The 57,406-nt window shown below is 71.7% G+C and carries 47 protein-coding genes and 2 pseudogenes (2 of these 49 cut by a window edge); 27 read left to right on the top strand and 22 right to left on the bottom strand.

The features are described from left to right. Together ACFCXS_RS00545 and ACFCXS_RS00540 are read right to left on the bottom strand one after the other, a co-directional pair. Positions 1 to 765, bottom strand: the 5' portion of a protein-coding gene (locus tag ACFCXS_RS00545; RefSeq protein WP_376640493.1) for a DUF4397 domain-containing protein. The gene continues 63 nt to the left of window position 1, outside the view; only the first 765 of its 828 coding nucleotides appear in the window; the start codon lies at positions 763 to 765; its stop codon lies off the left edge, out of view. 97 nt (positions 766 to 862) lie between these two features. Continuing rightward, positions 863 to 1,468, bottom strand: coding sequence for an RNA polymerase sigma factor (locus tag ACFCXS_RS00540; RefSeq protein ID WP_376640491.1), 606 nt, complete (start codon positions 1,466 to 1,468; stop codon positions 863 to 865). 140 nt (positions 1,469 to 1,608) lie between these two features. Between ACFCXS_RS00540 and ACFCXS_RS00535 the strand changes: the two are divergent. The 5 genes and pseudogenes from ACFCXS_RS00535 to ACFCXS_RS00515 form a co-directional block, all read left to right on the top strand. Further along, positions 1,609 to 1,920, top strand: a pseudogene (locus tag ACFCXS_RS00535) (MerR family transcriptional regulator); the annotation flags it as partial. Positions 1,921 to 2,124: 204 nt separating this feature from the next. Then, complete coding sequence (locus ACFCXS_RS00530; protein ID WP_376641484.1) at positions 2,125 to 3,081, top strand: B12-binding domain-containing protein; 957 nt, start codon at positions 2,125 to 2,127, stop codon at positions 3,079 to 3,081. Positions 3,082 to 3,286: 205 nt separating this feature from the next. After that, positions 3,287 to 4,510, top strand: coding sequence for a lycopene cyclase family protein (locus ACFCXS_RS00525; RefSeq protein ID WP_376640490.1), 1,224 nt, complete (start codon positions 3,287 to 3,289; stop codon positions 4,508 to 4,510). Next, the gene (locus ACFCXS_RS00520; protein ID WP_376640487.1) at positions 4,507 to 5,238 is read left to right on the top strand and encodes a class I SAM-dependent methyltransferase; all 732 of its coding nucleotides are present in this window, start codon (positions 4,507 to 4,509) and stop codon (positions 5,236 to 5,238) included. The genes ACFCXS_RS00525 and ACFCXS_RS00520 overlap by 4 nt, the downstream gene beginning before the upstream one ends. Continuing rightward, a complete protein-coding gene (locus ACFCXS_RS00515; protein ID WP_376640485.1) occupies positions 5,235 to 6,833 on the top strand; it encodes an FAD-dependent oxidoreductase in 1,599 nt (532 codons plus the stop codon). Before ACFCXS_RS00520 ends, ACFCXS_RS00515 begins: the two co-directional genes overlap by 4 nt. Before the next feature lie 106 nt (positions 6,834 to 6,939). On the opposite strand, the gene ACFCXS_RS00510 is transcribed toward ACFCXS_RS00515, so the two are convergent. The 7 genes from ACFCXS_RS00510 to ACFCXS_RS00480 all read right to left on the bottom strand — a co-directional run bounded on the left by ACFCXS_RS00510 (position 6,940) and on the right by ACFCXS_RS00480 (position 17,119). Continuing rightward, entirely contained in the window at positions 6,940 to 8,007 is a 1,068-nt protein-coding gene (locus ACFCXS_RS00510; protein WP_376640483.1) for a DUF5914 domain-containing protein, read from the bottom strand. Next, on the bottom strand, positions 8,000 to 8,980 hold the full coding sequence (locus tag ACFCXS_RS00505) for a phytoene/squalene synthase family protein (protein WP_376640481.1): 981 nt from the start codon (positions 8,978 to 8,980) through the stop codon (positions 8,000 to 8,002). The genes ACFCXS_RS00510 and ACFCXS_RS00505 overlap by 8 nt, the downstream gene beginning before the upstream one ends. Further along, positions 8,967 to 10,529, bottom strand: a complete 1,563-nt coding sequence (locus ACFCXS_RS00500; protein WP_376640479.1) for a phytoene desaturase — start codon at positions 10,527 to 10,529, stop codon at positions 8,967 to 8,969. Before ACFCXS_RS00500 ends, ACFCXS_RS00505 begins: the two co-directional genes overlap by 14 nt. Then, complete coding sequence (locus ACFCXS_RS00495) at positions 10,526 to 11,680, bottom strand: polyprenyl synthetase family protein (protein WP_376640476.1); 1,155 nt, start codon at positions 11,678 to 11,680, stop codon at positions 10,526 to 10,528. Before ACFCXS_RS00495 ends, ACFCXS_RS00500 begins: the two co-directional genes overlap by 4 nt. Positions 11,681 to 11,957: 277 nt before the next feature. After that, a complete protein-coding gene (locus ACFCXS_RS00490; protein WP_376640474.1) occupies positions 11,958 to 13,331 on the bottom strand; it encodes a cryptochrome/photolyase family protein in 1,374 nt (457 codons plus the stop codon). A 4-nt stretch (positions 13,332 to 13,335) separates the two neighbouring features. Beyond that, the gene (locus tag ACFCXS_RS00485; RefSeq protein WP_376640472.1) at positions 13,336 to 14,919 is read right to left on the bottom strand and encodes an SDR family oxidoreductase; all 1,584 of its coding nucleotides are present in this window, start codon (positions 14,917 to 14,919) and stop codon (positions 13,336 to 13,338) included. Between the two features lie 118 nt (positions 14,920 to 15,037). Beyond that, a complete protein-coding gene (locus ACFCXS_RS00480; RefSeq protein WP_376640470.1) occupies positions 15,038 to 17,119 on the bottom strand; it encodes an MMPL family transporter in 2,082 nt (693 codons plus the stop codon). Positions 17,120 to 17,207: 88 nt separating this feature from the next. Between ACFCXS_RS00480 and ACFCXS_RS00475 the strand changes: the two genes are divergently transcribed. Further along, complete coding sequence (locus tag ACFCXS_RS00475; RefSeq protein WP_376640468.1) at positions 17,208 to 17,723, top strand: MarR family winged helix-turn-helix transcriptional regulator; 516 nt, start codon at positions 17,208 to 17,210, stop codon at positions 17,721 to 17,723. 204 nt (positions 17,724 to 17,927) lie between these two features. Here the strand turns inward: ACFCXS_RS00475 and ACFCXS_RS00470 are convergent, their stop codons facing one another. After that, positions 17,928 to 19,139, bottom strand: coding sequence for a serpin family protein (locus tag ACFCXS_RS00470; RefSeq protein ID WP_376640466.1), 1,212 nt, complete (start codon positions 19,137 to 19,139; stop codon positions 17,928 to 17,930). A gap of 95 nt (positions 19,140 to 19,234) precedes the next feature. Between ACFCXS_RS00470 and ACFCXS_RS00465 the strand changes: the two genes are divergently transcribed. The 6 genes from ACFCXS_RS00465 to ACFCXS_RS00440 all read left to right on the top strand — a co-directional run bounded on the left by ACFCXS_RS00465 (position 19,235) and on the right by ACFCXS_RS00440 (position 25,875). Beyond that, entirely contained in the window at positions 19,235 to 20,392 is a 1,158-nt protein-coding gene (locus tag ACFCXS_RS00465) for a DUF4190 domain-containing protein (RefSeq protein ID WP_376640464.1), read from the top strand. A 147-nt stretch (positions 20,393 to 20,539) separates the two neighbouring features. Further along, a complete protein-coding gene (locus tag ACFCXS_RS00460; RefSeq protein WP_376640462.1) occupies positions 20,540 to 21,292 on the top strand; it encodes a GntR family transcriptional regulator in 753 nt (250 codons plus the stop codon). A gap of 341 nt (positions 21,293 to 21,633) precedes the next feature. After that, positions 21,634 to 21,828: an SPOR domain-containing protein gene (locus tag ACFCXS_RS00455; protein ID WP_033311135.1), complete on the top strand. Its 195-nt coding sequence runs from the start codon at positions 21,634 to 21,636 to the stop codon at positions 21,826 to 21,828. Between the two features lie 62 nt (positions 21,829 to 21,890). Beyond that, positions 21,891 to 22,373, top strand: coding sequence for a (deoxy)nucleoside triphosphate pyrophosphohydrolase (locus tag ACFCXS_RS00450; protein WP_376640459.1), 483 nt, complete (start codon positions 21,891 to 21,893; stop codon positions 22,371 to 22,373). A 181-nt stretch (positions 22,374 to 22,554) separates the two neighbouring features. Continuing rightward, a complete protein-coding gene (locus ACFCXS_RS00445) occupies positions 22,555 to 22,986 on the top strand; it encodes an ATP-binding protein (RefSeq protein WP_376640457.1) in 432 nt (143 codons plus the stop codon). 252 nt (positions 22,987 to 23,238) lie between these two features. Further along, positions 23,239 to 25,875 (top strand): SpoIIE family protein phosphatase, encoded by a 2,637-nt coding sequence (locus ACFCXS_RS00440; protein WP_376640455.1) that lies wholly within the window; start codon positions 23,239 to 23,241, stop codon positions 25,873 to 25,875. Between the two features lie 175 nt (positions 25,876 to 26,050). Here ACFCXS_RS00440 and ACFCXS_RS00435 read toward each other — a convergent pair whose 3' ends face one another. From ACFCXS_RS00435 to ACFCXS_RS00415, 5 genes and pseudogenes are all read right to left on the bottom strand, one after another. Continuing rightward, the gene (locus ACFCXS_RS00435) at positions 26,051 to 27,079 is read right to left on the bottom strand and encodes a hypothetical protein (protein WP_376640453.1); all 1,029 of its coding nucleotides are present in this window, start codon (positions 27,077 to 27,079) and stop codon (positions 26,051 to 26,053) included. A 457-nt stretch (positions 27,080 to 27,536) separates the two neighbouring features. Beyond that, positions 27,537 to 27,788 (bottom strand): immunity 49 family protein, encoded by a 252-nt coding sequence (locus tag ACFCXS_RS00430; protein WP_376640451.1) that lies wholly within the window; start codon positions 27,786 to 27,788, stop codon positions 27,537 to 27,539. A gap of 95 nt (positions 27,789 to 27,883) precedes the next feature. Next, positions 27,884 to 28,168: pseudogene (locus ACFCXS_RS00425) on the bottom strand (immunity 49 family protein); the annotation flags it as partial. Positions 28,169 to 28,435: 267 nt separating this feature from the next. Further along, positions 28,436 to 29,302: an immunity 49 family protein gene (locus ACFCXS_RS00420; protein ID WP_376640449.1), complete on the bottom strand. Its 867-nt coding sequence runs from the start codon at positions 29,300 to 29,302 to the stop codon at positions 28,436 to 28,438. Between the two features lie 14 nt (positions 29,303 to 29,316). Then, positions 29,317 to 32,289 carry a hypothetical protein gene (locus tag ACFCXS_RS00415; protein ID WP_376640447.1) on the bottom strand — a complete coding sequence of 991 codons (2,973 nt, stop codon included), beginning with the start codon at positions 32,287 to 32,289 and terminating at the stop codon, positions 29,317 to 29,319. A 225-nt stretch (positions 32,290 to 32,514) separates the two neighbouring features. On the opposite strand from ACFCXS_RS00415, the gene ACFCXS_RS00410 reads away from it, so the two are divergent. Together ACFCXS_RS00410 and ACFCXS_RS00405 are read left to right on the top strand one after the other, a co-directional pair. Next, entirely contained in the window at positions 32,515 to 33,630 is a 1,116-nt protein-coding gene (locus ACFCXS_RS00410; RefSeq protein WP_376640445.1) for a hypothetical protein, read from the top strand. Then, positions 33,627 to 34,622 carry a phosphotransferase family protein gene (locus tag ACFCXS_RS00405; RefSeq protein ID WP_376640443.1) on the top strand — a complete coding sequence of 332 codons (996 nt, stop codon included), beginning with the start codon at positions 33,627 to 33,629 and terminating at the stop codon, positions 34,620 to 34,622. Before ACFCXS_RS00410 ends, ACFCXS_RS00405 begins: the two co-directional genes overlap by 4 nt. On the opposite strand, the gene ACFCXS_RS00400 is transcribed toward ACFCXS_RS00405, so the two are convergent. Genes ACFCXS_RS00400 through ACFCXS_RS00385 form a run of 4 tightly spaced genes read right to left on the bottom strand, consistent with a single transcriptional unit; the run spans position 34,597 to position 38,511 of the window. After that, the gene (locus tag ACFCXS_RS00400; protein WP_376640442.1) at positions 34,597 to 35,373 is read right to left on the bottom strand and encodes a succinate dehydrogenase/fumarate reductase iron-sulfur subunit; all 777 of its coding nucleotides are present in this window, start codon (positions 35,371 to 35,373) and stop codon (positions 34,597 to 34,599) included. The two genes, ACFCXS_RS00405 and ACFCXS_RS00400, sit on opposite strands and share 26 nt — an antisense overlap. Then, on the bottom strand, positions 35,370 to 37,310 hold the full coding sequence (locus ACFCXS_RS00395) for a fumarate reductase/succinate dehydrogenase flavoprotein subunit (protein WP_376640440.1): 1,941 nt from the start codon (positions 37,308 to 37,310) through the stop codon (positions 35,370 to 35,372). The genes ACFCXS_RS00400 and ACFCXS_RS00395 overlap by 4 nt, the downstream gene beginning before the upstream one ends. 16 nt (positions 37,311 to 37,326) lie before the next feature. Further along, positions 37,327 to 38,163: a hypothetical protein gene (locus ACFCXS_RS00390; RefSeq protein ID WP_376640438.1), complete on the bottom strand. Its 837-nt coding sequence runs from the start codon at positions 38,161 to 38,163 to the stop codon at positions 37,327 to 37,329. Between the two features lie 57 nt (positions 38,164 to 38,220). Beyond that, on the bottom strand, positions 38,221 to 38,511 hold the full coding sequence (locus tag ACFCXS_RS00385; protein ID WP_376640436.1) for a hypothetical protein: 291 nt from the start codon (positions 38,509 to 38,511) through the stop codon (positions 38,221 to 38,223). A gap of 288 nt (positions 38,512 to 38,799) precedes the next feature. On the opposite strand from ACFCXS_RS00385, the gene ACFCXS_RS00380 reads away from it, so the two are divergent. From ACFCXS_RS00380 to ACFCXS_RS00345, 8 genes are all read left to right on the top strand, one after another. Next, the gene (locus ACFCXS_RS00380; protein WP_376640434.1) at positions 38,800 to 40,995 is read left to right on the top strand and encodes an ABC transporter family substrate-binding protein; all 2,196 of its coding nucleotides are present in this window, start codon (positions 38,800 to 38,802) and stop codon (positions 40,993 to 40,995) included. Positions 40,996 to 41,105: 110 nt separating this feature from the next. Further along, complete coding sequence (locus ACFCXS_RS00375; RefSeq protein WP_376640432.1) at positions 41,106 to 41,729, top strand: hypothetical protein; 624 nt, start codon at positions 41,106 to 41,108, stop codon at positions 41,727 to 41,729. Positions 41,730 to 41,949: 220 nt separating this feature from the next. Beyond that, a complete protein-coding gene (gene typA / locus ACFCXS_RS00370; RefSeq protein WP_376640430.1) occupies positions 41,950 to 43,857 on the top strand; it encodes a translational GTPase TypA in 1,908 nt (635 codons plus the stop codon). A gap of 609 nt (positions 43,858 to 44,466) precedes the next feature. Beyond that, positions 44,467 to 46,107 (top strand): ABC transporter substrate-binding protein, encoded by a 1,641-nt coding sequence (locus ACFCXS_RS00365; protein ID WP_376640427.1) that lies wholly within the window; start codon positions 44,467 to 44,469, stop codon positions 46,105 to 46,107. A 147-nt stretch (positions 46,108 to 46,254) separates the two neighbouring features. Further along, positions 46,255 to 47,181 (top strand): ABC transporter permease, encoded by a 927-nt coding sequence (locus ACFCXS_RS00360; RefSeq protein ID WP_376640425.1) that lies wholly within the window; start codon positions 46,255 to 46,257, stop codon positions 47,179 to 47,181. After that, positions 47,174 to 48,142 (top strand): ABC transporter permease, encoded by a 969-nt coding sequence (locus tag ACFCXS_RS00355; protein WP_376640423.1) that lies wholly within the window; start codon positions 47,174 to 47,176, stop codon positions 48,140 to 48,142. The genes ACFCXS_RS00360 and ACFCXS_RS00355 overlap by 8 nt, the downstream gene beginning before the upstream one ends. An 11-nt stretch (positions 48,143 to 48,153) precedes the next feature. Beyond that, a complete protein-coding gene (locus ACFCXS_RS00350; RefSeq protein ID WP_376640421.1) occupies positions 48,154 to 49,212 on the top strand; it encodes an ABC transporter ATP-binding protein in 1,059 nt (352 codons plus the stop codon). Next, positions 49,205 to 50,353, top strand: a complete 1,149-nt coding sequence (locus tag ACFCXS_RS00345; protein WP_376640419.1) for an ABC transporter ATP-binding protein — start codon at positions 49,205 to 49,207, stop codon at positions 50,351 to 50,353. Before ACFCXS_RS00350 ends, ACFCXS_RS00345 begins: the two co-directional genes overlap by 8 nt. 219 nt (positions 50,354 to 50,572) lie before the next feature. Here ACFCXS_RS00345 and ACFCXS_RS00340 read toward each other — a convergent pair whose 3' ends face one another. Then, positions 50,573 to 52,699, bottom strand: a complete 2,127-nt coding sequence (locus tag ACFCXS_RS00340) for a prolyl oligopeptidase family serine peptidase (RefSeq protein ID WP_376640417.1) — start codon at positions 52,697 to 52,699, stop codon at positions 50,573 to 50,575. Positions 52,700 to 52,876: 177 nt separating this feature from the next. On the opposite strand from ACFCXS_RS00340, the gene ACFCXS_RS00335 reads away from it, so the two are divergent. After that, on the top strand, positions 52,877 to 53,071 hold the full coding sequence (locus ACFCXS_RS00335) for a hypothetical protein (protein ID WP_003992731.1): 195 nt from the start codon (positions 52,877 to 52,879) through the stop codon (positions 53,069 to 53,071). A gap of 18 nt (positions 53,072 to 53,089) precedes the next feature. Here the strand turns inward: ACFCXS_RS00335 and ACFCXS_RS00330 are convergent, their stop codons facing one another. Then, entirely contained in the window at positions 53,090 to 53,299 is a 210-nt protein-coding gene (locus tag ACFCXS_RS00330; protein ID WP_376640415.1) for a DUF397 domain-containing protein, read from the bottom strand. Then, complete coding sequence (locus ACFCXS_RS00325) at positions 53,296 to 54,180, bottom strand: helix-turn-helix domain-containing protein (RefSeq protein ID WP_376640414.1); 885 nt, start codon at positions 54,178 to 54,180, stop codon at positions 53,296 to 53,298. Before ACFCXS_RS00325 ends, ACFCXS_RS00330 begins: the two co-directional genes overlap by 4 nt. Before the next feature lie 201 nt (positions 54,181 to 54,381). On the opposite strand from ACFCXS_RS00325, the gene ACFCXS_RS00320 reads away from it, so the two are divergent. From ACFCXS_RS00320 to mshB, 4 genes are all read left to right on the top strand, one after another. Beyond that, a complete protein-coding gene (locus ACFCXS_RS00320; RefSeq protein WP_376640411.1) occupies positions 54,382 to 54,738 on the top strand; it encodes an ATP-binding protein in 357 nt (118 codons plus the stop codon). A gap of 228 nt (positions 54,739 to 54,966) precedes the next feature. Beyond that, complete coding sequence (locus ACFCXS_RS00315; protein ID WP_376640409.1) at positions 54,967 to 55,890, top strand: helix-turn-helix domain-containing protein; 924 nt, start codon at positions 54,967 to 54,969, stop codon at positions 55,888 to 55,890. A 52-nt stretch (positions 55,891 to 55,942) separates the two neighbouring features. Beyond that, positions 55,943 to 56,560 (top strand): Uma2 family endonuclease, encoded by a 618-nt coding sequence (locus ACFCXS_RS00310; protein ID WP_376640407.1) that lies wholly within the window; start codon positions 55,943 to 55,945, stop codon positions 56,558 to 56,560. Positions 56,561 to 56,594: 34 nt separating this feature from the next. Further along, positions 56,595 to 57,406, top strand: partial view of an N-acetyl-1-D-myo-inositol-2-amino-2-deoxy-alpha-D-glucopyranoside deacetylase gene (mshB, locus tag ACFCXS_RS00305; protein ID WP_376640405.1) — the 5' portion only. It continues 49 nt past the right edge of the window; 812 of the gene's 861 nt are visible here — the first part of the coding sequence; its start codon is at positions 56,595 to 56,597; its stop codon lies beyond the right edge, outside the window.

Raw genomic sequence — 57,406 nt, 5'->3', positions numbered from 1 at the left:
CCCGGCGGCCCAGGCCGGGCTCAGGTCGGAGGAGTTCGGTGCGACGGCGGCACCGTTGCCGCCCGCGGGAACGCCGCGCGGCGATGACGCCATGCCGCTGAACGTCTGGGTCGCCAACGCCAGGTTCTTGTCGGCGGCGCTGCCCCAGGCGTAGACGACGTTGCTCGTGCCTTCGCCGAGCTTCAGGTCGGCCGGGCCGATGGCCACGGTGTCCGTACCGGCGAGCACCACATCGGTGTTGAGGGTGCCCGCGTCGACCTCGGCGGTGTCCTCCTTCGGGTTGGGCAGGTTGCTGAAGACGGGCTGTCCGCCGGCCCGGACGTCGACGGCCGGGGCCGCCGCGACATGGCGGACCGTAAGACGGGCCTTTCCTGCGTCCACCTGGGAGACGTCGTTGGTGAAGGCCGTCAACTCCGGTTTGCCGTCGGCGGAGAGATGGGCGGCGACCGTGGCGTTCGCGCCCTCGGGCACCTCGATCTTCTTCTCCAGGGCCGGAGTTCCCGAGGGGTCCTTGCCCGCTTCGAAGATCTTGATGTCGTAGGTGCCGGCGTCGAGCGCCTTGGGGTCCGTCACCGTGCCGGGCTTGAAGCCGCCGACCAGTTCGTCCCCGTTGGCGTACACGTCCACGGTCATGCCGGGGATGCCGTGGAAGACCGACACCATGGCCTGGTCCTGCTGTTCGGCCAGGGCGGGAGCGGAGACGCCGAGGGCCAGGGCGCAGGCTCCGGCCGAGGCGGCGATGGCGAGGCGGGTGTGGGAGGTCATGGGAATCATCCCTTCGAACGGAGTCTCCGTACGGTGCGGAGTCTCGGTCCTGTTTTCAGGTCCGGGGGCCGTCGTGGATGCGCGTACGGCGGCACCGCTACAGGTCCGTGCCGGCGGTCGCGGGCTGCTCGATCACCGTGCGCAGCCGGTGCAGGCCGCGACGGGCGTGGCTCTTGACGGTCCCCAGGGGCATCCCGGTCCGCTCCGCGATCTGCGCCTGGGTCAGGTCCTCGTAGAAGGCCATGCACAACACCTCCCGTTGATGACGTGGCAGCCGGGCCAGGGCGTCGACCAGCAGCACCCGGTCCAGGACGCGGTCCGGTGCCGCCTCGTCGGAGCCGGCGGTGTCCGCGTCGCGGCCGGCCGAGTCGATGAGCGTCAGCCGTCGTGTCCGGGCCGCCAGCGCGTCGACGATCTTGCGGCGCGTGATGCCGACCAGCCAGGCACCGAGCGGACCCCGTTCGGGGCGGAAGCCCGCCCGGCCGTGCCAGGCGCCGAGGAAGACCTGCTGGGTCACGTCCTCCGCCTCATGGGTGTCACCGAGCAGTCGGGTGGCCATGGTGTGGACGAGCGCGCCCCAGCGCCGGTAGATCGCGGCGAACGCCTCCTCGTCGGCGGCGACTAGGCCACGGGCCAGCTCCTCCTCGTACCGCGTTTCCTCCGCGGGCGCGGTGGGGGCGGTCGGTCGCGTGTTCGTGATCATGGCCTGGTTCCTCCTGCAGTGCGTCGTGCGGGGACGGAAGGCCGTCTGCCGAACCGCACCGGTCGCGCTGCGCGAGCCGCGACCATGCGCTCCAGGCCAGTGTTCGGTGCACAAACGACGCGGCTCAACATGCGTCGTTTATGCGTCGTACAGTCGGAGGTATGGGTGCACACGAACGGGACAGCGAACGCCGCGGACGCGAGGCCGGGCCGCTCGGCACCGGGCCACAGGCGGGTGGGCCGATCGAGGGAGGGCCGGTCGGGGGTGGTCTGACCACCGGCGAGGTGGCCAGGCGGCTGGGGGTCGCGCCGACGACGGTCCGCACGTGGGACCGGCGCTACGGTCTCGGGCCCGACGAGCACACCGGTGGCCGGCACCGGCGGTGGACCCCGACGGACGTGGCCCGGCTGGAGCGGATGTGCGCCCTGACCGCGACCGGGATACCGCCCGCCGAGGCGGCCCGCGCGGCCCTCGGCGAAACGACGCAGGGGACGGCTCCGACGGGCCCGGCCGCCGGAGCGACGCAGGCACCGGGTTCCGTCGGCCGCGGCTCCGGAGCGACGCAGGCGGAGGGTTCTGTGGGCCGGGGCGCTCGGGCGATACGGGCGGAGGATGCCGTGGGCGGGGGAGCTCGGGCGATACAGGCGGAGGGGCTCGTGGGCCGGCGCGCTCGGGCGACGCAGGACCCAGATCCGGACGGGCCGGCTGCCGCGGAGTCCCAGGACGCGCTCGCGAACCCGGGACGAGAGGGCATCGGAGCGTCACCGGGACCGGCCGGAGCGTCACCGGGACCGGCCGGGGTGGCAGCGGGACCGGCCGGGGTGGTACCGGGGCCGGCGGGCCCGGGGCGGTCGTCCGGCGGCACACCACCGCGACCGTCGGATCGCGCCCGCACCAGCGCCGCCGCACCCACTCCCGCCCCCGCCCTCACTCCCACCCCCACCCGCAGCCGCGCGGGCAGTGGGCTGCGCCTCGGTGATGTGCGTCAGGAGTGCAAGGGCATCGCCCGTGCCGCACTGCGCCTCGACGCCCCCGCCCTGGACGACCTGCTCCAGTCCGCGATCGCCGAGCACGGGCTGGTCGCCGCCTGGACCGAGGTGATCATGCCGACCCTCCAGGCGGTCGGCCGCAAGTGGGAGAGCTCGGGCGAGAAGTACGTCGAGGTCGAGCACTTCCTGTCCTGGCACGTCTCCGGCGCACTGCGGCGGGGCGCCCCGCCCGCGGCCCCCGACCGCCCGGGCGCGACCGTCGTACTCGCCTGCGTGCCGGGGGAGAACCACACGCTGCCCCTGGAGGTACTGGCGGCCGCGCTGGCCGAACGCGGTGTGCCGGTGCGGATGTTCGGCGGCGCCCTGCCCGTGGAGTCCCTCGTCACGGCCGTCCGCCGAACGGGGCCCGCGGCGGTGGGGTTGTGGGCGCAGTCCCGGACGACCGCCAGCCGGCCGCTGGCCCAGCACGTGGCGGCGATGGAGTGGGGAGTGCGCGGGGCCCGCCGCAAGCCCGTCGTCATGACGATAGGGCCCGGCTGGTCCGGCCGCACCGTTGCCGGACTGCCGCGTCCGACGGGGCTGGCCGAGGCCGTCGCCGTTCTGGAGTCGGTCGTGCCGCGGTGATCCCGGCCGACCGCATGCGTGCCGTGGTGGCTCCGGCCGACCGCATGCGTGCCGTGGTGGCTCCGGCCGACCTGGTCCCGCCCGTCCCGCCGCATCCGGACTGCATCCGTACAGGGCCGCCGGCCGGAAGCGGTGGACGGACAGGACACAGTCGACGAGGTGGCCGGGAACGGGGTGCGGTGATGGGCGGCGTGTGGTGGGCCCGGTGAGCCGGGGACCTGTCGGCGCGCCGGACGTGGTGATCCTCGGGGGCGGAGCCGCGGGCCTGAGTCTCGCGCACCGGCTGGTCGAGACCGCCGTCGCGTCCGTGACCGTGGTGGAGCCGCCGGACGGTCCCGCGCGTCCGGCGGAACGGACCTGGTGCTACTGGGACCAGGGCGACGCCGACGCCGACGGCTTCGGCGAAGCGGTGGCCGCCACCTGGCCTCTGCTGCGCATGCACGACCGCGACGGCAGTCCGCTCACCGTCGATCCGGCCCCCGCCCGCTACCGCATGGTGCGTTCCACGGCGTTCGAACGGCTGGTGCACGCGAAGCTGGAACGCTCGCCCGGCGGCCGGCTGCTGCGCGCGAGAGCCGACACGGTGCGCGACATCCCCGGAGGCGCCGAGGTCCGCTGCACGGAACCCGACGGCCGGACAATGACCCTGCGCGCGGGGCTCGTGTTCGATTCGCGGCCCCTGCGCGCACTGCCACCGGCCCGGACGCAGTTGCTGCAGCACTTCCGTGGCTGGTTCGTGCACACCCGCACCGACCGGTTCGACCCGGCGGTCGCCGACCTGATGGACTTCCGGGTGCCCCAGCCGCGGCACGGCCTCGCCTTCGGCTACGTCCTGCCGCTGGCCCCGGACCGGGCGCTCGTCGAGTACACCGAGTTCTCCAGGAGCCCGCTGACCACGGCGGCGTACGAGGCAGCGCTCGGTCACTACGCCCGGGACGTGCTGCGCCTGGGCGAGTTCGCCGTGGAGACGGCCGAGCAGGGCGTCATCCCCATGACCGATGCCCGCTTCCCCCGGCGGACCGGCACGGCCGTCTTCCGCATCGGAACCGCGGGGGGAGCCACCCGCCCCGCCACCGGCTACACCTTCGCGGCCGTCCAGCGGCACAGCCTGGCCGTCGCGGCGGCCGTGCGGGACGGCCGCGCCGCCGTGCCCGCGCCGCACGGGCGGCGGGCGCTCGCCATGGACGCGGTGCTGCTGCGGGCCCTGGACACCGGCCGGATCGACGGCCCCGCCTTCTTCACCGGCCTCTTCCGCCGGACCCCGACGCACCGCCTGCTGCGCTTCCTCGACGGTGCCACCTCGCTCCGCGAGGAGTGGGGCATCGGGCTGCGCACCCCCGTGGGCCCGATGCTGCGCACCGCGCTCGAAGTGCCCTTCCTGCCCCGCCGCACCCACCCCGCCCCAGGAACCGGAAAGAGCCCCCGATGACCCTGCTGCGCGACCGCGACCTGGCACACGCCTTCGACCACGCGTCCCGCACCTACGACCGCCTCACCGGACTCAACCCGGGCTACCGCGCCGACCTGCTGCGCTCGGCCCGCCGGCTGCGGCTCCCGCGGGACGGGGCCGGGCTGCACCTGCTCGACCTGGGCTGCGGCACCGGTGCTTCCACCCGGGCCCTGCTGCGGGCCGCACCCCGTGCGCGGATCACCGCCGTGGACGCCTCCGCCGGCATGCTGCGGCGGGCCCGGACCAAGCCCTGGCCCGGCACCGTGCGCTTCCTGCACCTGAGCGCCGAGCAGTTGGCGACGTCCGGTGAAGGGCCGTTCGACGCGGTCTTCGCCGCCTACCTGTTCCGCAACGTCTCCGACCCGGACGGCGTCCTCGGCACCGTGCGCGCACTGCTGCGGCCGGGCGGGCGCCTCGCCGTCCACGAGTACAGCCTCGGTGGCTCGCCCGCGCACCGGGCGCTGTGGACGGCCGTGTGCCAGGGGGTGATCGTCCCGGCGGGCACGCTCACCGGCGACCGGGCCCTGTACCGGCACCTGTGGCACAGCGTCCTCGACTTCGACAGCGCCTCCGCCTTCACCGGGCGGCTGACGCGGGCCGGGTTCACGGGCGCGCGGGCTCTGCCCCTCGCCGGATGGCAGACCGGCATCACGCACACGTTCGTCGCCCACAAGGGGTCAGCCGCGGCCGGGGAGGCCACCCGATGAGTCCCGCGACGAGTTCCCCGAAGAGCCGCCCGGCGAGCGCCCGCCCGGTCGCCCGCCGCGGCCGGGACCGCAAGGCCGAGGTGCTGATGCCGGAGCCCGGCCGGGACCGGCTCCCGCCCGGGGACGCACCGTCCGTCGCCGTGGTGGGGGGCGGCATCGCCGGACTCGCCGCGGCCACCGGACTGGCCGAACGCGGCGCCCGGGTGACCCTCTACGAACGCGAGGACTCCCTGGGCGGCCGCCTCGCCGGGTACCGCACCCGGCTGGCCGACGGCTCGGAGGTGACCATGAGCCGCGGCTTCCACGCCTTCTTCCGGCAGTACTACAACCTGCGCGGCCTGCTGCGGCGCACCGACCCCGCCCTCGCCCGCCTCACCCCACTGCCCGACTACCCCCTGCGGCACAGCGGCGGACTGACCGACAGCTTCGCCCGCGTCCCGCGCACCCCGCCCCTGAGCGCCCTCGGCTTCGTCGCCCTCAGCCCCACCTTCGGCTGGCGCGACCTCACCGCCCTGGACGCCCGGGCGGCGCTGCCACTGACGGACGTGCGCGTGCCCGAGGTGTACACACGCTTCGACGAGATCAGTGCCACCGCCTTCCTGGAACGCGTCCGCTTCCCCGAGGCCGCGCACCACCTGGCCTTCGAGGTGTTCTCGCGCAGCTTCTTCGCCGACCCGCGCGAACTCTCCGCCGCCGAACTGATGCTGATGTTCCACATCTACTTCCTCGGCTCCTCGGAGGGACTGCTCTTCGACGTGCCCGGCGAGCCCTTCCCCGAGGCCCTGTGGGAGCCGCTCGCCGACTACCTCCGGCGGCTCGGCACGACCGTCCGCACCGGCACACCCGTCCTCGGCGTGGACCCCGCCGGCACCGGGGGAGCCGAGGTGCGCACCGGCAACGGCACCGAGCGGCACGACGCGGTGGTCCTCGCCCTCGACACCGGGGGGCTGCGCGGGGTCGTCGCCGCCTCGCCCGGCCTGGGCACCGCCCCCTGGCGCGACGGCATCGCCGCCCTGCGCACCGCCCCGCCGTTCCTCGTCTCGCGGCTCTGGCTCGACCGGCCGGTCCGCGCCGACCGCCCCGGCTTCCTCGGGACCAGCGGCTACGACGGCCTCGACAACATCAGCGTCCTGGAACGCTACGAGGGCGAGGCCGCCCGCTGGGCCGCGAAGCACGGGGGTTCCGTGGTGGAACTCCACGCCTACGCCGTCACCCCCGGCGCGGACCCCGGGGCCGTGCAGGACGCGCTGCTCGGGCAGTTGCGCCGGGTGTACCCGGAGACCGGCCGGGCGCGGGTCGTAGACGCCCGGCACGAGTGGCGCTCGGACTGCCCGCTCTTCCCGGTCGGCACCCACCACCGGCGCCCCACGGTGAGGACCCCGCACCCGTGGCTGACGCTGGCCGGCGACGGGCTGCGCTGCGACCTGCCCGTGGCCCTCATGGAACGCGCCGCCACCACGGGCTTCCTGGCGTCCAACGCCCTGCTCGCCGGGTGGGGAGTGCGCGGCCAGGTGCTGTGGACCGTGCCACGGGCGGGCCGCTCCCCGGCGCTGCGGGCACTCGGCGCCCTCGCGGGCCGTCCGGCACGCCGATGATCCCGGGCCGGGGCCGCCGAACGGGCCCGGGCCGCTCCGCACAGGCCCGTCCGGCGGGGTCATCCGGATCAGGACAACGTCCGGGGCCGCGCAACCGGCCTCCCGGTCACCCGGGAAACCGCCCCGTGCTGCGCAACTCCCAGCGTCTCTCGGCGTAGGCGAGGTCGTCGCGCCAAAGGCGCCCGGCCGTCCGGCGCATCAGGGGACGCAACACCGGGGCGGCGGCGCGGGCCAACGCGAATCCGGGCCGGTCCGAAGCGGCGACGACCGCCTCGACCACGGCCGTCCGTGGCTGCTCGGCGTCAGCGGCGGTGAGCGGCGTGGCATGGGTCTCCACCACGGACGTGGCGCCCTCGCCGTCGGTGATGCGCATGACGACGGTGCGCGGCTCCGGCGCGGTGAACTCGGCCCGCACGGGCACCACCAGACGACCCGCCACCCGGAAGGAGACATCGACCACGAAGGCGTCATCCCCGAAGTCCCCGTAGTCCCCGTAGTCCCCGTTGTCACCGTTCTCCCCGTCGCCCTCGTCGCCTGCGTCACCCCCCGGTTCCCTCACGACCGTCAGGTCGACGAAGGAGTACGGGTGGAACCAGGACCCGTGCCACGGGTCGAGCCGGTTGGCCACCACGTCCTGCGGTTCGCACCGCCCGACCGCCGTGAACACGGCGTCCACCCCGCTGCCCGGTGCGGGCCGGGCCGGGATCAGGGGCCGCTCCGACGGCTCCTCACCGCCCACGGTGTCCAGCCGTACCCACACCAGCACCCCGTCGTCGTGGGCCGGGTACGGCTGCCAGCCGGCGAACGCGGAGCCGTCCAGGGCCAGTCCGTGCCAGTGGCACACCAGCGTGCCGCACACCACGCGGCTGTCCCGCAGGGGGGCACCGAGGTGCGGGCAGGCGCCGGGACCGGCCCGGAGCTCACCGCCCTCAGAGCGCCAGAGCACCACTTCCACGCCGCCGACGGTCCTCCCGTAGGGGCGGCCCGGTCGCACGTCCCGGGAGGCGCCCATGACGAACCAGTTGCCGGAGGGCCGGGCGGTCGCCCGTTTGAGGGTGTCGGCGATCAGCGCAGGCCGGGCCGCGCGCCAGGTCGGTGTCTGCTCCGCCCAGCCGGGGCCGCTGCGCCGCCGCAGCGGCGAGGTCCGGCGTGCCTTGTCCGCCCGGTCAGCCACGGCCCTGTTCCTTCCGTTCCGATGCGGCCGGAGCCGTCGCGTGCGCCGCCCACCGCGCGCGGGCCACCCTCAGGACCCCGGCCGCGGCGGTGGCCGCCCGCCGGCGCCGGGGCACCACGGCACGGCGGTGCAGCACCGTGTAGTCGTGCCGCGCGATCGCGTCGAGGATGCCGCCGTACAGCGTGAACGCCGTCCTGATGCAGGGGCGCACCCGAGGGTCGAGCATCGCGATGCCCGGTTCCGCCGTCCGGTACACGTCCCTGGTCAGGGCCTCGGCCGCGACGAGTGCCGACCGGACGCGCGGGTCGCGGCGGCCGCTGCGCCGGCTCCACTCCAGGAGCGGCCGGTCCACGCCGTGGGCGGCCAGCAGGTCGGCCGGCAGATAGACGCGACCCCGGTCGAGGTCCTCGCCCACGTCCCGCAGGAAGTTGGTCAGCTGGAACGCCACCCCGAGTGCCGCCGCGTGCGGTGCCGCCTCCTCGCGCGGGACGACCGTGCCGAGCACGGGCAGCATCTGCAGGCCGATCACCGCGGCCGAGCCGTGCATGTAGGTCCGCAGGTCGGCGTAGGTCGGGTAGTCCGTGACGGTCAGGTCGGCGCGCATCGAGGCGAGGAAGTCGGCGAACAGGTCCACGTCGATGCCGTAGCGGTCGGCGGTGTCGGCCACGGCGCGGACCACCGGTTCGTCCCCGCCGCCGCTGCGCAGCGCATGGCTGAGGTCCTCCTCCAGCCGCTTCAGCAGCAGGTCCCGCTCGTCGGGTGTCAGGCGCCGGTCCAGGTCGTCGACGATGTCGTCGGCCCAGCGGGCGAAGCCGTACAGCGCGTGCACGGCCGTACGGCGTTCCAGCGGCAGCAGGCGCGTGGCCAGGAAGTAGGTCCGGCCGTGGCGGGCGTTGAGCTGCCGGCACCGGCTGTAGGCGGCGCGCAGGCCGGGGTCGGTGACCCCGGCGGCGTCCAGTTCACGACGGGTCATGGGCACCTGCTCCGGTCGGGGTGGACGGGCGGCGGTACGCCGGCCTGCCGGCCCGGGGCGCTCGGGCGCGGCCCCCGGTGACGCGGGCGGCGGCGAGTTTCCCGCTGATGAGCACGGTCGGTACGCCGACACCGGGGGTGGTCCCGCAGCCCGCGAGCACCACGTTGTCCAGCCCGCGGACGAGGTTGCGCGGCCGGAACGGCCCGGTCTGGGCGAAGGTGTGGGAGACCGAGAAGGGACTGCCCGCCGCATGCCCCTGGGCCGTCCAGTCGAGCGGGGTCACCAGCAGCTCCTTCTCGACGCTGTTCGCGAAGCCGTCCAGGCCGCGGCGCTCCAGCTCGGCGACCAGACGGTCGCGGTAGCGCGGGCCGAGGTCGCGCCAGGCTGCGGCGGAGGGGCCGATGTCGGTGTTGGGGCAGGGCGCCAGGACGTAGTGGAGGTGGCGGCCCGGCGGCGCGAGCGAGGCGTCGTGCGTCGTCGGACGGGTGATCAGCAGCGACGGGTCGCTCATCAGCGTTCCCGAGCGGGTCAGTTCCTCGAAGGTGCGCTCCCACGCGGCGCCGAAGGACAGGGTGTGGTGGGCCAGCTGGGGCCAGGTGCGGTCGGTTCCGGCGTGCAGGACCACCGCGGACGGTGAGTGCCGGAGCGGTACCGGGCGCCGGGGTGCCCGGCCCAGGAGCCGGTGCGCGGCGGGCAGTTCGCAGGTCAGCACCACCGCGTCGCACGGGATGCGCTCACCCGAGGCGAGCCGGACCGCCCGTACCCGTCCGGCGGAGCGTTCCAGCGCGCTCACCTCGGCCTGCCGGCGCAGCTCCGCACCGGCACCGGCGGCCACGTCCGCCATCGCCCGGGGCAGCGCGTGCATGCCGCCCTTGGGGAACCAGACACCTGCCACGGTGTCCATGTAGGCGATCACCGCGTAGGCCGCGAGCGCCCGGGCCGGGGCCACACCGGCGTACAGGGCCTGGAAGGAGAAGACCCGGCGCAGGCGGGCGTCGGACAGGAAGCGGCCGATCCGGCCGTCGAGGCGCCCGAAGCCGCCGAGCGCCGCCAGCCGGGCCAGGTCCGGGTGCGCGAGCTGGAGCGGGGAGTCGAAGTTGGTGTCGATGAAACGGCGCATCTGCGCCCGGTACAGCCGCTCCAGCCACGTCCGCAGCCTGCGGTAACCCGCGGCCTCGGCCGGTCCGGCGAAGCGCCGCACCTCCGCCTCCATGGCGTCGCCGTCGGTGTGCACGTCGAGCGAGGACCCGTCCGCGAAGGCCGCCCGGTAGGCGGGGTGCAGGGGTACCAGCTCGACGTGCCGGTCGAGACGCTCGCCGACCGCCGCGAACGCCTCGTCGGCCAGCTGCGGCATCGTCAGCACGGTGGGCCCGGTGTCCACCAGGTAGTCGCCGAGCCCGACCCGCCCGGCCCTCCCGCCCGGTCCGGCGTCCCGCTCGACGAGCGTGACCCGCCGTCCGGCGCCCAGTAGGTGCAGGGCGCACGCCAGACCGGACAGGCCGGCGCCGACCACCACGACGTGGTCCGTCGGGCCGGTCACCGTCCTCATACGAGTTCCTCCGCGTGCCGCGGGGCGACGCCCGCGGCACGCTCGACCAGGGAGGCGAACTCCCGCTGCACGGCGGGGGCCGCACCGGTCGCCTCGAAATGCCGCAGGCCGGAGGCCGCCAGGCCGGCGATCCTCGCCTCCACCTCGGCCCGGGCGCCCGTCCGTTCCAGTGCCGCCCGCATCCGCTCGACGGTGTGACCCGGCAGGGCGTCCGCGTCCGGGGCGAGCACGGCGGCCGCGTCCTGGTCGCCGGCGGCCTCCGCGAGCCGGACGGCGACGGCGAGGAGCGGGGTGAGTTTGCGGGTGCGCAGGTCCTCGTCGGCCGGTTTGCCGGTCAGAGCGGGGTCCCCGAACGCGCCGAGGAGGTCGTCGCGCAGCTGGAAGGCGAGCCCCGCGCACCGGCCGGCGGCCCGCAACGCGCCCAGAGTGCGGGCATCGGCACCGGCGAGCGACGCGCCCAGGGCCAGGGGCCGCGCGACCGTGTACCGGGCGCTTTTCAGGACGGCGATGGTCAGCGCCTCCTCGGACCCGGACGAGCCGCTCGCCTGCGCGCGCAGGTCGCGGTACTGGCCGGCGACCATCTCGGTGCGCATGGCCCGCCACTCGTCGTACAGCCGCGGGCCGTACGGCGAGGCGAGCGCGGTCTCGGTCAGCAGGTCGTCCGCCCACGCCAGCGCCAGATCGCCCGCGAGCACGGCCGCCGACGTCCCGAACGACTCGGCGGAGGGGTACGCCCGGCCGTTCGTCCGGCCCGCCCGGTGCCCGTGGGCGAAGTCCACGTGCATCGCGGGGGCGCCCCGGCGCAGCGGTGATCCGTCCATCACGTCGTCGTGGACGAGGGCGCAGGCCTGGAGCAGTTCGAGGGCGGCCCCCGCACGCAGGACGGCGTCCGCGTCACCGGAGCCGCCCGCCGCCCGCCAGCCGCACCACACGAACGCCGTCCGCAGCCGCTTGCCGCCCCGCCGGACGAACGCGGCGACGCGCTCGGCCATCTCGTGGGTGAACACCGCATCGGTGTCGCGGGCCTGCCGCAGCCGCGCCTCGAGCACCCGCTCGAGGACCGCCTCCATGGCACGGGTGGCCCCCGGAGCCGTGAGCGGGGCGTCGTCCGTCTTCGCCGGTCCGGCCGCCGTCGGCCGCGGTCCAAGCATGCGCAACCCCTCTTCGCTTCCCGTCATCCGCACATCAGTGCTTCCGGGGGGAGCGGTGTTTCGGATGCGCCGGGCGCCGGGCTCTCAGCCCCTCCGGCCCCGGCCCAGCGATTCCGGCCCCGGCCCAGTCCCTCCGGCCCCGGCTTATCCGGGTCCAGGCTCCGGCTTATCCGGGTCCAGGCTCCGGCTTATCCGGGTCCAGGCTCCGGCTCATCCGGGCCCTGGCTCCGGCTCATCGGGGGTCCCGGCTCCGGCTCATCCGCGTCCCGGCCCCCGCTCACCCTCGCCCCCGGGCCTCCCGGAAGCGGGCCAGGCCCTCGCCGAGGTCGAGGAGCGGCTCCGGGTAGCGCAGCAGGGCCCGTTCGTCGTCCGGCAGCCGCCAGGGCTCGTGCACGGCGGCGCCGGCGACGTCCGCCAGCTCCGGCACCCAGCGGCGTACGTAGGTGCCGTCCGGGTCGTAGCGCTTGCCTTGGAGGACGGGGTTGAGGACGCGGTGGGGGCGGGTGTCGGTGCCGGTGCCGGCCACCCACTGCCAGTTCAGCTGGTTGTTGACGACGTCGCCGTCCACCAGGTACCGGAGGAAGTGCCGGGCGCCGATCCGCCAGTCCACGTAGAGCGTCTTGGTCAGGAAACTCGCCACCACCAGCCGCGCCCGGTTGTGCATCCAGCCCTCGTGCCGCAGCTGGCGCATGCCCGCGTCGACCACCGGGTAGCCGGTGCGCCCCTCCCGCCACGCGGCGATGTCCTCGGCGGCCTCCTCCTCGCCGCGCCACCGGTCGTCCCGGGAGCGGTAGTCCCGGACGGACACCTCGGGCCGGGCCGCGAGGACCTGGTGGTGGAAGTCGCGCCAGCACAACTGGCGGACGAACGCCTCCGCCCCGGGACCGCCCCGCTCGCGGGCCCGCCGGACGACCTCCACCGGCGAGAGCGCCCCGAAGTGGAGGTAGGGCGACAGGCGTGAGGTCGCGTCACCGGCCAGGTCGTCGTGGCGCTCCTCGTACCGGGCCAGGCCGGTGTCCGCCCAGCGCGCGAACCTCTCGCGCCCCGCCGACTCCCCGCCGGGCGGCAGGCCGGGTGACAGGTCCGCCGCCTGCGGGCGCGAGGGCGGTTCCTCGCCGTGAGCCGTCCCGGGGACCCGGATCGCGCGCGGGGCGGGCAGGAGGTCGCGCAGCGGTTCCTTGGACCAGCGGCGCATGTACGGGGTGAACACGGCGAAGTGGTCCGAGCCGAGCGGTGTCACGGCCCCCGGCGCGACGGCGGTGACGACGCTGTCGTGCACCCGCAGCGCGACCCGGTCGGCGTCGAGTTCCTTGCGCAGCCGCTCCTCGCGGCGGTGGGCGTAGCCGGTGATCCCCGCCGCCATGTGCACCTCCGTGGCACCGCACGCGGCGGCGACCGCACGGACCTCGCGGGCGACCGGCCCGCTGCGCACCACCAGCCGTCCGCCGAGGCGGCGCAGCGAGGAGTCGAGGTCGGCCAGGCAGTCGGCGAGGAAGGCGGCGCGGTTGGGCACGTCGAAGCCGGCGGCGTGCACGGCGGGGTCGCGGACGAACAGGGGCACCACCTCGTCGGCCGAGTTCAGCGCGGCGTGCAGGGGCGGATGGTCGTGCAGACGCAGGTCCGAGGTGAACAGGACGACCGCGACGGTCATGGTGTCACTCCTGGTGCGGTGGTGCGGATGCCGTTCGTTGCTGCCGGACACTTCGCCGCTCGCGGGCCCGCCGGATGCGCGAGGTCCGGCGATGTCCGCCGGTGCCCTCGGACGCGGCCCGGGCGATGTTGCGGGCCATGCCGCCGAACACGGCGGAGTGGAACGGGGCGACGGACCACCAGTAGGCGTGTCCCAGCAGGCCGCGCGGATGGAACAGGGCGCGCTGCCGGTAGCGGGTGCGGCCGTCGTCGTCGGTCTCGGCGTACATCTCCAGCCAGGCGAGTCCCGGCAGCCGCATCTCGGCGCGCAGCCGCAGCAGATGACCGGGTTCCAGCTCCTCGACCCGCCAGAAGTCGAGCGAGTCACCGACCCGCAGGCGCTCGGTGTCCCGCCGCCCGCGGCGCAGTCCGACCCCGCCCGCGAAGCGGTCCAGCCGGCCCCGGACGGCCCAGGCGAGCGGGAAGGAGTACCAGCCGTTGTCGCCGCCGATGCCCTCGACGACCTTCCACAGCGCCGCCCGGGACGCGTCGACCGGCCGCTGCCGTTCGTCCTGGTAGAGGCTGCCGCCCGCCCAGTCCGGGTCCGTGGGCAGCGGGTCGCTGGGCGCCCCGGGCACCGAGGCCGAGGACCAGCGGGTGGCGACCTGCGCCTCGCGCACCTTGCGCAGCGCCAGGGACAGCGCCTCGTCGAACGGCAGCGGCCGGCCCGGGAGGTCCGGCACGTACCGGGCGATGTCGTGTTCGCGGCAGACGACCTCGTGCCGCAGCGACTCGGTCAGCGGCCGGGCCAGGGAGGCGGGCACCGGGGTGACCAGGCCGACCCAGTGGCTGGACAGCCGCGGGGTGAGGACCGGGACGGGCACGATGAACCGCCGCGGCAGGCCGGCCACGGAGGCGTAACGCAGCATCATGTCCCGGTAGGTGAGGACGTCCGGCCCGCCGATGTCGAAGGCCCGGTCGACGTCGTCGGGCATGGTGGCCGACCCGACGAGGTAGCGCAGCACGTCGCGCACCCCGATGGGCTGGGTGCGGGTGTGCACCCAGCTGGGGGTGACCATGACGGGCAGGCGTTCGGTGAGGTAGCGCAGCATCTCGAACGACGCCGAGCCGGAGCCGATGACGACGGCGGCCCGCAGCACCGTCGCGGGGACGGGGGAGTCGAGGAAGATCTGCCCGACCTCGGCCCGGGACCGCAGGTGCGCGGAGAGCGAGGCCGCCGGGACGCCCTGGGGCGTGAGCCCACCGAGGTAGACGATCCGCCGTACGCCCGCGGCCCGGGCCTGCTCGGCGAAGACCCGGGCGGCGGCGCGGTCGGTGTCCTCGAAGCGGGAACCGGAGCCCAGGGCGTGCACCAGGTAGTAGGCGACGTCGACACCGCGCATCGCGGCGGCGACCGAGTCCGGGTCCGTGACATCGCCCCGGACCGTCTCGGCGTGCGCCGCCCAGGGGTGGTCGCGGAGCTTGCCGGGCGAGCGGGCCAGACACCGGACGTGATGGCACTCCTGCAGCAGTTCCGGCACCAGGCGCCCGCCGACGTATCCGGACGCCCCGGTGACCAGGCAGTGCAGCCGCCGCCCGTCCGTCGTCATACGCGTACCTCCCCGGCGCCCCGCACCGCTGCCGTGCTGCCGGATCACGACCGGCCCTGACGGGAACACTTCCGGCTCGGCGGTCCCGGCGGATGCACCCCTGGGCGCCGCGGGCGGTTCAGTCCTCCCGGCGGGCGAGGACGCTCGGCCACCACGCCCGGCGCCCGATGCCGATCATCAGCGCGGGCACCAGCAGGGAGCGCACCACGAGCGTGTCGAGCAGCACCCCGAAGGCGACGATGAACGCGATCTGCACCAGGAACGCCAGGGGGATCACCATCAGAGCCGCGAACGTCGCGGCCAGCACCACACCCGCCGAGGTGATCACGCCGCCGGTGGTGGTCAGCCCGCGCAGCACGCCCCGTCGGTTGCCGTGCGCGAGCGCCTCCTCCCGGACCCGGGACATCAGGAAGATGTTGTAGTCGACGCCGAGCGCCACCAGGAACACGAAGCCGTACAGCGGCACCGAGGCGTCCGTGCCGCTGAACCCGAGAAGGTGCTGGAAGACCAGCGCCGACACCCCCAGCGTCGCCAGGAAGTTGAGCCCCACGGTCGCCACCAGCAGCACCGGCACGAGCAGCGAGCGCAGCAGCAGCACCAGGATCAGCAGGATGACCGCGAGCACGATCGGCACGATGACCGTGCGGTCCCGGGCGGCGGTCCGCTGGGTGTCGAACTGCTGCGCCGTGTAGCCGCCGACCAGCGCGTCCGCCCCGGGCACCGCGTGCACCCCCGCGCGCAGCCGCTCGACCGTCCTCTTGGCCGCGTCGCTGTCCGCGGCCGCCTCCAGGGTGGCGTCGACGCGTACGCGCCCGTCGACGACGAGCGGTTCGCCCGCCCCGGGCCGTCCGGAGGCGGAGACGGCACCGGCGAAGGCCACGCCCTCGGTGCCGCGCGCGGCGGCCGTCACCTCGGCTGTCCGGTCGGCGTCGGCGATGATCACGGCGGGGTTGCCGGACCCGCCGGGGAAGTGCGCGCCGAGGGTCGCCTGCGCGGCCACCGAGGGCGCGTCGTTCACGAAGATCTCGTCGAGCGGCACGCCCTTGGCGGACAGGGAGGGCGAGAAGGCCGCGCACCCGGCCAGCAGCAGCGCCGTCACCGCCCAGGTGCGGCGCGGCCGGGCGGACACGACGGCCGCCACCCGGCGCCACACGCCGCTGCCCTCCACGGACTCCTGCGGCGGCTTCGGCCGGGAGGGCCAGTAGGCGGTGCGGCCCAGCAGCGCGAGCGCGGCCGGCAGGAAGGTGAGGGTGACGAGCACGGCGCAGCCGATGCCGATGGCGCCGACCGGCCCGAGGGCGCGGTTGTTGGTGAGGTCGCTCGCGAGCAGGGCCAGCAGCCCCAGCGCCACGGTGGCGGCGCTGGCGGTGATCGCCCCGAAGGAACGGCGCACGGCGGCCACCGCGGCAGCGAAACGGTCCTCGCGCAGGGCGATCTCCTCCCGGAAGCGCGCGGCCAGCAGCAGGGCGTAGTCGGTGGCGGCGCCGATCACCAGGATCGACAGGATGCCCTGCACCTGGCCGTCGACCCGGACCACGTCCCGGCCGGCCAGGGCGTAGACCACGGCGCAGGCGAGGCCCAGCGCGAAGACCGACCCCAGGATGATCAGGAACGGCAGCAGGACGCTCCGGTACACCAGCAGCAGGATCAGCAGCACGGCCCCGAGGGCCACGCCGAGGAGCAGTCCGTCGATGCCCGCGAACGCGTCCGACAGATCGGCCTGACTGGCGGCGGGCCCGGCGATCCGCGCCGTGGTGCCGGGCACGCCCCGGGCGGCCTCGCGCACCGTGTCGAGGGTGGCGGGCAGTTCGTCGCCGAGGTCGGGCCTCAGCTGGACGACCGCCTGTATCGCCTCGCGGTCGTCGGAGAGCAGGGCGGGGGAGGGGCGGCCCACGACGCCGGGCTTCCCGGCGAGTGCGGCGACGGCCCGGCCGGCCTCGGCCTGCCGCTCCTTCGTGATGCGTTCGCCGTCCGCCGTCCAGACCACGATGGCCGGCACGGTCCCGGACCGGTCGAAGGCTGTGCGGGCTTCGAGGGCCCGGGTGGACTCGGCGCTGCGCGGAAGGAACGCGGCCTGGTCGTTGGTGGCCACCTCGCCGAGCTTGCCCGCGTAGGGGCCGAGCGTCCCGCCCACCCCCAGCCAGACGAACAGCAGAACGAGCGGTACGAGCCACCGGGCCCGACGCGGTGCGGTACTCATGCGCATTCCCTGCCGTAGGAAGTGAGTCACGGAAGAAGTAACTCACTCATAAAGTATCTCAATCATTGAGAGATACTAGGCTGGGGGGATGAGCGGCTCCGATGCACCCACGGCATCTCTTCCGTCGGACGACCCCACCGGGTTGCAGACCTTCGCCGTTCTGTTGCGCCGGATGAACAGCGAGTTCAACCGCATCGCCCAGGAGTTCGCCCAGGAACAGGGCCTGCACCTCACCGACATGCAGGCCCTGATCGCGATCCTGGACGCCGACTCCGACTCCGACCCGGACGCGGGGGGCGAGCCCATGACCCCGGGCCGGCTGCGGGGGCAGCTCAATCTCACGTCCGGAGCGGTGACCGCCTGCCTCGACCGGCTGGAGCGGGCCGGGCACATCCGCCGGGTCCGTGACGCCGGTGACCGCCGCGTGGTGCACCTGCACTACGCCGACGCGGCCCGGGGCCTGGCGAGGGACTGCTTCCGCCCCCTGGCCCGGAGCACCGACGCGGCCCGGGGCCGCTTCAGCCCCGAGGAGCTGGGGGTGGTCGTCCGGTTCCTCGCCGAGATGAACGCGGAACTCGTCCTGCTGCGCCGGGGCTCCGCCTGACGAGGCCCGCTTCTCCCGGTCGAAGCCGGTGTCCCGGCCGCGCTTCTCCCGCGCCGGGACCTCGTCCCGCACCTGGTCGAGGTGACCGAGGACCGCGCCGGCCCCGTCGTCGCCGAGAGAGAGACGCAGGGGTGTGTGCTCGGCGTCCGGGGCGGCCGGGACGAGCCGCACCCGCCCCGACCTGCCGTCCGCCCCGACCTGCCGTCAGCCTCCCGACGTGTCCAGGACGTAGGCGTCCCCGTCCTCCGGGAAGGGCTTCGGGTCGGTGATCCAGCCCGCGGCGAGGACGAGACCCGTCTCGCGGTGCACGGCGAGGAACCCGAAAGGGCGGTCGAAGACGGCGTGGGCCCGTGTCGTCTCGTGCTGAGGTTCGGGCCGGTCCTCCCAGCCCAGCCACACCGCCTCCATCAGGGTCACGGCCGCCGCGCGGAACCCCTCGGCGCTGAACGTCGCCGTGACCGACTGCCGGCCGGAGGCCAGGGCGAGCGGTGCGGCGCTGATGCCCGGGAAGTGGCCCGGGGCGCCGTCCGCGGCCGTGGCGAGACCGAACGACGCCGCGTGGTCCAGCAGGTCGTGATCCGCGGTCAGAGTGAACTCGGCGGTGCTCAGCGTCAGCGCCGGCGGTTCGGGCCGGTGGGTGCGCAGCCTCTCCAGCCGCAGCCCGGGCCCGGCCTGACCGTGCGGCAGCCGGCTCCCGGGAACCGCGGTGAGCGCACCGCCGACGACGTCGACCCCTGCCCCGATGACCTGAGCGGGCGTCAACCGCGTGTCGCCGAGGAGGAGAAGGACGTCCAGCCCGTTCGTGCCGCGCACCGTCGCCAGGGTCACCGGTCCCCCCGGGGTCCGCGCGAGCGCCACGTCGTCGAGCCCGGGACGGGTGCGGGTGAGCCCGGCCCGGTCGTGATCGCCCCACGGCATGAGGTCGCCCTTGAAGGGCACCTCCCAGTCCGTCCGCAGCACCAGCCCGCTCGCCAGCACCAGGGACGTGTCCGGCCGCAGCACCGCCGGCATCCGCTCGATCGCCCCGCCGGTTCGCCGTGCGGCCCAGGCGTCCAGCGCCCGCCGGTCCGTGCCCGCGTCTCCCGTGAGCACCCCGAGCGCCCCGACCGGCACCTCCGAGGCCCACTCCTCGCGCAGTTGCAGCGTCCGCACGGTCCACAACCCGAGCGCGGACTCCAGACCGTCGATCTCCGCCAGCGCCGCGAGCAGCTCCCGCGCCGCCGCTGCCGCCCGGTCCGCCGGCACACCCAGGGCGTCGCCCAACTCCTCGCGGGCCGCCCCCTTCGCTCCCGACGCGAGGAGGGCCAGCAGGGGCCACACCCCCGCCGCCGAGAACACCGTGCCCCCGGAGACGTGCGACGCCCAGCGGGCCGTGAGGGCGTTCGCCGCCCGTATCGCCTCGTTCGTCGCCCGCATTCCGCCCCCGTGACCCCGCCGCTTACGATGCGCCCAGCCGTATGCCGGTTCCGGACGGCCGCTTCCGCACCGCCTCAGCCAGGAGCACCGTACCCGTGTCGATACCCCCGCCCCCCGGGCGCCGGCAGCCCGAGGACCCGTTCGCCCCGCCCGTGGTGAACCGGCCCCAGGGAAACCCGGCTTACACCCCCTTCGGCCCTGCCGGCCGCCCCTACGGCGCTCCGGTCTCCGTCAACGCCCTCGCCGTGGCCGCACTGGTCCTCGGCGTGCTCTGCTTCCTGCCCGCCGCGGGGCTCGTGCCGGGGCTGATCGCGCTGCGGCAGATCCGGCGGTCCGGGCAGAGCGGGCGGGGCATGGCGATCGCGGGGTCGGTGCTGTCGTTCGCCGGGATCGCCCTGTGGGCGGTGGTGCTGTCCACGGGAGCCGCGTCGAAGGCATGGGAGGGGATCAAGGACGGCGTGCAGGGCAACGAGAGCCTGTCGCTGGAGAAGGGCGACTGCTTCCACGCGCCCGGCGGGCTGGAGGGCGACACCTCCGACGTCGACCGGGTGCCGTGCCGGGGCGGGCACGACGGTGAGGTGTTCGCGGTCGTCACCCTGCCCGGCGGTGCCTTCCCGGGCGACTCCCGGATCACCGACGTCGCCGACGAGAAGTGCTACGCCCTCCAGGAGCAGTACGCGATGGACACCTGGGCGATGCCGGCCGATGTCGGCGTGTACTACCTGATGCCGTCCCGGCAGAGCTGGCGCTACGGCGACCGCGCGATCACCTGCATCTTCGGCAACACCGATTCCGAGGCCGGGCTCACCGGCTCCCTGCGCGGCGACGCCACCACGCTCGACACCCACCAGGTCGTCTTCCTGTCGGCGGCCGACGCCCTCGACGCGGCGCTCCAGGAGGAGCCCGAGACGACTCCCGAGGCGGACCTCGCCGCCCACCGGGCCTGGGCCGCCCGGGTCCACGACGTGCTCGGCGAACAGATCGGGGTCCTGCGCCGGCACGCCTGGCCGGCCGGCGCCCGCACACCCGTCGGCGGCCTCGTCGCGGACCTGGAGGACGCCCGGACGGAGTGGAAGAGGGCGAGCACCGCGGGTGACGCGGACACCTACTACGCGCACTACGGCAAGGCGTACGGCTTCGTGGACGGGCCGGCGACCGTAACGGCGCGCAAGGCCCTCGGTCTGGCGGCGACCCCGCCGGCCCTAGGGGACGGCGAGAAGAACGAGAAGAAAGAGTCCGAAGCACAGGTGTGACGGCGGCTATAGCGGGGAGAAAGTGCCTGCGTAAAGCCCTCCACCCTCCCTTGTCATCACATCGAGTGATTCTCTGGCCTTTGCTTGCACCGCACAACCTACGGTTGCCACGCTGTTGCTGTCTGTACAACCTGATGGGAGCGGCCAGTGACATTCGGTGAGCAGCCGGCGTATCTGCGCGTCGCGGGTGATCTCCGCCAGAAGATCGTCGACGGTCAGCTGCCACCGCACACCCGCCTCCCCTCCCAGGCCAGAATCCGCCAGGAGTACGGGGTCTCGGACACGGTCGCGCTGGAGGCCCGCAAGGTGCTCATGGCGGAGGGCCTGGTCGAGGGGCGTTCCGGCTCGGGGACCTATGTCCGCGAGCGGCCCGTGCCCCGGCGTATCTCCCGCTCCGGCTACCGCCCGTCCGGCGGGGCCACGCCGTTCCGCCAGGAGCAGGCCGACGGCGAGGGCCGCGGCACGTGGGAATCCAGCAGCGAGCAGTCCGAGGCGAGTGTCGCGGTCGCCGAGCGGCTGGGCATCGAGCCGGGCGAGCGGGTCATGTGCACGCGGTATCTCTACCGCGAGGGCGGCGAGGCGATGATGCTCTCCACGTCCTGGGAGTCCCTCGCCGTCACGGGGCGTACGCCCGTGATGCTGCCGGAGGAGGGGCCGGTCGGCGGCATGGGCGTCGTCGAGCGCATGCGCGCCATCGACGTGGTCGTGGACAACGTCACGGAGGAGGTCGGCGCCCGGCCCGGCCTCGCCGAGGAGCTGCTCGTCCTCGGCGGCGTCCCGGGCCACGTGGTCCTGGTCATCCAGCGCACCTTCTACGCCTCCGGACGTCCGGTGGAGACGGCCGACGTGGTCATTCCGGCCGATCGGTACCGGGTCGCCTACCACCTTCCGGTCAAGTAGCGCACGCTCGCATCCGCCCCGCGGCGCGCTCCTCGCGCGCCCCGCTCACCCGATCGCCGTACGGTCCGACCTGGGCCGGGGTGTCGCAAGCCCCAGGTCCGAGCCTCGTTCGCGCAGGTGGGCGCCTGTGTATGCGGTATGCCCGCATCTGGTTGCGCAGAGGCGCGCGGACGGCGCGTTCACCGGCGTGCGCCCCCTGCGTCCTGGCCGGTTGCGTACCTCTTCGTGAAAACCCGTATTCGCTCCGTGAAGGTTAGGCGTAGGCTCGGGCATATGCGCATTGCGGTTTCCTTGGCGGGTGGGGCACGGCACAGGCCGCGGGCGGGACGTGGAGGGGCGCGATGAACGACAGCACGGTCACTCTCCCCTGGCTCGTGATACGAGAGGACGACAACGGCAACCGCTACCGAGTGGGCCGGTACGCGACCCGGGCCGAGGCCCAGAAGATCGCGGACAGCCTCGACGGTCGCGGCCACAAGCAGTTGTACTGGGTCGAGCGGCTCGGCCAGAACGGGCCGGCCGTGGCGCACGACTGACCGCCCCCGGGGCGCCCCGGGGAGGGCACCGGAGGCCGGAGGGGCTCCCGTAGGCTCCCCGCATGAGTGAGCGGATCGTCGTGGGTGCCGCGCTGGTCGAGGACGGGCGGCTGCTGGCCGCCCGGCGCAGCGCGCCCGTCGAGCTGGCCGGGCGCTGGGAGCTGCCCGGAGGCAAGGTCGAGCCCGGGGAGACGGCCGACGCGGCGCTCGCGCGGGAGTTGCGCGAGGAACTCGGCGTCGACGCCGAGGTGAGCGAGCGCGTCCCGGGTGAGTGGCCTCTCAGGACGCCCTACGTCCTGCAGGTGTGGACCGCCCGGCTGCGCCCCGGCTCAGCCGCTCCCCGGCCGCTCCAGGACCACGACGAACTGCGCTGGCTCGGTCCCGGCGAGATCTGGGACGTGCCCTGGCTCGACCAGGACGTCCCGGCCGTACGGCAGACCCTCGCGCACCTGGGAGTCGCGCGGACCCCGTCGTCCCGCGCCCCCGGCCCTGGCAGACCGGAAGAGCCCGGCCCTGGCAGACCGGAAGAGCCCGGCCCCGGCTGACCGGAGAGCCCCGCTCTGTCGGGGCTGTAATAGCCCGGCGCCTGAAGCTCGTCCGGGGCGTGCGGTCACCATCGCACTGCCGTGCCACGCCCTTTACGCCTTTCGTGCCACTGCGCGCCGTCCCGCGCGATACTCCAACCCTGATATCGGGTATGTGCTCATTAACCCCATGAAACCGGACATGGGTGGGGCTCCTGCCTGGGAAGTGATCGGCGTGATCGACACCGAGGGCGACTGCGCCGACTGGACCTTTCCCGCCGAACCGGGCGCCGTACGCACCGCTCGCCAGGCCGTGCGCGGCCAACTCCGCGACTGGGGCCTGGACAGCCTCGCGGACCTCGCGGCACTGCTGGTCAGCGAGTTGGTCACCAACGCCCTGCGACACGCCACGGGGCCCATCGGGGTCCGCCTGGTGCGCCGCTCGGGCCTGGACGGCGCGCTCCTGGTCGAGGTCTCCGACCCGCTGCCGGACCCGCCCCGCGAGCGCGCCGCCCGACTCGAGGACGAGAGCGGCCGCGGACTGCACCTGGTGGCCTCCTCCTCCCGTCGCTGGGGTACCCGGCCCGGCGCCACGGGCAAGACGGTGTGGTTCGAACTCGCGGTTCCGGAGTGAATATCCGGTGTACGTACGGGCCGCCGCTGTAGAGCGATTGGTTCAGGCCAGTGGCGGTTGCCGGTGGACGGGATTCGAGGGCGTGTCCCCTGGTTAGAAGACTGGAAGTGTTGTCACGGTCCGGACCGAAAACCATCGGGACCGTGCTGTGATCGTGAACACCGTGTTGTGCGGCACCGTAGTGCTGGATACTGCGGGCAGCCGCCCCCGGTGACCGGTGCCGGACGCGGTGAGCTGGAGGGGACGGTTCGCGTGAGCGAGATACCAGCGAAGGCCACGGGGTCCGAGGACCCGGCGGAGGGCGCGAGGGCGAGGGCTGCCGACGGCCTGGCCTCCGCGGTGGGAGGCGCGCTCGCCGCCGACGGTGTGCCGTCCGGGGACGCCATGTGGCAGAGCAGTCCCCCCGGATCCATCTACGACTACATCAAGGTGGCGTCCTTCTCCATCGGCCCCGACGGGCTGGTCGACCAGTGGAGCCTGCGCGCCGAGCACCTCTTCGGCATCCGCGCCGACCGTGCCGTGGGCATGGACCCCATCGAGGCGTTCATCGACCCGCGCCACCGCGAGCGCGGCATGCGCAAGATGGCCGAGATCCTCGACGGCCGCGAGTGGACCGGTGTGGTGCCCTTCCGGATGCCGAGCGGCACCGAGGGGGAATGCGGACACGAGGGACTCGCCGAGGTGTACGTCATGCCGACGCGCACCGAGGAGGGTGAGAAGGCCGCCGTCTGCATCGTCGTCGACGTGCGCACCCTGCGCAGCATCGAGACCGACCTCGCCGCCTCGCAGGCCATTTTCAGTCAATCCCCGTTCGGTTTCCTGCTGATCGACCCCGACCTGCGGGTCCGGCGCGCCAACCAGCGGTTCGCGTCCATCTTCGGCGGCACGCCCGACGACCACCGCGGCAAGGGCGTCCACGACTACCTCCAGCGCGGCGAGGCCGAGCGGGTGGCCGCGACCCTGCGCCGCGTGCTGGAGACCGGCAACTCCATCACGGACATGCACGTCACGGGCTTCGTGCCGGGCTCCGACGAGCGCCGCCACTGGTCCGTCAACCTCTATCGCGTGCACAGCGGTTCGGGCCGCCCCATCGGCGTCGCCTGGCTCGGCACCGACATCACCGCCCGTCGCGCCGCCGCCCGTGAGGCCGCCGCGGCCCGGCGCAACCTCGCCCTGCTGAACGAGGCCGGTGCCCGTATCGGCAACTCCCTCGACCTGGAGACGACGGCCCGTCAGCTCCTCGACGTGGTCGTCCCCGGCTTCTGCGACCTGGCCACGGTCGACCTCTACCAGGGGCTGCTGGCCGGTGACGAGACGCCCCCCGGGCTCGCCGACGGCAGCGCCGAGCTGCGCCGGGTGGCCTTCGCCAGCGCCGTCTCCGACGAGCCCTTCGCGGGCGCCGGCGTGCCCGTCCCGGTCGGGGCCGTCCACCACTACCCGTTCAACTCGCCCTGCGCGGACGCCCTGCGCACCGCCCGGCCCCAGACCGTCCCGGGCGAGGACGGCGGGCTCGTGCAGTCCACGCTCGCCGTGCCGATGGTCGCCCACGACACCGTCGTCGGGCTCGTGCAGTTCGCCCGTACGAAGGGCAGCGAGCCGTTCGGCGACCGGGACCGCGACCTCGCCGTGGAACTGGCCGCGCGGGCCGCGGTCTGCATCGACAACGCCCGCCTCTACCGCCGCGAGCACGAACGCGCGTTGATACTGCAACGGTCCCTGCTCCCGCCCGGCGACCCGGAGGCCTCCGGCCTCGACATCGCCTGCCGCTATCTGCCCGGCAACGTCAACACCGGCCGGCCCAGCGAGGTCGGCGGCGACTGGTTCGACGTCATCGAACTGCCCGGGCACCGCACCGCGCTGGTAGTCGGCGACGTCATGGGCCGCGGCCTGCGCGCCGCCGTCGCCATGGGCGAACTCCGCACGGCGGTCCGCACGCTGGCGCAGCTCGACCTCGAACCGGCCGAGGTGCTCTCCCAGCTGGACGAGATCGCCCGTGGCCTCGGCGCCCCCGGGGGCGTCCAGCAGGCGACCAGGGCGGCCCGCCGCCCCCGCGAGGCGGACCTGTCGGAGGTGTACCTCGCCACCTGCGTCTACGCCGTCTACGACTCCGTCACCCGGCGCTGCACCTTCGCCAACGCCGGCCATCTGCCGCCCGTGCTGGTCGAGCCGGGCGAGGCGGCGCTGATGCTCGACGTGCCGCCGGGCATGCCGCTCGGCGTCGGCGGGGAGCCCTTCGAGGAGGTCGAGGTCGAACTGCCCGAGGGCGCCCTGCTCGCGCTCTACACGGACGGCCTGGTCGAAAGCCGCGACCACCCCCTGGACGAGGGCCTCCAGGCCTTCGTCAGCGCCCTCTCCGACCCGACCCAGCCGCTGGAGGACGTCTGCGACCACGTCCTCAACACCCTCGACACCCACCACGGCGAGGACGACATCGCGCTGCTGATGGCACGTGTACAGGGGCTGCCCACGGAGTCCGTCGGGGACTGGACCCTGCCGCGCGAGCCGCGCAGCGTGGGCCGGGCCCGCGAGTTCGCGCGCGCCCAGCTGCTCGCCTGGGACATGGAGCCCCTGGTCGACACCACGGAGCTCCTGGTCAGTGAGCTGGTCACCAACGCCCTGCGCTACGGCGAGGGCGAGATCCGGCTGCGCCTGCTGCTCGACCGCACCCTGGTCTGCGAGGTCTGGGACTCCGGCCTGGTCCAGCCCCGCCGCCGCCGGGCCCGCGACACCGACGAGGGCGGCCGGGGCCTCCAACTGGTCGGCCTGCTGAGCGCCGCGTGGGGCTCCCGCCGCACGCCCCGGGGGAAGACGGTGTGGTTCGAACTGCCCCTGCCGGGCGGCGACACGAGCCTCACGGATCCGGCGGAGGCACTGCTGAGCCTGTTCTAGCAGGGTCTGGCCCCAGCACTTCTCCGCGCCGGGCACCACTGGTCGCTGACAGCCCGCCAGGAGATTCACGCCGAATCTGCTTCGCCACACCGGTTGCGCTGGACCGGGACGGCTGCTGGGCGCGGTTGTCCGTGTCACGCGCGAAGCCGGTCATGGCGAGCGGGGCCAGGGTGCGTCAGTCCTGCTGTCGGTCGCGCAGGACGGCGAGGACGGCGGTACGTGGTTGGCTCGCCGGATCCACGAGGCCTGCACTGGTGTCAGACGTCGCCGACAACTCGGCCAGTGCCTCCGATGGCGACATTCCTCGGTCGTGCGCAGCCCGCAGACGCTCAAGCCAGGTCAATCCTGCACGGTAGGTCGCATCGTCGCCGACGTCCGCCGGCTCGAAGCTCGCGGCGTTGTCCGCGTCGGAGGCCCACAGGTAGCCGAGCAACTCGCCTTCCGCTCCGCGGACCGGCACGTACAGAACCTCACCCTCAGCCGTCCGACGGTAACCGATGCGTCCGAACCCGGGAGCATGCGTGAAGACGTAGTACCGGGTCGGCACCTCGAAACTGGACCACACGTCCGATGCAGCACCGTCGGCATTGAAGAAATTGTCGGCGCCGCTTTGGGTGGGCTTTGAAAAGTATGTCGGGTCGTCCGGGTCCGTCTCTGCTGCGAGAACCTCGGACAGGGCGCTCAGTGCCGCCGACAAGCGAGGGCTGTTTGCAGCGTGGATCTCGTACTGCTGCCGCCCCTCGAGGTCATAGGGCAGCCATGCATCGGTGTGTGTCACCAGGTCGACAGTGACGAACTCGGCAAATGAGGAAGCCCCGAGCCGGAACAGCTTCTCCTGCCGGACCACCTCCCCTTCGGCGCCCGTCACGATATAGCCCGAGCACTCGGCGTAGGCGTCCACGGAACCGATGTCACCGGCGCGCATTCCCGCCCTTACCCGATCAGCCAGCTGCGCGGCAGCTCGCGCGGCGTCCCACTCGCCCGGCGTGCGAGCCTCCGTGGAGAGCTTTCCCTTGAAGAGGAGACTGTTCGACTTGCGAGCCTCAGACACCGAGACATGAACAAGGGGCGCATCCGTTGCCAGTCGGTGATCAGCCAGTACGCGGTAAGCGGTAAGCAGGTCCCGCAGACAGCAGACCAAGGCGTCGGCCGACTCGTCGTCACGTCCCCAGGTCCAGCGGGCGACGGGGGTAGAGGTGATCACAGCGCTCCTTCCGGCGTGAATGCTTGGGCAGGCATTTGGACTCCCACCCGGATCGGGATCCCCCCCTCGAAGACGAGACATGGAGGGCCGATGGCCGGGATCCGCCGGACCCGGTGGTTGATGCGGTACTCGACGACACTGTCGGTCTGCCCCGTGGCGGCGAACAGTGCCGACCCGATCCGAGGGCGGAGACAGACGCCTCCCACGTCTCGAGCTGTGCTGCGCGGGGATCCACCGTGCACCGGGCCTGCATGTGCAGCAGGGCGGTGTCGAACAAGATTTCGATCTTGCCGGCCCGCTACTCGACCCTTTCGGCGTCCCCCGCGGCATCTTCCCCGAGAGACTCGGCGTAGCTCGCGGACTGAGGACTGGGTTCCCGGTGCCGGGCGACGGTGGTGGTCAAGGCGCCGCCTCGTGTGCCTGTCGGTCACGTCGAGATGACGCCGCCCGGAGTGCGTCATGTGGGGAATTCGCCGCACCAGTTGCGCTTGATCAGGACGGCCGGCAGGTACTCGGACTCCACCTCGACGGGCAGGCCCGCATCGTGGGCGAAGCAGGCGATGGCGAGCGGGGCGAGGGCGACGAGACCCGAAGCCTGGAAGGTGCGGTCCTCCTCGCTCCAGTACTGCTTGTGCAGTTCGAGCGCCCGGGCCAGTGCCTGGCTGAAGGTCTCGGGGTCCTTCCGGATGAAGCGGTGGAAGACCTCCATCGGCGGATACAGCAGCTTGCCACCGTCTCGGGGTACGCGACGGCTTCGGGTTCGGTGCCGTCGACCGCGGCGACCAGCTTCGGCCCCAGGTCCGGGCCGCCGAGCCAGTAGGTCTGGAGGGTGTCGATCCAGAGGTAGTGGTACTCCTCGAACTGCCCGCCGTTCTCCCGCAGAAGGGACAACGGGAGTTGGCACAGAGCGGTGATCCGGTCCCTTTCACGGCAGATCACGGCCAGGTAGAAGGCGGAGAGCCAACTACCGGGATTCACGTACCACTGTGGACCGGTGGCCTGCAGCGTGCGGTCCTTGTGAGCGATGCGGCACTGCGCCTGGTCGTCCGTCGTGGTCGCCGCAGCGAAGACGGCTGAGCCGACCTGCATCGCCGTGACCCAGGCATCCCACGTCGGGAACTCCGCAGCCCGGGGATCGACCAGGCAGCGCGACTGGGCCTGGGTGAGCGCGACGCGCTGGATGTCGCCCAGCCTCGTGGGCCTTTCCTCCAGCCCGTCGATCAGCTGCCGCACGTTCTCCTGGAGCACAGCGAGACCCTCTTCCGCGTTCCCCGTGGGCAACGGAGGGCGATGAATGATGGCAGGCAGCGCATTCTCCTTGCGAAACGTGTCGTCCCCGAGCCGTGCCCGCCGCCGTCAGGTGCTGTACTCGCCCACCCAGGACCGCCGCAGTAGCGCTCGTGGGATGTACTCGGACTCGACCTCGACGCGCATGTCGGCGTCATAGGCCATGCAGGCGAGGGCGAGCGGGGCGAGAGCGACCAGCCCTTCGCCGTTGAGCCGCCGTGCCTCGTTGGCGGTCCAGTACTCCTTGTGCCAGGTGAGGGCATTGACAAGTGCGGCGTTGAACTGCTCGTTCTCCCGGCGCAGATAGCACTGGAACAGCTCGAGCGGCGGATAGAGGATTTTCAGCATGAGCTCCGGGCCGGCGATCGTGGCCGCCTCAGGGGTCGTGCCGTCGACGGCGGTGACGAGCGTGTCCCAGGTCTCCTGGCGGCCGGACCAGAAGTGCTGCAGCGTCTCCACCCACGAGTAGACGTACTCGTCGAACTGCGAGCCGGACTCCCGCAGGAAGGAGACGGGTACTTGTGCCAGCTGGTTGACCCGGTCGTTGTCGCGGCAGATCACCGCCAGGTAGAACGAGGTCAGCCAGTTGCCCGCGTGCAGATAGTCCTGCGGGCCGGTGGCGGGCAGATGCTTGACCTCACCGTTGCTGCCCACCCGGCATGGCACAGTGCCCTCGGTGGCCAGGCCGGCGGCGAAGAGACCGCAGCCGACCTGCATGGCGGTGACCCAGGCCTCCCAGGCGGGGAACTCACCTGCTGTCGGGTCCGTGAGGCAGCGCCACTTCGCCAGGGTGAGCGCGGCCTGCAGGGCGTCGTACCGGTCGTCCTCCGACGTCTCGATGTGGTCGAGTACGTCCTTGGTGCTCTTAATGATGGGCGCCATGAGCTCGCCCGCGTTGTCCGTGCGGAACTCATGGCGGGCAATGCGGGTGACCACTTGCTCTCCTCGGACTAGATCTTCAAATGCTCGATGACGGCACCGGCGTAGGAGTGACCAGTATTGTCAACAGCCTTCACCAAAACGTACTGCACCTTCCCTTCCCGCAGCGCGGCGCGCAGGTCGGCAGCGATCTCGGCGTCCTTACCACCACGACTCGTCATCTCCGCCAGGATCGTGCGGATATAGGGCCTGGTTCCCTGCTTGACCCGCATGCCCTGGCCTCCTCCGTCGTGGAGGGCCGGGTCCGACGGATCCGGGTCGGCCTTGCCCTTGCGCCAGTCGAGGTCGCCCGACGGGGCCTTCTCCTCCACGATGAGGTAGTCACCGTCGTCGCTCAGTTTGTACACGTCGTCGAACATGTTGGCGCCGTTGGGCGTCTTCGGTAGTACGACGGGCTCGGCGGTCGGGAACTCCTTCGGGATGACGTGGTGGCGGGCTGCCGCCTCGCCCAGCTTCTCGGAGTGCTTGCTGTTGTTCGAGATGCCTTCGAGGTGTTCGTCGTAGGCCTTCTGCGCCTTGTCCAGGGCGTCCGCGTTCGTTGCCGACGGAGTGTCCTCGAATGCTCGCTCGGCGTTCAGCAGATCCACGGACAGCCTGCGGTTGCGCGCCGCCTCGTCGAGGTGCGGACGACTGTGTGAGGGAGCGGTGTCGGGGTCGAGGTGCGAGGGGTTGAACTTGATCTCCGACGGCCCGTGCGGAAGGTTGTGCGTGGCCATCCAGCCGCCACCCGGCTTCTCGGTGAGCTGGGGCAGAAGCTGGCCGTCGACCAAGCGCTCCGCACTGTTGCGCTTGCCGAGGCCCCACTTGTCATAGTGCTCCGCCCGCCAGACCGGGTCCTCGTTGGCCAGCCGGACGTGTTCACGGGTGATCGCCGCCCGCTCGTCGGGCGTGCGGTCGTCGGCAGGCTTCTCACGTGCCGCCTCGTACTCCTCGCGGTGCCGAGCGGCCTCGTCCGCGTGCTGAGCCGGCCCGCCGGTGGCGTCGTCCGCCCCGCCCGTGACGTCGTCCGCGCCTCGGGCCGCGTCGTCCGCACCCGCGCCCAGGCCGTCCGTGCCCCGGCCCAGGTCGTCCGCGCCTCCTGGTAGGCCGCTGCCCGGCGTCGGCGGCCCGTGGTGGCCACCGGTGCCTGTTGCGGGGCCGTCGCTGTGTGTGCCGCTCGTGCCCGGGCCGTCCGTGTGGCCGGCGGTGGAAGGTGTCCCCGGGCGTCCCGCACCCGTCCCCGGGGTGCTGTCGGTGCTGCCGTGGCGCCCGTTGTCCAGCTCGTTCGTGGGCATGTGGTCGCCCACCCGACCTCCCGGCGTGTGGCCCGCCGTGCCGCCCGGAAGGTGGTCGCCCGCCAAGCCCCCGGGGAGGTCCCCTCCGGCGTGGACAGCCGGCGTGGTGGCCGGGTTGTCCGTGGCCCGGCCGACGTCGCCCAGGTTGGTGTCGAGGCTGTTTGCCAGGTTCAGGTGGGTGCCCGCGTCCACCGTGTGCGGGGCCGCGCCCGCCAGCGCCGGGACCTTCGCCGGGGAGTCCACCCGCGGCACGTCCGCGCCCGCCGGACCCGTGCTCTCCGGGCCCGCGGGGCGGTCCACGACGTCCTGCGTACCGGGCTTGTCCACGTCCAGCAGGACCTTGCCCTGCCCGTTCACGATGTTCCCGTTGCTGTCGGCGTACAGGGTCGGATCGCCGCTCTCGGCTTTCACCGGCAACGCGTCCTGGTGCACCACCGGCACGTCGTCGGGCACCTTGAACCCGCCACCCGGCAGCTCGTGCAGCCCTGCCGGGGCCGCCGCACCCTCCGGCAGGTGCACCGTCCCGTCCGGCAGCACCGACGAACCCTTCGGCAGGGTGACCGCGTTCTCCGGCAGCGTGGGGATGTCGATGGTGCCGACCCCGCGCAGGCCCTTGGTGATGTCGCCGATCTTCGACAGGCCCGCACCGGCGCCCTTGGCGATGTAGGTCATCGGGTCGATGACCCGGCCCGCCTTGCCCGCCACCGACAGGGCCTTGGCGACCGCGCCGGCCTTGCCCGCACCCGCCGCAGCACCACCCGCGCCACCGGTGAACACCGTCGTCAGCACGTTGAACGTGACCGCACCCGCGGCGCGGGCGGGGTTCTTGCCCCACTCGTCCCACGCCACCAGCGCCTTGCCCGTCTCCTTCATCGCCGTGCGCGAATCACGCAGCCAGGACGGCATGTCCTTGTCCGAAGCCGTCCAGAACCACGTCTGCGCCCCGGGGATCGACGTGATCACCAGGCCGGTCGCCAGCTGCGCCAGACCCTTCCACGCCTGACCCATCGCGTCCCAGCCACCGAAGCCCACCAGCGTGCCCAGGCCCTTGATCGTGCCCCACACACCGTCCACGATCAGGCCGTCCCACACGAACGACTTCACCCAGTGGCCGACCTCGTACCACTTGTGCTTCTCCTCCACCGGGTCACCCCAGGGAAGCTTCGCGTTCTTCAAGTCGTCGGCGTTGAAGCCGTACTGGTTCTTCTTCTTCGAACCGTCCCCGGCCACCATCTGCGTCCCGCCCCACAGAGCGGTGATCCTGTTGTGGCAGGTCCGCTCCGCAGCCCAGAACGCCGCCACCGTGGAGGTGATGTCGTCACGCAGCTGGTTGTGCTCGTCGACCTTGTCCTCGTCGTACTCCCACTCGTCATCGTCCTTGACCGAGGAGACGAAGGCCGCGGCATCCGCCTTCAGCTGCTTCAGCTTCGCCACCAGCGGGCGGACCTCGGTCGCGTACGACGACAGCGCACCCGAGACCTTCTCCAGGCCGTCGGCGAAATCGTCCGCCCTCTCCTTCACCGGTTTCGTCGTAGCGAACAACTGCTCCGCCTCCGGAGCGTCGTAATACGCCGACAGACCCTGGAACCGGGAGTGGATGTCGCCGCCGGCGTCCCGGACATGACCCGCGTCCTTCTTCAGGTCCGCGTAGTCCGTCTCCAGCTGCTCCAGATTCCCGGTGAACTGCGGGATCTTCTCCGGCTGGATCACTGCTCTCCCACCCCCGTGTGTCCGTCACCATCGGCTCGGCAAGTCCCCTCGAGCCTTGGCAAGTTGGATCATCATATAAATGAGGCGAGGGTGGTTCGGGGGCCCGTCACGGAATCCCTACAGGTGGGCCTCGCCGGCCGAGGGGATCGCTCGTCCACCGCAACCGAACGTCAGTGCTGATCGTCCTCCCCGGCAACACCAACCGCATCACCGGGGAGAGACGGTATGGAACGCACGGAGGGCACTTTCCCGACCGAAGCCGCAGCCGCCGAGGACGAGGAGGCCGTCCCCGGGGTCCCCGACTCTGCCCGAGCACGCGACCGCCCCCGACGCACGCGGCGCCGGCGCTGGATCAGACGCACGGCCATCGGCCTCCCCTTACTCCTCCTGCTCCCGCTCCTCTCCGCCCTGACAGCCCTCCGGATCAACTACACGGGCGACCCCGCCGACGGCACCCGCACCCGCGACCGCGACGCCCTCTGGCTCGGCCACGCCTGGGTCGACGGCCGCAAGAAGGACTCCGACGTCACCGCCCTCGCCCGCCGCCTGCGAGGCACCGGCATCCGCGACCTGTACGTGCACTCGGGCCCGCTGGAGCACGACGGGACACTCCCGAAGTCGGGGTACCCGAAGGCCCGTTGGTTCATCGAGGCCGTCCACGACAAGATCCCCGGCGTCCGCGTCCAGGCGTTCCTCGGCGATGTCCTCGCCACCGAGACGCCCGACGGCATGCGCCTGGAGCAGCCGGAGACCCGCGCCGCAGTGGTCCGCTCCGCCCGGCAGGTCCTGGACGCCGGCTACGAGGGCGTTCACCTGGACCTGGAGCCTCTGCACTCGGGCGACCGCGACTACCTCACCCTCCTCGACGCCCTGCGCCGCGAGACCCGCTCCCGCGACGCGCAACTCTCCGTCGCCGCCCACCAGATCGACCCGCTCCCGGCGTTCCACACCGTCTGGGGCGGCATCACCGGCCACCCCAAATGGTGGTCGCAGGAGTTCTTCGGCCAGGTCGCCCGCCGCGTCGACCAGATCGCCGTGATGTCGTACGACACGATGCAGCCGCTGGAGAGCACCTACGGCGGCTACGTCGCCCAGCAGACGTCCCTCGCCCTGGAGGTCACCCCGCCGTCCACCGACCTGCTGATGGGGCTGCCCTTCTTCCACGAGAACCGCTTCGGGCACTGGAACCACGCCGAAACCGTCCCCGCCGCCGTGCGAGGCGTCCGGCTCGGCCTGTCCCGCACGGACGCCGACCGGGCCAACTTCGGCGTCGCGCTGTACATCGATTTCGCCGCCACCGGGGCGGACTGGCGTGCCTACAAGGAAGACTGGGTGCGGTGACCACGACCCGACGCCCCCTCACCACCACCGACCTCGCCCCCCTCGCCCGTGCCGCCCTGGGCCGCTCCCGTGCGCTCACCGGCGTGGAACGCCTGCGCGGCGGCACCAAGAAAGGCGTCTACCGCCTCACCCTCGACGACGACTCCACCGCCGTCGCCTACGTCTGGTCCGCCGACGAGGACTACTGGGATCAGCCGGACCCCGATCCCCGGGACGTCTTCTCGCACGGCACGGGCCTCGGCCTGTTCACGGCGGCCCACGACCGGCTCACCGCCGCCGGTGTCCGCACCCCCCGCCTTCGGTACGCCGACTCCACGCACACGCACCTGCCCGCGGACGCGGCCGTCGTCGAGGACCTCACCGGAGGCAGCCTGGAGGACGCCCTGACCCGCGACCCGGAGCAGGCCCCGCGGGCCATGGAGCGGACGGCCGAACTGCTCGCCACCCTGCACAGCCACACCGGTCCCCGGTTCGGGAAGGTCGCCGTCGTCGACCAGGGTGGTTCCTCGTACGGCGTCTCCTGCGAGCAGCAGGTCACCGAAGGGGCCCTGCGTGCCGTGGCCGAAGCCGCCGCACGCGACCCCCGCGCCGCCGCCGCACGCCGGGAGCTGGAGGCGGAGATCCACGCCCTGGCCGCCGAGGTCCGGCCCCGCGACCGCCACACCCTCGTGCACGGCGAACTCGGGGCCGACCACATCCTGCTCACGCCCGACGGGCAACCGGCGCTCATCGACATCGAGGGCCTGATGTACTTCGACGCGGAGCACGAACACGTCTTCCTGCGGCTCCGCTTCGGCCCCCACTACGACGCCCTGCGCGCCCCCGGCCTGGACGAGGCCCGTCTGCGTCTGTACCGCCTGGCGATGCACATCGGCCTGGTCTCGGGCCCGCTGACCCTCATCGAGGGCGACTTCCCGCACCCGGAACGGATGCGGGAGATCGCCGAACACAACCTCCACCAGGCCGTCAGCCTGCTGAAGAGCGCCTCCTGATCTTCGAGCCCAGCCACACCAGCGGGTCGTACTTGCGGTCGACCGCCCGCTCCTTCAGCGGGATCAGCGCGTTGTCCGTGATCTTGATGCCCTCGGGGCAGACCTCCGTGCAGCACTTGGTGATGTTGCAGTAGCCGAGGCCGTGTTCGTCCTGGGCGGTGGTCTTGCGGTCCAGGCCCGCCTCCGACGCCGCGTCCAGCGGGTGCATGTCCAGCTCCGCCACCCGCATCAGGAAACGCGGCCCGGCGAACGCCTGCTTGTTCTCCTCGTGGTCGCGCACCACGTGGCAGGTGTCCTGGCACAGGAAGCACTCGATGCACTTGCGGAACTCCTGCGAGCGGTCCACGTCCTCCTGCATCATCCGGTACTCGCCGGGAGCGACACCGGCCGGCGGGACGAAGGCCGGCACCTCCCTCGCCTTCCGGTAGTTGAAGCCGACGTCGGTGACCAGGTCGCGGATCACCGGGAAGGCGCGCAGGGGCGTGACCGTGATCGTCTCCGCCCGGTCGAAGACCGACATGCGCGTCATGCACAGCAGCCGGGGACGGCCGTTGATCTCGGCCGAGCACGAACCGCACTTGCCCGCCTTGCAGTTCCAGCGCACGGCGAGGTCGGGGGCCTGGGTCGCCTGGAGGCGGTGGATGATGTCGAGCACCACCTCGCCGTCGTTGACCTCGACCTTGAAGTCCTCCAGGTCGCCGCCTCCCGTGTCCCCGCGCCACACCTTGAAGTGGGCCGTGTAGCCGCTCATTCGTACAGCTCCTCTTCGGCGAGGTACTTGACCAGCTCCTCCTTGTCGAACAAGGCGAGCAGGTCGGCACGGACGGGTTCGGTGGTCTCCCGGGTGAGGGCGATCTGGCCGCGGACCGGGTCCGTCGCCGCCAGTCCGCCCGTCGGGTCGGTGAGCGCGCACAGCAGGTTGATCCGCCGCCACTTGCGGTCCATGCCCGGGTGGTCCTCCCGGGTGTGCCCGCCGCGCGACTCGGTGCGCTCCAGCGCGGCCCGTGCCACGCACTCGCTGACCAGCAGCATGTTCCTGAGGTCCAGGGCGAGGTGCCAGCCCGGGTTGAACTGCCGGTGCCCCTCGACCCCGGCCCGGCGCGCCCGCAGCCGCAGCTCGGCCAGCTTCTGAAGGGCCTGCTCCATCTCCGGCTCCCGGCGGATGATGCCGACCAGGTCGTTCATCGTCTGCTGGAGCTCCTGGTGCAGGGTGTACGGGTTCTCCGGCGGGCCGCCCTCAGGCTCCTCGATCTCCGCCTCGGCCGAGAAGGGCCGCAGGGCCTCCGCCGCCGCCGAGTCGATCTGTACGTCGTCCACGACGGGCCGCGCCCCCGCAAGCCCCGCCGCGTACTCGGCCGCGTGCCGGCCGGCCCGGCGGCCGAACACCAGCAGGTCGGACAGGGAGTTGCCGCCGAGCCGGTTGGAGCCGTGCATGCCGCCGGCCACCTCACCGGCCGCGAACAGGCCCGGCACCCCGCGCGCCGCCGCCGTGTCGGAGTCGACCGCGACCCCGCCCATCACGTAGTGGCAGGTGGGCCCGACCTCCATCGCCTCCGCCGTGATGTCGACGTCCGCCAGCTCCTTGAACTGGTGGTACATCGACGGCAGCCGGCGCCTGATGACCTCGGCGGGCATCCGGGTCGACACGTCGAGGAAGACGCCCCCGTGCGGGGAGCCGCGTCCCTCCTTCACCTCGGCGTTGATCGCCCGCGCGACCTCGTCACGGGGGAGCAGCTCGGGCGGGCGCCGGTTGTGGTCCGGGTCGTCGTACCAGCGGTCGCCCTCCTCCTCCGTCTCGGCGTACTTGTCCTTGAAGACGTCGGGGACGTAGTCGAACATGAACCGCTTGCCCTCGGAGTTGCGCAGCACCCCGCCGTCGCCGCGCACCGACTCGGTGACGAGGATGCCCTTCACCGACGGCGGCCAGACCATGCCGGTCGGGTGGAACTGCACGAACTCCATGTTCAGCAGGGGAGCGCCCGCGAGCAGGGCCAGTGCGTGGCCGTCGCCGGTGTACTCCCAGGAGTTCGAGGTCACCTTGAAGGACTTGCCGATGCCGCCGGTGGCGATCACCACGGACGGGGCCTCCAGTACGAAGAACCGGCCCGACTCGCGCTCGTAGGCGAAGACCCCGCAGACCCGGCCGCCCTCCTTGAGCACACGCGTGACCGTGCACTCCTGGAAGACCTTCAGCCGGGACTCGTGGTCACCGGTCTCCTTGTAGTCCTCCTGCTGGAGGGAGACGATCTTCTGCTGGAGGGTGCGGATCAGCTCCAGGCCGGTGCGGTCACCGACGTGCGCGAGGCGCGGGTACTCGTGCCCGCCGAAGTTGCGCTGGGAGATCCGGCCGTCCTTCGTACGGTCGAAGAGCGCGCCCCAGGTCTCCAGCTCCCACACCCGCTGCGGTGCCTCCTGGGCGTGCAGTTCGGCCATCCGCCACTGGTTGAGGAACTTGCCGCCGCGCATGGTGTCGCGGAAGTGCACCTGCCAGTTGTCACCGCTGTTGACGTTGGCCATGGCCGCGGCGATGCCGCCCTCGGCCATCACCGTGTGCGCCTTGCCGAACAGCGACTTGCAGATCACGGCCGTACGGGCGCCCCGCTCGCGGGCCTCGACGGCGGCGCGCAGTCCGGCGCCGCCCGCCCCCACCACGACGACGTCCCACTCCTGCCGGTCGACCACGGACATCAGAACGCACCCCTCATCAGAAGAACCGCGGATCGTCGAAGACGCCGGACGCGACCAGGTAGACGTAGAAGTCGGCGAGCGCCACGCTCACCAGCGACGCCCAGGCGAGCTGCATGTGCCGGGCGTTGAGCTTCCCCGCCCACTGCCACATCCGGTAGCGCACGGGATGCCGGGAGAAGTGCTTGAGCTTGCCGCCGACGATGTGCCGGCAGGAGTGGCAGGAGATCGTGTACGCCCAGATCAGCACGATGTTGACCAGGAACACGAGCGTGCCGAGCCCCATGTGGCCCCAGGCGTAGGTCTCGTCGCGGAAGGCGAGCACGGTGTCGTACGTCAGGATCCCGGCGACCACGAGCGCGGCGTAGAAGAAGTACCGGTGGATGTTCTGCAGGATGAGCGGGAAGCGGGTCTCGCCGGTGTACTTCTTGTGCGGCTCGGCGACCGCGCAGGCCGGCGGGGACGCCCAGAAGCCCCGGTAGTAGGCCTTGCGGTAGTAGTAGCAGGTCAGGCGGAATCCGAGCGGGAAGATCAGGATGATGATCGCGGGGGAGATGCCCCACCAGCTCCCGAAGAGCTCCCAGTTCGGGCCGCCCCTCATCGTCTCGCAGTTCTCCGCCAGGCACGGGGAGTAGAAGGGCGAGACGTACGGCGCCGCGTAGTAGTCGGTGTTCGCGAAGGCCCGCCAGGTCGAGTAGACGATGAAGGCGAGCAGGCCCGCGGCGGTGCCGGCCGGGGCCAGCCACCAGCGGTCGGTGCGCAGGTGCGGGGCGGCGATCGCGGCCCGCGCAGCGCCCCGCACACCGCCGCTCTCAGGTCTGGGTTCGGTGGCAGGTGGTTCCGTACCAGTGGCCACGTGACGACTCCGGTCGGGTTCGGGGGAGGTGCCGGTCGCGCTCGACTCCTCCCCGGGTCAGGGAGCGCGCCGGTCCCGGGCGCCGAGCCCCTCGTCGTCCGAGTCGCTCCACAGGGCGGAGTCGTACGGAGCGTCCGAGATGGTGACCAGCTCGGGGCGCTTCGGCGCGGCCGGTGACGCGGCGGCGTCGCGCAGCAGGGCGACGCTCTCGCGCAGGTGGTTGGCGTCGGCACGGACGCGGCGCATCTCCAGGCCACCGGTGCCGAGCTGCTTCTCCAGGCGTCCCAGCGATCGGAACACTTCGTCGAGACTGCGCTGGACTGACATCAGTTCGTCGTGAACGGACATGACTTGCCCTCACTTCCGCGGGTCCTTCATGGCCCAAGGCGGCAACGCTCATGCGCCTGCGAGTGTTGCGCGTCACACCTTGTGCTGTGAAGGGATGTGCATCGATTGGCCGAGGCGTACGGGTGCACTGCGCGGTGCGTTGCGCCGCACGGGTGACTTCCCGCCCGTGACCGCCGTGTCGCTCTGTGTTGCCGAACCCTTTCCTCTTCAGTGGCCGCATACATCAGATGAAAGCCAAATACCGCCAAACGTGATCATAACGCCCGCGGCTTCCCGGAGGTAGCACAGATGTCCCAGCATGGCGTCGGCCCGCGCGCGGTCATGCGCTCGGTCGCTTTCCTCACCGCGGGAGTGCTCGCGGTGCCCGCGCTCGCCGGATGCGGCTCCGACGACCCGTCCGGCAAGCCGCTCGCCGGGCAGGACATCCAGCCCGCCCCCCGCGACCGGATCACCGACGGAGGCACCCTGCGCTGGGCCGTCGACTCCGTGCCCGACACGATGAACACCTTCCAGTCGGACGCCGACGCCACCACCGCCCGCGTCGCCCAGGCCGTCCTGCCGTCGATGTTCCGCATGGACGCCTCCGGCCGCCCCGAGCGCAACCCCGACTACCTGGAGTCCGCCGAGGTCGTCGACACCGAGCCCAAGCAGGTCGTCCTGTACAAGCTCAACCAGCAGGCCGTCTGGAGCGACGGCCGGGAGATCGGCGCCGCCGACTTCGCCGCCCAGTGGCGCGCCCTGTCCGGCAAGAACACCGCCTACTGGACCGCCCGCAACGCCGGCTACGACCGCATCCAGAAGGTCGAGCGCGGCGACAACGCCCTGGAGGTCCGGGTCACCTTCAGCCGCCCCTACGCGGACTGGCGCTCGCTGTTCTCCCCGCTGTACCCGAAGGACGTCATGGGCACCCCGGACTCCTTCAACGACGGGGCCCGCAAGAAGCTCAAGGTCACCGCCGGGCCCTTCACCGTGAAGGAGGTCGACCGCAAGGACGAGGAGATCACCCTCGCCCGCAGCCCGCGCTGGTGGGGCAAGCCGGCCAAGCTCTCCGAGATCGTGCTGCGCACCGTCCCGCGCGACAAGCGGGCCGCCGAGCTGGCCGCCGGCGACCTCGACCTGGCCGAGATCGACCCCACGGCCGCCCGCCGCATCACCGTCGCCGCCCGCCCGCAGAGTTCCGCCGGCCCGCTGATGGGCCCCGGCGCCGACCGGTCCGCCGCGGACTCCCTGGAGTCCTGGGCCCGGGCCAACGGCTCCGACGAGGACGCCGCCGACGAGGAGATCGCCGCCCGCAAGAAGCTGCGCAAGGCGGCCGTCAAGTACGCCCGGCAGCAGCAGGCCCTCAGCGGCTTCGAGGTCCGCAAGTCCCTGGAGCCCGCCTACACCCAGCTCGCCCTGAACGGCGCCGACGGCCCGCTCACCGACGAACGCGTCCGCAGGGCCGTCGCCCGCGCCCTGGACCGCAAGGAACTCGCCCGGGTCGTCCTGAGGCCCCTCGGCCTGCCCGCCGTCCCGGTCGGCAGCCACCTCGCCCTGTCCGGCCAGGCCGCCTACGCCGACAACAGCGGCGCCCTCGGCGGCCAGGACACCAAGGAGGCCCAGGCGCTCCTCGCGGACGCCGGGTGGGTGCGCGGCGGTCCGATCAAGGAGGAGAAGAAGAAGGAGAAGGCGGCCGGTCCCGAGGGCGACGAGGCCGACGACACCGGCAAGGCCCACGACACCGGCAAGGCCGACGACACCGGCAAGGCCGACGACTCCGGCGGGGACGACAAGGCGCGGCGGGGACCGGACCCCGCCGAGCACCTCGCCCGGGACGGCAAGAAGTACGCGCACCAGGGTGGCGCTCCGGGGGCGTACGCCCCGCGCGGCACCGCCGCCCCGGCGAACCAGGAGGCCGCGCCGCTCGCCAAGAACGGCAAGCCCCTCACGCTCCGCTTCGTGCTGCCCTCCGGGCCCGGCTCCCAGACGCTGCGCACGGTCGCGGACCGCATCTCCCGCATGCTGGAGCGCGTCGGCATCACCACCGAGATCTCCAGGGTCTCCGACGAGTCCTACTTCAAGGACCACATTGCCTCCGGCCAGTACGACCTCGCCCTGTACTCCTGGCCCGCCACGGCGTTCCCCGCCACCGACGCCCGCCCCGTCTACGCCAAGCCCGTCCCGGCCGCCGACGGTTCGCTGAACGTCGAGCAGAACTACACCCGCGTCGGCACCGACCAGGTCGACCAGCTCTTCGACGAGGCCGTGGCCACCCTCGACGAGGGCGAGTCCCGCTCCCTGCTGCGCAAGGCCGACTCCCGGATCTGGGCGGCGGCCGGCTCGATCCCCCTCTTCCAGCGTCCCCAGCTCCTGGCGGCCCGCAAGAACCTGGTCAACACCGGCGCCTTCGGCCTCGGCACACCGGTCTACGAGGACATGGGCTTCCTGAAGAAGGGCGCGAAGCCGGCGTCGGGGCCCTCGGTGAAGGGCTCGAAGACCCCGTAGCTCTGGGAACGCTCAAACGCCTTGCCGTCCGTCGCCCGGCGTCCGCACCATGAGACCAGCAGTGATCATGGTGCGGACGCCGGGCGTCCGTACGCGGGGGAAACGGGGGCATGCGGATGCGCGGCACGGTGGGACGGGTCTGTGGGGCCGGACTGGTCGTCGGGGTGCTGGTGGCGGGGGTGGGGGCGTGTTCGTGGAGCGCGGGCGACCGGACCACGGCTTGCACGAACGGCACCTACGACTGGTCCGGCGTGCGGCGGACGCAGAAGCTGACCGCGTTGAGCGACCCGATCTTCTTCGAGAAGGTGACCGCCTTCTACTCGGCCAAGCTCAAGCCGGTGGATGAAAGGGTTTACCGGCCCTCTGTGACCGGCGCGCCCCGGGGCGTCGGCGCGGCCGCCGTGATCACGGCCCTGGGCAGGCATCTGAAGGTCGGGGAACCGCTCGCCGACCCGTCGGAGAGGGAAGTACCGGAGCGGGACCACTACTTCGAGGCCGCGACCGGCGACCTCAAGGGCGCGTACTACTCCTGGGGCTACGTCCGCCTGGTCACGGCGGACTTCACGTACACGTGCGCGGACGCCGAGCCCGTCACGGGGCAGGTGCTGACCTGGGAGGGCACCGGCAGCGGCTTCATGCCCTGCTCCGAGGAGCCCCCCGAAGGCGTGGCCGGCCGTGCGGCGGCCGATGAACTGTGCCCGGCGGGCTCCCGGGCCGCCAGGGCAGCGGACTGAGCCGAGCTGTCCCCGGGCGTCCACGGCGGCCCGCACCGGCCGCCGGGTGCCTCGGAGACAGCCGTGGACCCTCGCCACCTGCGTATATGCCTCCCGGCACGTCCCAGCGGCAGCGCACCCGTACCATGGGGTGAGGCCGTGGCACGTTCAGCCCGGCAGGGCCCGCGCACCGCAGACGTCCGCGCAGGGCATTCCTCACCACTCCGGGAGTACGCCTTTTATGGCCACGCGCCACGACATCCGCAACGTCGCCATCGTCGCCCACGTCGACCACGGCAAGACCACCATCGTCGACGGCATGCTGAAGCAGGCCGGTGCCTTCGCCGCGCACCAGCTCGAAGGTGTCGACGACCGCATGATGGACTCGAACGACCTGGAGCGTGAGAAGGGCATCACGATCCTGGCCAAGAACACGGCGGTGAAGTACCACCCGAAGGACGGGGGGGACGTCATCACCATCAACATCATCGACACCCCCGGTCACGCCGACTTCGGCGGCGAGGTCGAGCGCGGTCTGTCGATGGTCGACGGCGTCGTCCTGCTCGTGGACGCCTCCGAGGGCCCGCTCCCGCAGACCCGCTTCGTGCTGCGCAAGGCGCTCCAGCAGCGCCTGCCCGTCATCCTGTGCATCAACAAGACGGACCGCCCGGACTCCCGGATCGACGAGGTCGTCAACGAGACCTACGACCTCTTCCTCGACCTGGACGCCGACGAGGAGCAGATCGAGTTCCCGATCGTCTACGCCTGCGGCCGCGACGGCATCGCCTCGCTGACCAAGCCGGACAACGGCACGGTCCCGTCCGACTCCACCAGCCTGGAGCCGTTCTTCTCCACGATCCTGGAGCACATCCCGGCCCCGACCTACGACGAGGCCGCCCCGCTCCAGGCCCACGTCACCAACCTGGACGCCGACAACTTCCTCGGCCGTATCGCGCTGCTCCGTGTCGAGCAGGGCGAGCTGCGCAAGGGCCAGACGGTCGCGTGGATCAAGCGCGACGGCACCATCAGCAACGTCCGCATCAGCGAGCTGATGATGACCGAGGCGCTGACCCGCAAGCCCGCCGAGAAGGCCAGCCCGGGTGACATCTGTGCCGTCGCCGGTATCCCGGACATCATGATCGGCGAGACCCTCGCGGACCCCGAGAACCCGGTCGCCCTGCCGCTGATCACGGTCGACGAGCCCGCGATCTCCATGGTCATCGGCACCAACACCTCGCCGCTGGTCGGCCGTGGCGGCACCGGCAAGGGCGCCGACAACAAGGCGGCCGTCAAGGACCGCAAGGTGACCGCCCGCCAGGTCAAGGACCGCCTCGACCGCGAGCTGATCGGTAACGTCAGCCTCCGCGTGCTGGACACCGAGCGGCCGGACGCCTGGGAGGTGCAGGGCCGTGGTGAGCTGGCGCTGGCCATCCTGGTCGAGCAGATGCGCCGTGAGGGCTTCGAGCTGACCATCGGCAAGCCGCAGGTCGTCACCAAGGAGGTCGACGGCAAGACCTACGAGCCCGTCGAGCGCATGACGATCGACGTGCCCGAGGAGCACATGGGCGCGGTCACGCAGCTCATGGGCGTCCGCAAGGGCCGCATGGACAACATGTCCAACCACGGCTCCGGCTGGGTCCGTATGGAGTTCGTCGTGCCCTCGCGCGGCCTCATCGGCTTCCGGACCGAGTTCCTGACCCAGACCCGCGGCACGGGCATCGGCCACTCCATCCACGAGGGCTTCGAGCCCTGGTTCGGCACCCTGCAGACCCGTAACAACGGTTCGCTGGTCGCCGACCGCTCCGGTTCCGTCACGGCCTTCGCGATGACGAACCTCCAGGAGCGCGGCGTGCTGTTCACCGAGCCCGGCACCGAGGTGTACGAGGGCATGATCGTCGGCGAGAACTCGCGCTCCGACGACATGGACGTGAACATCACCAAGGAGAAGAAGCTCACGAACATGCGGTCCTCCTCGGCCGACTCGTTCGAGGCGATCGTCCCGCCGCGCAAGCTGTCGCTGGAGCAGTCCCTGGAGTTCTGCCGGGACGACGAGTGCGTCGAGGTGACCCCGGAGGCCGTGCGCATCCGCAAGGTGAACCTGGACGCCCGCGAGCGCGCCCGCGCCGCGAGCCGCGCCAAGCACGGCTGACGCCCGCCGCGCACCGACGACACCGGGCACCCCGCGAGGCGGGGTGCCCGGTGTCGTCTGCCCAAAGGGCGGGAAACGCGGAGGCAAGGGTAGGGAAAACCCTCGACTTGCCCGCGACGGCCGTCAGGGGTGGTTTTCTCCCACTACCCTGCTCCGGAAGCGCCACGCGTCCTCGGTCACGGGGATCGCACAACGGCCTTGCCGCACAAGCTACTTGAGCGCGCGACAGACGCCGAGGGAACCCTCTATGGATTCCACGGTACGCCGCAAGCGGTTTATCTCACTCTCGCGTCCGGAATGCGGACAGTCGACACCGATAGATGTGTAACAAGTCCGTTTCGCAGGGATCTTTCACCAAACCCTTTGTCCGGATTTTGGAAGATGTAGGCGAGAGCTGTGATCGAACCGAGACCTCGAGAGTGTGGTTCGGTCCTGGCGTTTGGCAGATAGTTAGGCGCGTAGAGCTCGGATGTACGGGTCAGTAGCCGGCAGCGGCGCGACTCACGAGCGCGGGGGCACTCGACGAATTCCGGCACCGGCGACGGGCGGGGGCCGTGATGTGTCGTGTGCTCCCTTCGCGGTGAACCAATGACTTCATAGGAGGAACCCATGCGCGGTGCCAAGAGCGCCAAGTGGGTCGCGGGGGCGATAGTCGTCGCCCTGGCCGCCACCGCCTGCGGCGGCGGCGACGACAGTGCCGGCGACGACATGAACAAGGGGAAGGCCGACCCGAACGGCATCGTCACTGCGCAGCTGAGCGAACCGCAGAACCCGCTCCAGCCGGCCAACGCCAAGGAGAGCCAGGGCAGCCGCGTGCTGCGCACGATCTTCGCCGGCCTGGTCGACTACGAGCCCGGCACCGGCAAGCTCGAGTACATCAACGCCGAGTCGGTCACGCCGAACAAGGACTCGTCGGAGTGGACCGTCAAGCTCAAGCCGGGCTGGAAGTTCCACGACGGCACCCCGGTCACCGCGAAGTCCTACGTGGACTCCTGGAACTGGTCCGCCAACATCAAGAACAACCAGACCAACTCCAGCTGGTTCTCGGACATCGTCGGCTTCGCGGACGTGCACCCGGAGAAGGGTGACCCGAAGGCCGACAAGATGTCGGGTCTGAAGGTCGTCGACGACAACACCTTCACGATCAAGCTGACGCAGCCGGTCTCGTACTTCGCGTACAAGCTGGGCTACGACGTGTGGGCGCCGCTGCCCGAGGCCTTCTTCAAGGACCCGAAGGGCTTCGGCCAGAAGCCGGTCGGCAACGGCCCGTACAAGTTCGTGTCCTGGGAGCACAACAAGCTCATCAAGGTCCGCAAGTTCGCGGGCTACAAGGGCCCGAACGTCGCCAAGAACGGCGGCATCGACTTCAAGAACTACACGACCGCCGACGCCGCGTACTCGGACCTGCGCTCGGACAACGTGGACTGGATCGAGCAGGTCCCGACCACCGCGCTGACGAACTACAAGTCGGACCTCGGCGACCGCGCCATCGACCAGCCGTACTCGGCCATCCAGACGATCGTCCCGGCCTTCTACGGTAAGCAGTTCAAGGACATCGACCCCAAGGTCATCCAGGGTCTGTCCATGGCGATCGACCGCCAGACGATCACCAAGACCGTCCTCCAGGGCACCCGCACCCCGGCCGACTCCTTCGTCGCTCCGGGCGTGCTCGGCTACAAGAAGGGCGTGCTCGGCGACATCGTCAAGTTCGACCCGGCGAAGGCCAAGAAGCTCATCCAGGAGGGTGGCGGCGTCCCGGGCAACAAGATCTCGATCCAGTACAACGCCGACCAGGACCACAAGCCCTGGGTCGACGCGGTCTGCAACTCGATCCGCAAGTCCACCGGCGTCGAGTGCACCGGTGCCCCGAAGCCGACCTTCCAGGCCGACCTGGACGCCCGCGACAAGCACCAGGTGAAGTCCTTCTACCGCAGTGGCTGGGTGCTGGACTACCCGGTCAACTCGAACTTCATGCGTGACCTGTACGGCACCACGGCGGCCGGCAACGTCAGCGGCTACTCCAACAAGGAGTTCGACAAGCTGAGCTCCGACGCCGACAAGGCGAGCTCCATCGACGAGACCGTGAAGAAGTACCAGCAGGCGGAGCAGCTCCTGGTCAAGGACATGCCGGGCATCCCGCTCTGGTTCTACAAGGTCAACAGCGGTCAGTCCAGGCACATCCTGGGCAAGATCCCTTACGGCCAGGACGGTGACCCGATCTTCGACGAGGTCCAGGTCAAGCAGAAGTAACCAGACGACCGCAGGCCGGTGCCGCCCCTCCCGTACAAGGGGAGCGGCGGCGCCGGTCCGTAGGCACAGGCCTCCACCTCACCCCCCGACCTGCGGTAGAGATGAGTGCGCAGGCCTCGCCGACCCCTCACGGCATGGAGGCGCAAGATGGGGCGCTACGCCGCCAGGCGACTGCTCCAGATGATCCCGATCTTCATCGGGACAACTCTGTTGATCTTCCTGATGGTCCACATCCTGCCGGGCGACCCGGTCCGGGCCATCTACGGGGACAAGGCTCCCGATCCCGCACAGATCGCGCAGATCAAGCGCGAGTACGGCTTCGACAAGCCCGTCCTCGAGCAGTACTTCCACTACATGCTGAAGCTCGTTCAAGGAGACTTCGGCAACAACCTCGCCGGACGCCCGGTCATCGACCTCATGACCGACGCCTTCCCGGTGACGCTGCGGCTGACGCTGCTGGCCATCACCATCGAGATCATCATCGGTGTCGGTCTGGGGGCGTGGGCCGGTCTGCGGGCCGGCAAGGCCGCCGACACCGGCGTGCTGGTCTTCACCCTGACGGTGATCTCCATCCCGGTGTTCGTCCTCGGCTTCATCGCCCGGTTCATCTTCGCCGACGAACTCGGCTGGCTGCCGCCCAACGTCCAGGACTCCACGAGCTACTCGCAGTTGTTCCTGCCGGCGTTCGTCCTGGCCATGTTGTCGATGGCCTACGTGGCCCGGCTGACCCGGACGACCTTCGCCGAGAACCTGCGTGCCGACTACATGCGCACCGCGCTCGCCAAGGGCCTGCCCCGGCGCCGCATCATCGGTGTCCACCTGCTGCGCAACTCGCTGATCCCCGTCGTCACCTTCGTCGGTACCGACGTCGGCGGCTTCATCGGCGGCGCGGTCATCACCGAGGGCATCTTCAACATCCAGGGTGTCGGCAACCTCCTCTACAGGGCGATCCAGACGAGCGAGGGCTCGACGGTCACGGGTGTGGTGACGGTCCTCGTCCTCGTCATCCTCCTGATCAACCTGCTCATCGACCTGCTGTACGCGGTCCTGGACCCGAGGATCCGGTATGCCTGACGTGACCAAGGCCCAGACCACCGACGCCGCGGCCGTGGACGCCGTCGCCCCGCCGGCCGTCGACGCCCCCGGCAAGGAGAGCACGCAGAAGAGCGAGAAACCCCGCTCCCTGTGGGGCGACGCCTGGTACGACCTGCGGCACCGGCCCATGTTCTGGATCTCCTCGGTGCTGCTGGTCCTGCTGCTGGTGATCGCCGCGTTCCCCGGCATCTTCACCAGCGTCGACCCGCGCGACGGCGACCTGGTCCACCACTACCTGGGCAAGCCGGAGCTGGGGCACTTCTTCCAGCCCGACTGGTTCGGCTACGACCAGCAGGGCCGCTCGATCTACTCGCGTGTCATCCACGGCACCCGGGCCTCGATCCTCGTCGGCGTCTGCGTCACCGCGGCCGTCACGCTGCTCGGCGGTCTGCTCGGCATGCTGGCCGGCTACTTCGGCGGCTGGGTCGACTCGGTGATCTCCCGGATCGTCGACATCTTCTTCGGCCTGCCGTTCCTGCTCGGCACGATGGTCGTCCTGAACGCCTTCACCGAGCGCAAGGTGTACGTGGTCATCCTGGCCCTGGCCTTCCTGGGCTGGACCTCGATCGCGCGAGTCATGCGCAGCTCCGTCATCACGGCCAAGCAGGCGGACTACGTGACGGCGGCCCGGGCGCTGGGCGCCGGCACCACGCGGATCCTGTTCCGCCACGTGATGCCGAACGCCGTCGCGCCGACCATCGTCGTGGCCACGATCGCCCTCGGCGGTTACATCTCGGCGGAGGCGACGCTGTCGTTCCTCGGCCTCGGCCTCAGCGACCCGACGATCTCGTGGGGCATCGACATCTCCGAGGGCAGCAGGGTGATCCGGGACAACCCGCACACGCTGCTGTTCCCGGCGGGCATGCTCAGCCTCACCGTCTTCGCGTTCATCATGCTCGGCGACGCGGTGCGCGACGCCCTTGACCCGAAGCTGCGCTGAGGAGGGCGTACGTGACCACCATCGACAAGACCCGGAACGTCCCCGAGCCGCGCGGCGCGGCCGATGGCGACATTCCCCTGCTCGAAGTGCGCGACCTGCACGTCGAGTTCCACACCCGTGACGGTGTGGCCAAGGCCGTCAACGGCGTCAACTACACCGTCAACTCGGGCGAGACCCTCGCCGTGCTCGGTGAGTCCGGCTCCGGCAAGTCCGTGACCGCGCAGGCGATCATGGGCATTCTCGACATGCCGCCCGGCCGGATCCCGCAGGGTCAGATCCTGTACCGGGGCGAGGACATGCTCACCATGTCCGGCGACGCCCGGCGCAAGATCCGCGGCCGGAAGATCGCCATGATCTTCCAGGACGCGCTGTCCGCGCTGAACCCCGTGCTGTCCGTCGGCTACCAGCTCGGCGAGATGTTCCGCGTCCACCAGGGCCTGAGCAAGAAGGACGCCAAGGCCAAGGCCATCGAGCTGATGGACCGCGTGAAGATCCCGGCCGCGAAGGAGCGCGTCGGCGACTACCCGCACCAGTTCTCCGGCGGTATGCGCCAGCGCATCATGATCGCCATGGCGCTCGCCCTGGAGCCGGACCTGATCATCGCCGACGAGCCGACCACGGCCCTCGACGTGACGGTCCAGGCCCAGGTGATGGACCTGCTCGCGGAGCTGCAGCGCGAGTACAACATGGGCCTGATCCTGATCACCCACGACCTCGGCGTCGTCGCCGACGTCGCGGACAAGATCGCCGTGATGTACGCGGGCCGGATCGTGGAGACCGCGCCCGTGCACGAGCTGTACAAGCGGCCCGCGCACCCCTACACCAAGGGTCTGCTCGAGTCGATCCCGCGCCTGGACCAGAAGGGCCAGGACCTGTACGCGATCAAGGGCCTGCCGCCCAACCTGACGCGCATCCCGTCGGGCTGTGCCTTCAACCCGCGCTGCCCCATGGCGCAGGACATCTGCCGTACGGACGTCCCGCCGCTGCACCCGGTCACCGAGCGGGACGGCGGCGAGCTGGTCGGCCGCGGCAGCGCGTGCCACTTCTGGAAGGAGACGATCCATGGCTGAGCTGGACAAGACGGACGAGTCCATGGACGCCACCCCCAACGTCACCGAGGTCGAGACGGTGGAGGCCGCCACCGACGAGGAGGCCGTCGCCGCCATCGAGGCACCGGTCGAACGCGGTGAGCCGATCCTGCAGGTGCGCAACCTGGTCAAGCACTTCCCGCTGACCCAGGGCATCCTGTTCAAGCGCCAGATCGGTGCGGTCAAGGCCGTGGACGGGGTCTCTTTCGACCTCTACCAGGGCGAGACGCTCGGCATCGTGGGCGAGTCCGGCTGTGGCAAGTCCACGGTCGCCAAGCTGCTGATGATGCTGGAGAAGGCGACCGCGGGCGAGATCTTCTACAAGGGCCAGGACATCACCAAGCTGTCCGGGCGTGCGCTGAAGGCGGTCCGCCGGAACATCCAGATGGTGTTCCAGGACCCGTACACCTCGCTCAACCCCCGTATGACGGTGGGCGACATCATCGGGGAGACCTTCGAGATCCACCCCGAGGTGGCGCCGAAGGGCGACCGCCGCCGCAAGGTCCAGGACCTCCTGGACGTCGTCGGCCTCAACCCCGAGTACATCAACCGCTACCCGCACCAGTTCTCGGGCGGTCAGCGCCAGCGCATCGGCATCGCCCGCGGCCTCGCGCTCAACCCCGAGATCATCATCTGCGACGAGCCGGTCTCCGCGCTGGACGTGTCCGTCCAGGCACAGGTCATCAACCTGATGGAGAAGCTGCAGAACGAGTTCAACCTCTCGTATCTCTTCATCGCGCACGACCTGTCGATCGTCCGGCACATCTCGGACCGTGTGGGCGTGATGTACCTCGGCAAGATGGCCGAGATCGGCTCGGACACGGAGATCTACGACCACCCGACGCACCCCTACACCCAGGCGCTGCTGTCGGCCGTCCCGGTCCCCGACCCGGCGTCCCGCGAGGGCCGCGAGCGGATCATCCTCACCGGAGACGTCCCGTCCCCGGCCAACCCGCCCTCGGGCTGCCGCTTCCGCACCCGCTGCTGGAAGGCGCAGGACAAGTGCGCCCAGGAGGTCCCCCTCCTGGCCATCCCCGAGCGCTTCCAGGGCGAGGACACCCCGGCGGCCCACGAGTCGGCCTGCCACTTCGCGGAGGAGAAGGACGTGGTCCACGCGGCCTGACCGCGCCGCCTCGTTTCCCGGCATCCCGTGAGGGTGCCGGGAAACGGTGCTGTTCGGCCCCGTTCCACCGTTCCGCAAGCGCCCGCCAACTGCGTTAACACGCAGGCAACTTCGCCGACCCGGTTCCGATATACGGACACGTCAGGCTGGTCAGCGTACGGCCGTGCGGGTGCCGTAGACGGGCCGGGCGCCGGGAGGCGTTCCGGCCCGTCGCCGTGTTCAGGGGGCCGTGATGCCCAGGGAGCGCTTCAGGAAGTCGACCTGGAGGAGGAGCAGGTTCTCGGCGACCTGTTCCTGCGGGGTGATGTGGGTGACGCCGGACAGCGGCAGTACCTCGTGGGGGCGGCCGGCCGCCAGCAGGGCCGAGGACAGGCGCAGGGCGTGCGCGACCACGACGTTGTCGTCGGCGAGGCCGTGCACGACCATCAGGGGGCGGTGCGGCCCGGCGGGCGAGGACAGTCCCTCGGCGGTGATCAGGGAGCTCTTCGCGTACGCCTCCGGGTGCTCCGCCGGCGTGCCCAGGTAGCGCTCGGTGTAGTGGGTGTCGTACAGGCTCCAGTCCGTCACCGGCGCGCCCGCGATGCCGGCGTGGAAGACGTCCGGGCGGCGCAGTACCGCCAGGCCCGCCAGCCAGCCGCCGTAGGACCAGCCGCGGATCGCCACCCGGGACAGGTCCAGGGGGTGGCGCTTCGCGAGGTCCTCCAGTGCCTCCACCTGGTCGTCCAGCGACAGCGTGAAGTCGTGGTGGATCGCCTTCTCCCAGGCGGGGGAGCGGCCCGGGGTGCCGCGGCCGTCCGCGACCACGACCGCGAAGCCCTGGTCCGCGAACCACTGCGAGGTGAGGTGGGCGTTGTGTGCGGCCACCACCCGCTGGCCGTGCGGACCTCCGTACGGGTCCATGAGCACCGGCAGCGGGGTGTCGCCGTCGTAGTCCCGAGGCATAAGCACGGCGCACGGGACGCGGCGTGCGCCCCCCTCGGTGAGCGTCACGCGGGGGGACATACCGGGATCTTCGGCATATGAAGGGACAGTCCTGGTCGGTTTTCCGTCGCGCAGGACCTGCACCAGTGAACCTGGCCGGTTCAGTGCGGCCGAGACCAGGACCGTCACCTCCCCGGCCCGCACCGCCGCGTGCACGCCCGGCTCCCGCGAGACGCGCTCCACGCCCAGCTCGTTCACCCGGTACACGTGCACCTCGCCCGTCTCCGGCTCCCCTGGGGCCTCCGCGCCCGCCGACGCCGAGATCAGCACGTCGTGCGCGGAGACGTCCAGCAGGGCCCGGACGTGCAGCTGCGCGCCCGTGAGCGGCCGGTCCCCGACCGCGAGCACCCGCGCACCGCCCTCGTCCGCGATGCGCACCAGCTGCCCCGACGGGCTCCAGCACGGCACCCCGGGGAAAAGATCAAGCCATGTTCGATCTTCGTCGGCGTGCACCATCCGCGTCGCGCCCGAGTCCGGATCCGCGGCCAGGATCAACTGACTTCGCTGGTCGCGCGCCTGTACGAGCAGCAGTGGCGCGCCCGCCGCTGACCAGTGGACATGTGCCAGGTACGGGAAGCGCGCCCGGTCCCAGACGACCTCCGTCCGCAGCCCGTCCAGGTCGATCACGAACAGCCGCACCTCCGCGTTGCCGGTGCCCGCCGCCGGGTACGGCACCCGCTGCGGCTCCCGTTCCGGATGGGCGGGGTCGGCGATCCACCAGCGCCGCACCGGCGTGTCGTCCACCCGCGCCACGAGCAGCCGGTCCGACTCCGGAGCCCACCAGAAGCCCCGCGAGCGCCCCATCTCCTCGGCCGCGATGAACTCGGCCAGTCCGTACGAGACGTTCTCCGAATCCGGCTCGGCGAGCGCCCGGTCGTCCTCTCCCTCGGCGCCCACCACCCGCAGGGCGCCCTGCGTGACATACGCGACATGCCGCCCGTCGGGCGACGGGCGCGGGTCGATCACGGGCCCCGGCACGGACAGTTCACGTGCCGTCCCGGCCCGCAGCTCGGCCGCGAAAAGCCGCCCCGACAAGGCGAAAGAGGCCAACTCGACGGCCGTGTCGGTGGCGTACCCGACGATGCCGGCCCCGCCCTCGCGGCTGCGTTCGCGCCGCGCCCGTTCCTCGGGCGAGAGGTCCTCCGAGGCGCCGCCCAGCAGGGCGCGTGGGTCGGCGGCGACGCGCTCCGCGCCCTCCTCCGGGTCGAGGACCCAGAGCGCGTTCGCCCGGTCCGTACCGGAACCGGAGCGCAGGAACAGGACACGCGAACCGTCGGGCGCCACGGTGAACGAACGCGGCGCGCCGAGCGTGAAGCGCTGGGTACGGGCGTGCCGTAGGGGGAAGGAGTGAGGCTCGGTCGTCATGCCCTGACCATATTGGCCATGCGCCCCCTTGTGCGGCAGTGCGCCGATCGATGCGCGCAGAGGGATAGTTATGATCAATGACGCATAGTGGGTATGAACCTGCTGGCTGCTGTACGGATTTGATGCCCCCATAGTCCGACCCCCCGCGCCCTCGTGGATCTTTGGAGGTGAGCCGCCGTGGCACTCTCGATTTCGGCGGTGGTGCTGCTGGCGATCATCGTCTTCCTGCTGATCAAGAAGTCGGGACTGAAGGCGGGGCATGCGATCGTCTGCATGCTGCTCGGCTTCTACCTCGCCTCCTCGACCGTCGCTCCCACGATCAGCGAGCTGACGACGAACATCGCGGGCATGATCGGCAGTATCAAGTTCTGAGCGCCGTGCGCTCCCGTGTCAGTCCCTGACCGCGTAGGGCACGAAGTCGGCCCACGCGGCAGGGGCGAAGGCGAGCTGGGGGCCTTCGGCGACCTTCGAGTCCCGGACGTGCACGGTGCCGGGTTCTTCGGCGACCTCGACGCAGGAATCGCCCTCACTGCTGCTGCTGTAGCTGCTCTTGAACCACGCCAGGCCCGAGGCATCCCCGGACAAGGTCATGCGGATCATGTCTCCCCCAGCAGGTGTTCGATGAAGACCGTCGACTCACGTGGTGTGAGCGCCTGGGCCCGGATGATGCCATAGCGGAGTTCCAGGATACGGAGCTGCCTCGGTTCGGAGACCGGTCGGCCGTTCGCGACTCCCGGTGAGCGACCAACCATCGAACCGTCCTCGAACTTCAGCACCTCGATGCCGCCCGGCAGGCTGGCGTGCTCTTCGCGGTCCATCGGCATCACCTGTAGCTCGACGTTCCGCAACTGCCCCACTTCCAGCAAGTGTTCCAGTTGGTGTCGGAGCCTTGTCTTCCCGCCGAGCGGACGCCGGAGCGTCCACTCCTCCAGGACGAAACTCAGTTCAGGTGCCGGGTCGCGTTCGAAGACGGCTTTGCGAGCCAAGCGTGCGGAGATGAACCGCTCCACCTCTTCCGCCGAGTAGGCGGGACGCCTCATGAGGAGCAGTCCGTGTGCGTAGTCAGGGGTCTGCAGCAACCCATGGACGTTCAGCGGATCGTAGAGCTGAAGCTCCACCGCCCGAGCCTCCATCTGTGCCAGATCCCGCACCTTCTTGGGATACCGGACCCTCTTCACGTCCTCCTTCATCGCCGCGACGAGCCCCCCGGCGCCCAGCACTTCGTCCGCCATGTCCAGGTACTCGGGCCGGGGGATCCTCTTGCCGCTCTCGATCTTGTAGATGAGGTCCTCGCCGTACCCGACCGCCACCGCGAAGTCGCCGGCCCGCATCCCCGCCGCCTCCCGGCGCAGCCTCAACTGCCGCCCCACCGTGGCGACGACAGCCAGTGCCCAGTCGTCGTCGGGGTCCACCTCCCAGCCCGGCTCGTCCGTCCGCTCCGTGTCGCTCCCGACCCGCACCGCCCCGCCGTCCACCGACATGCGTGCCCTCCGTAGTGCCGTTCCGTAGTGCCGTTCCGTAGTGCCACTCCGTGCCATCGCGCCATGTCCGCAGGACCGTGCCGACAGTCCGGACAGCACCGGACAAGCTCTGGACAGTCGCTCTACGCGATTGCGCGATCACTCTTCACGGTAGGTCCAGTCGGCCACGCTGAGTGACGTGAATCAGGAAATCGCCGAGACGTGGACGCCCTGAGGAGCTGGGGGCTCCCGGACGAGAGGGCGAGCCACGTCATCGCCGAACTGGCGTCCAACGCGGCCACCCATGGCCGTCTGCCGGGCCGAAGCTTCCGCCTCACGCTCTACGTGGTCGGCGCCACACTCCGCATCGAGGTCACCGACACCCGCGGTGACCGGCTGCCCGCGCTCCGCACGCCTGACCCCGCTGCCGAGTCGGGCCGGGGCCTGTTGCTCGTCGAGGCGCTGGCCGACCGCTGGGGGGTGGCCGAGGAGCGGTTCCCGCGCAAGACCGTCTGGGCCGAACTGGGCTGCACGCCACCGGAACCCGCGTCCTCGCGCTCCGGTGGCGTCGGCGGCTGAAAGACAAAGAACCAACCGGGAAAGGACCCCGCCGAACCCCACCCCACCCGCCCGCGGCCGCCCTCACCCGGGCGGGTGAACATCTCCGGACGGGCTGGCTTTCGCGGTGCCCGAGGTACGACGCTCAGCGCAAGCACCACCACAACAGCAGACAGACATGAAACGGCCCCCGCCGGGACGGCAATCCCGATGCGAGGGCCTGACCACCGAGGAAGAGGAAGCTTCCCGATGGGTACCCAGAACCCTAGCGCGCCCCCGCGCGCCCAGGCCCGCGTTGCGGGCGACGACCACCCGAACCGGCGGCCCGGCGCGGCCCACCGCACCGGCGGGCTCCAGCACGACAACACCCGCCACACCACCCGCTTCACGGTGGTCGGCAACCACCTGGCCCAGCATCCGCGGCTCTCGTTGCTCGCCATCGGCCTCGGCCTGCACCTCCAGTCGCTGCCCCAGGGCGCCCCCGCCGACATCAAGACCCTCGCCGCCCGGTTCCCCGAGGGCGCGACCCGGATCGCCGCGGCCCTGCGCGAACTGGAGGCCCACGGCTACCTGCGCCGCGAACGCCACCGCACCCCCTCCGGACGCATCGTGACCCGCACGGTCTCCTGCAACCAGCCGACGGCGGCCCGCCACGGCGTCCAGGCCCCCGGCCGTCCGGCACCCCGCCCGACGAACCCCCCAACCCTGCCGGAGACTTGCGATAAGGGCTGGAAGCGCGAGGAACGGCCACCCCGCAAGCCCCTCCCTGCCGTGCCGAGCCCCGCGTACCCCGCCCCCGCCCTCCTCCAGGCCGCCACCGACCTCCTCGCGGGCCTTCACCGGCACGCCCCCGGGCTGCTGCTCTCCGCCCGTGACGCGGCCCACCTGGCCCCCGGCGTCGCCGCCTGGCTGGAGCGGGACGTCACGCCCGCCGCCGTACGCCGCGTGCTGACCGCCGACCTGCCGCCGGAGGGCGTACGCCACCCCGTGGCCCTGCTGGCCCACCGCCTCGCCGACCGGCTCCCGCCCCCGCCTCCTTTCAGGGCACCGACCGGCCCGCAGCCGCCGCCGGCCCCGATGAGGAACTGCGACGGCTGCGACCGCGGCTTCCGCTCACCCGACCCCGCGGGCCGCTGCCGCGACTGCCGCTCCGACCTCCGGGAGGCCGCCTAGCATGAACGTGACGATCCTTTCCCCTGGGCACAGACGACGAGGAGCGAGCGCCATGGCCATCGCATCCGGCGGCGCACACCAGAGCGCCTCTCACCTGTACCGGGCCATGAGGGACGTCGTGCAGTCGATGGGCGACACCCTCCCCGGGAAGTTCGAAGTCACCAAGGAAGGGATCGTTCACGACATGATGTCGCCGGGGGGCCCTCACGAGGTCACGGCCGCGCACGTCAGCCGCCGTCTGGAGAAGGTCATGCCGGACGAGTTGCTGGCCCACAACGGCACGCCCGACGTGGAAGACGTGCCGGAGGGCATCATGCGGCACCCGGACGTGATGGTCATCGCCTGGGCCGACCTCGACGTCGAAGGCTCCGTCGACCCCCGTACGGTCCTCGCCGCGATCGAGATCGTCTCCCGGTCCAACCCGGAGAACGACTGGGTCGGCAAGCTGCGCGACTACCCGCTGCTCGGCATCCCGACCTACGCGATCTTCGACCCCCGTACCGGCGGCGGTGCCGTCTTCACCGAGATCCACGCCACCTCCGAGGGTCCCCGCTACGCGGTGCGAAAGAACTTCGTCTACGGCGAGGACGTCACCATCGGCGAATGGACCATCCCCACGAGCGGTCTGCCCCGCTACCGGGACGACGGCGAGGTCGACGACGAGCGGTGACAGGTGGCCGCCCCGCGCCTCGTAGGCTGGCCCCATGACGGAACTGCCCTCCCGGCGTCTGCTGCTGGTGCACGCGCACCCGGACGACGAGTCGATCAACAACGGCGCGACCATGGCCAGGTACGCGGCCGAAGGTGCCCACGTCACCCTGGTCACCTGCACCCTCGGCGAACGGGGCGAGGTCATCCCGCCCGGGCTCGCACATCTGACGGGCGCCGCCCTGGGCCAGCACCGCCGCCGTGAGCTCGCCGCCGCCATGGCCGAGCTCGGCGTCCGGGACTTCCGCCTGCTCGGCGGCGCCGGGCGCTACAGCGACTCCGGGATGATGGGCCTGCCCGACAACGACGTCCCCGGCTGCTTCTGGCAGGCCGACGTCGAAGAGGCCGCCGCACACCTCGTCGAGGTGATCCGCGAGGTACGCCCCCAGGTCCTCGTCACCTACGACGACAACGGCGGCTACGGCCACCCGGACCACATCCAGGCCCACCGCGTCGCCATGCGCGCCGTCGAGCTGTCCGCCGACGCCGGCCTGCCGGTCCCCAAGGTCTACTGGAACCGGGTCCCCCGGCCGGTTGTGGAGGAGTCCTTCGCGCGGTTGAGGGAGGACCTGCCCGGCACGGCCTTCACCAAGGCCGCCGACGTCGACGACGTCCCGGGTGTCGTGCCCGAGGAGCGGATCACCACGGTGATCGACGGCACCGCCCACGCCGCCGCCAAGGCCGCCGCGATGCGTGCCCACGCCACCCAGATCACCGTCGACGGGCCGTACTTCGTGCTGTCCAACGAACTCGCCCAGCCGATCCTCACCACCGAGTACTACGAACTGGTGCGCGGCGAGGCGGGTCC

The sequence above is a fragment of the Streptomyces sp. NPDC056373 genome, from assembly GCF_042262425.1.
Lineage (GTDB): Bacteria > Actinomycetota > Actinomycetes > Streptomycetales > Streptomycetaceae > Streptomyces.
The sequence above is the reverse complement of the archived record's forward strand: the minus strand, read 5'-3'. Positions and strand labels throughout refer to the sequence as shown.

Coding starts and splice junctions, on each gene's coding strand:
- ACFCXS_RS00500 (WP_376640479.1), bottom strand. CDS start 10,529: ATGAGGACGGTGACCGGCCCGACGGACCACGTCGTGGTGGTCGGCGCC.
- ACFCXS_RS00430 (WP_376640451.1), bottom strand. CDS start 27,788: ATGGAGGTCTTCCACCGCTTCATCCGGAAGGACCCCGAGACCTTCAGC.
- ACFCXS_RS00490 (WP_376640474.1), bottom strand. CDS start 13,331: ATGACCGTCGCGGTCGTCCTGTTCACCTCGGACCTGCGTCTGCACGAC.
- ACFCXS_RS00365 (WP_376640427.1), top strand. CDS start 44,467: ATGCGCGGTGCCAAGAGCGCCAAGTGGGTCGCGGGGGCGATAGTCGTC.
- ACFCXS_RS00340 (WP_376640417.1), bottom strand. CDS start 52,699: ATGACGACCGAGCCTCACTCCTTCCCCCTACGGCACGCCCGTACCCAG.
- ACFCXS_RS00505 (WP_376640481.1), bottom strand. CDS start 8,980: ATGACCCGTCGTGAACTGGACGCCGCCGGGGTCACCGACCCCGGCCTG.
- ACFCXS_RS00480 (WP_376640470.1), bottom strand. CDS start 17,119: ATGAGTACCGCACCGCGTCGGGCCCGGTGGCTCGTACCGCTCGTTCTG.
- ACFCXS_RS00395 (WP_376640440.1), bottom strand. CDS start 37,310: ATGTCCGTGGTCGACCGGCAGGAGTGGGACGTCGTCGTGGTGGGGGCG.
- ACFCXS_RS00495 (WP_376640476.1), bottom strand. CDS start 11,680: ATGCTTGGACCGCGGCCGACGGCGGCCGGACCGGCGAAGACGGACGAC.
- ACFCXS_RS00450 (WP_376640459.1), top strand. CDS start 21,891: ATGAGTGAGCGGATCGTCGTGGGTGCCGCGCTGGTCGAGGACGGGCGG.
- ACFCXS_RS00355 (WP_376640423.1), top strand. CDS start 47,174: ATGCCTGACGTGACCAAGGCCCAGACCACCGACGCCGCGGCCGTGGAC.
- ACFCXS_RS00385 (WP_376640436.1), bottom strand. CDS start 38,511: ATGTCCGTTCACGACGAACTGATGTCAGTCCAGCGCAGTCTCGACGAA.
- ACFCXS_RS00310 (WP_376640407.1), top strand. CDS start 55,943: ATGGCCATCGCATCCGGCGGCGCACACCAGAGCGCCTCTCACCTGTAC.
- ACFCXS_RS00445 (WP_376640457.1), top strand. CDS start 22,555: ATGGGTGGGGCTCCTGCCTGGGAAGTGATCGGCGTGATCGACACCGAG.
- ACFCXS_RS00540 (WP_376640491.1), bottom strand. CDS start 1,468: ATGATCACGAACACGCGACCGACCGCCCCCACCGCGCCCGCGGAGGAA.
- ACFCXS_RS00400 (WP_376640442.1), bottom strand. CDS start 35,373: ATGAGCGGCTACACGGCCCACTTCAAGGTGTGGCGCGGGGACACGGGA.
- ACFCXS_RS00360 (WP_376640425.1), top strand. CDS start 46,255: ATGGGGCGCTACGCCGCCAGGCGACTGCTCCAGATGATCCCGATCTTC.
- ACFCXS_RS00315 (WP_376640409.1), top strand. CDS start 54,967: ATGGGTACCCAGAACCCTAGCGCGCCCCCGCGCGCCCAGGCCCGCGTT.
- ACFCXS_RS00475 (WP_376640468.1), top strand. CDS start 17,208: ATGAGCGGCTCCGATGCACCCACGGCATCTCTTCCGTCGGACGACCCC.
- ACFCXS_RS00470 (WP_376640466.1), bottom strand. CDS start 19,139: ATGCGGGCGACGAACGAGGCGATACGGGCGGCGAACGCCCTCACGGCC.
- typA (WP_376640430.1), top strand. CDS start 41,950: ATGGCCACGCGCCACGACATCCGCAACGTCGCCATCGTCGCCCACGTC.
- ACFCXS_RS00375 (WP_376640432.1), top strand. CDS start 41,106: ATGCGGATGCGCGGCACGGTGGGACGGGTCTGTGGGGCCGGACTGGTC.
- ACFCXS_RS00380 (WP_376640434.1), top strand. CDS start 38,800: ATGTCCCAGCATGGCGTCGGCCCGCGCGCGGTCATGCGCTCGGTCGCT.
- ACFCXS_RS00485 (WP_376640472.1), bottom strand. CDS start 14,919: ATGACGACGGACGGGCGGCGGCTGCACTGCCTGGTCACCGGGGCGTCC.
- ACFCXS_RS00325 (WP_376640414.1), bottom strand. CDS start 54,180: ATGTCGGTGGACGGCGGGGCGGTGCGGGTCGGGAGCGACACGGAGCGG.
- ACFCXS_RS00520 (WP_376640487.1), top strand. CDS start 4,507: ATGACCCTGCTGCGCGACCGCGACCTGGCACACGCCTTCGACCACGCG.
- ACFCXS_RS00515 (WP_376640485.1), top strand. CDS start 5,235: ATGAGTCCCGCGACGAGTTCCCCGAAGAGCCGCCCGGCGAGCGCCCGC.
- ACFCXS_RS00330 (WP_376640415.1), bottom strand. CDS start 53,299: ATGATCCGCATGACCTTGTCCGGGGATGCCTCGGGCCTGGCGTGGTTC.
- ACFCXS_RS00455 (WP_033311135.1), top strand. CDS start 21,634: ATGAACGACAGCACGGTCACTCTCCCCTGGCTCGTGATACGAGAGGAC.
- ACFCXS_RS00410 (WP_376640445.1), top strand. CDS start 32,515: ATGGAACGCACGGAGGGCACTTTCCCGACCGAAGCCGCAGCCGCCGAG.
- ACFCXS_RS00345 (WP_376640419.1), top strand. CDS start 49,205: ATGGCTGAGCTGGACAAGACGGACGAGTCCATGGACGCCACCCCCAAC.